69 protein-coding genes, 3 tRNA genes and 1 pseudogene (1 of these 73 cut by a window edge) are annotated in these 53130 nt (G+C 40.9%); 52 read left to right on the forward strand and 21 right to left on the reverse strand.

Going from position 1 to position 53130, the window contains the following annotated elements:
- From rpsS to LEP1GSC195_RS02975, 26 genes are all read left to right on the forward strand, one after another.
- Positions 1-71 carry the end of a 30S ribosomal protein S19 gene (gene rpsS / locus LEP1GSC195_RS02860; RefSeq protein ID WP_002974021.1) on the forward strand. Its footprint begins 208 nt before the window's first position, so the window shows 71 of its 279 coding nt (coding positions 209-279); the start codon falls outside the window, past its left edge; the stop codon is at positions 69-71.
- 8 nt (positions 72-79) lie between these two features.
- Positions 80-430, forward strand: a complete 351-nt coding sequence (rplV, locus tag LEP1GSC195_RS02865; RefSeq protein WP_015680094.1) for a 50S ribosomal protein L22 — start codon at positions 80-82, stop codon at positions 428-430.
- A gap of 3 nt (positions 431-433) precedes the next feature.
- Entirely contained in the window at positions 434-1114 is a 681-nt protein-coding gene (gene rpsC, locus LEP1GSC195_RS02870) for a 30S ribosomal protein S3 (RefSeq protein ID WP_015680059.1), read from the forward strand.
- Between the two features lie 22 nt (positions 1115-1136).
- The gene (rplP, locus tag LEP1GSC195_RS02875) at positions 1137-1550 is read left to right on the forward strand and encodes a 50S ribosomal protein L16 (RefSeq protein ID WP_002974545.1); all 414 of its coding nucleotides are present in this window, start codon (positions 1137-1139) and stop codon (positions 1548-1550) included.
- Positions 1547-1819, forward strand: a complete 273-nt coding sequence (rpmC, locus tag LEP1GSC195_RS02880) for a 50S ribosomal protein L29 (RefSeq protein ID WP_002982886.1) — start codon at positions 1547-1549, stop codon at positions 1817-1819. The genes rplP and rpmC overlap by 4 nt, the downstream gene beginning before the upstream one ends.
- 3 nt (positions 1820-1822) lie before the next feature.
- The gene (gene rpsQ, locus LEP1GSC195_RS02885) at positions 1823-2092 is read left to right on the forward strand and encodes a 30S ribosomal protein S17 (protein ID WP_015679978.1); all 270 of its coding nucleotides are present in this window, start codon (positions 1823-1825) and stop codon (positions 2090-2092) included.
- Positions 2089-2481 carry a 50S ribosomal protein L14 gene (gene rplN, locus LEP1GSC195_RS02890; protein WP_002974152.1) on the forward strand — a complete coding sequence of 131 codons (393 nt, stop codon included), beginning with the start codon at positions 2089-2091 and terminating at the stop codon, positions 2479-2481. Before rpsQ ends, rplN begins: the two co-directional genes overlap by 4 nt.
- 1 nt (position 2482) lies before the next feature.
- On the forward strand, positions 2483-2866 hold the full coding sequence (rplX, locus tag LEP1GSC195_RS02895) for a 50S ribosomal protein L24 (RefSeq protein WP_015680188.1): 384 nt from the start codon (positions 2483-2485) through the stop codon (positions 2864-2866).
- A 3-nt stretch (positions 2867-2869) separates the two neighbouring features.
- Entirely contained in the window at positions 2870-3421 is a 552-nt protein-coding gene (gene rplE, locus LEP1GSC195_RS02900; RefSeq protein ID WP_002982447.1) for a 50S ribosomal protein L5, read from the forward strand.
- A 10-nt stretch (positions 3422-3431) separates the two neighbouring features.
- The gene (locus LEP1GSC195_RS19435; protein WP_012476296.1) at positions 3432-3617 is read left to right on the forward strand and encodes a type Z 30S ribosomal protein S14; all 186 of its coding nucleotides are present in this window, start codon (positions 3432-3434) and stop codon (positions 3615-3617) included.
- A gap of 17 nt (positions 3618-3634) precedes the next feature.
- The gene (gene rpsH, locus LEP1GSC195_RS02905; RefSeq protein WP_002982987.1) at positions 3635-4033 is read left to right on the forward strand and encodes a 30S ribosomal protein S8; all 399 of its coding nucleotides are present in this window, start codon (positions 3635-3637) and stop codon (positions 4031-4033) included.
- 14 nt (positions 4034-4047) lie between these two features.
- On the forward strand, positions 4048-4587 hold the full coding sequence (rplF, locus tag LEP1GSC195_RS02910) for a 50S ribosomal protein L6 (protein ID WP_002973724.1): 540 nt from the start codon (positions 4048-4050) through the stop codon (positions 4585-4587).
- Positions 4588-4593: 6 nt separating this feature from the next.
- Positions 4594-4962 (forward strand): 50S ribosomal protein L18, encoded by a 369-nt coding sequence (gene rplR, locus LEP1GSC195_RS02915; protein WP_039926661.1) that lies wholly within the window; start codon positions 4594-4596, stop codon positions 4960-4962.
- 3 nt (positions 4963-4965) lie between these two features.
- Positions 4966-5469, forward strand: a complete 504-nt coding sequence (gene rpsE, locus LEP1GSC195_RS02920) for a 30S ribosomal protein S5 (RefSeq protein ID WP_002973816.1) — start codon at positions 4966-4968, stop codon at positions 5467-5469.
- A gap of 14 nt (positions 5470-5483) precedes the next feature.
- Positions 5484-5663 carry a 50S ribosomal protein L30 gene (rpmD, locus tag LEP1GSC195_RS02925; RefSeq protein ID WP_015679814.1) on the forward strand — a complete coding sequence of 60 codons (180 nt, stop codon included), beginning with the start codon at positions 5484-5486 and terminating at the stop codon, positions 5661-5663.
- Positions 5664-5667: 4 nt separating this feature from the next.
- A complete protein-coding gene (gene rplO / locus LEP1GSC195_RS02930) occupies positions 5668-6201 on the forward strand; it encodes a 50S ribosomal protein L15 (RefSeq protein WP_015679955.1) in 534 nt (177 codons plus the stop codon).
- Positions 6202-6208: 7 nt separating this feature from the next.
- Entirely contained in the window at positions 6209-7588 is a 1380-nt protein-coding gene (gene secY / locus LEP1GSC195_RS02935; protein WP_002974039.1) for a preprotein translocase subunit SecY, read from the forward strand.
- 3 nt (positions 7589-7591) lie between these two features.
- Positions 7592-8152 (forward strand): adenylate kinase, encoded by a 561-nt coding sequence (locus LEP1GSC195_RS02940; protein WP_015680141.1) that lies wholly within the window; start codon positions 7592-7594, stop codon positions 8150-8152.
- A gap of 13 nt (positions 8153-8165) precedes the next feature.
- Positions 8166-8384, forward strand: a complete 219-nt coding sequence (gene infA, locus LEP1GSC195_RS02945; RefSeq protein ID WP_012476295.1) for a translation initiation factor IF-1 — start codon at positions 8166-8168, stop codon at positions 8382-8384.
- 9 nt (positions 8385-8393) lie between these two features.
- The gene (gene rpmJ, locus LEP1GSC195_RS19440) at positions 8394-8507 is read left to right on the forward strand and encodes a 50S ribosomal protein L36 (protein ID WP_002983148.1); all 114 of its coding nucleotides are present in this window, start codon (positions 8394-8396) and stop codon (positions 8505-8507) included.
- A 6-nt stretch (positions 8508-8513) separates the two neighbouring features.
- Positions 8514-8894 carry a 30S ribosomal protein S13 gene (gene rpsM / locus LEP1GSC195_RS02950; RefSeq protein WP_002982948.1) on the forward strand — a complete coding sequence of 127 codons (381 nt, stop codon included), beginning with the start codon at positions 8514-8516 and terminating at the stop codon, positions 8892-8894.
- 11 nt (positions 8895-8905) lie between these two features.
- The gene (gene rpsK / locus LEP1GSC195_RS02955; protein ID WP_002974369.1) at positions 8906-9319 is read left to right on the forward strand and encodes a 30S ribosomal protein S11; all 414 of its coding nucleotides are present in this window, start codon (positions 8906-8908) and stop codon (positions 9317-9319) included.
- Between the two features lie 9 nt (positions 9320-9328).
- Complete coding sequence (gene rpsD / locus LEP1GSC195_RS02960; RefSeq protein ID WP_002983303.1) at positions 9329-9961, forward strand: 30S ribosomal protein S4; 633 nt, start codon at positions 9329-9331, stop codon at positions 9959-9961.
- Between the two features lie 25 nt (positions 9962-9986).
- Positions 9987-10964: a DNA-directed RNA polymerase subunit alpha gene (locus LEP1GSC195_RS02965; protein ID WP_002974165.1), complete on the forward strand. Its 978-nt coding sequence runs from the start codon at positions 9987-9989 to the stop codon at positions 10962-10964.
- Position 10965: 1 nt separating this feature from the next.
- The gene (rplQ, locus tag LEP1GSC195_RS02970) at positions 10966-11481 is read left to right on the forward strand and encodes a 50S ribosomal protein L17 (protein ID WP_040506238.1); all 516 of its coding nucleotides are present in this window, start codon (positions 10966-10968) and stop codon (positions 11479-11481) included.
- 103 nt (positions 11482-11584) lie between these two features.
- Positions 11585-13405 (forward strand): PAS domain-containing sensor histidine kinase, encoded by a 1821-nt coding sequence (locus LEP1GSC195_RS02975; RefSeq protein WP_040506239.1) that lies wholly within the window; start codon positions 11585-11587, stop codon positions 13403-13405.
- Here LEP1GSC195_RS02975 and LEP1GSC195_RS02980 read toward each other — a convergent pair.
- The gene (locus tag LEP1GSC195_RS02980; protein WP_015680043.1) at positions 13395-15413 is read right to left on the reverse strand and encodes a 1-acyl-sn-glycerol-3-phosphate acyltransferase; all 2019 of its coding nucleotides are present in this window, start codon (positions 15411-15413) and stop codon (positions 13395-13397) included. The two genes, LEP1GSC195_RS02975 and LEP1GSC195_RS02980, sit on opposite strands and share 11 nt — an antisense overlap.
- A 122-nt stretch (positions 15414-15535) precedes the next feature.
- On the opposite strand from LEP1GSC195_RS02980, the gene LEP1GSC195_RS02985 reads away from it, so the two are divergent.
- From LEP1GSC195_RS02985 to LEP1GSC195_RS03000, 4 genes are all read left to right on the forward strand, one after another.
- Entirely contained in the window at positions 15536-16561 is a 1026-nt protein-coding gene (locus LEP1GSC195_RS02985) for an ATP phosphoribosyltransferase regulatory subunit (RefSeq protein ID WP_015680137.1), read from the forward strand.
- A 7-nt stretch (positions 16562-16568) separates the two neighbouring features.
- Positions 16569-17843, forward strand: a complete 1275-nt coding sequence (locus LEP1GSC195_RS02990) for an adenylosuccinate synthase (protein ID WP_015679937.1) — start codon at positions 16569-16571, stop codon at positions 17841-17843.
- A 79-nt stretch (positions 17844-17922) separates the two neighbouring features.
- Positions 17923-17995, forward strand: a tRNA-Lys gene (locus tag LEP1GSC195_RS02995).
- A 41-nt stretch (positions 17996-18036) separates the two neighbouring features.
- Positions 18037-18111 (forward strand) — tRNA-Glu (locus LEP1GSC195_RS03000).
- Here LEP1GSC195_RS03000 and LEP1GSC195_RS19445 read toward each other — a convergent pair.
- Together LEP1GSC195_RS19445 and LEP1GSC195_RS03010 are read right to left on the reverse strand one after the other, a co-directional pair.
- Positions 18071-18967, reverse strand: coding sequence for a TIGR02757 family protein (locus tag LEP1GSC195_RS19445; RefSeq protein WP_084597390.1), 897 nt, complete (start codon positions 18965-18967; stop codon positions 18071-18073). The genes LEP1GSC195_RS03000 and LEP1GSC195_RS19445 overlap by 41 nt on opposite strands.
- The gene (locus LEP1GSC195_RS03010) at positions 18957-19856 is read right to left on the reverse strand and encodes a hydroxymethylglutaryl-CoA lyase (RefSeq protein ID WP_015680052.1); all 900 of its coding nucleotides are present in this window, start codon (positions 19854-19856) and stop codon (positions 18957-18959) included. The genes LEP1GSC195_RS19445 and LEP1GSC195_RS03010 overlap by 11 nt, the downstream gene beginning before the upstream one ends.
- Positions 19857-19927: 71 nt before the next feature.
- On the opposite strand from LEP1GSC195_RS03010, the gene LEP1GSC195_RS03015 reads away from it, so the two are divergent.
- The gene (locus LEP1GSC195_RS03015) at positions 19928-20716 is read left to right on the forward strand and encodes an ABC transporter ATP-binding protein (protein WP_015679850.1); all 789 of its coding nucleotides are present in this window, start codon (positions 19928-19930) and stop codon (positions 20714-20716) included.
- On the opposite strand, the gene LEP1GSC195_RS03020 is transcribed toward LEP1GSC195_RS03015, so the two are convergent.
- A complete protein-coding gene (locus LEP1GSC195_RS03020; RefSeq protein WP_015679881.1) occupies positions 20671-21687 on the reverse strand; it encodes a tetratricopeptide repeat protein in 1017 nt (338 codons plus the stop codon). The two genes, LEP1GSC195_RS03015 and LEP1GSC195_RS03020, sit on opposite strands and share 46 nt — an antisense overlap.
- Before the next feature lie 23 nt (positions 21688-21710).
- Here LEP1GSC195_RS03020 and LEP1GSC195_RS03025 point away from each other — a divergent pair.
- The 18 genes and pseudogenes from LEP1GSC195_RS03025 to gshAB all read left to right on the forward strand — a co-directional run.
- Positions 21711-22316: pseudogene (locus LEP1GSC195_RS03025) on the forward strand (ABC transporter ATP-binding protein); the annotation flags it as partial.
- The gene (locus tag LEP1GSC195_RS03030; RefSeq protein ID WP_015679977.1) at positions 22297-22953 is read left to right on the forward strand and encodes a heme exporter protein CcmB; all 657 of its coding nucleotides are present in this window, start codon (positions 22297-22299) and stop codon (positions 22951-22953) included. The pseudogene LEP1GSC195_RS03025 and the gene LEP1GSC195_RS03030, both read left to right, overlap by 20 nt.
- A gap of 51 nt (positions 22954-23004) precedes the next feature.
- On the forward strand, positions 23005-23703 hold the full coding sequence (gene ccsA / locus LEP1GSC195_RS03035; protein ID WP_015679884.1) for a cytochrome c biogenesis protein CcsA: 699 nt from the start codon (positions 23005-23007) through the stop codon (positions 23701-23703).
- A gap of 3 nt (positions 23704-23706) precedes the next feature.
- Positions 23707-24834 (forward strand): PP2C family protein-serine/threonine phosphatase, encoded by a 1128-nt coding sequence (locus tag LEP1GSC195_RS03040; protein ID WP_015679995.1) that lies wholly within the window; start codon positions 23707-23709, stop codon positions 24832-24834.
- Positions 24831-25688, forward strand: a complete 858-nt coding sequence (locus LEP1GSC195_RS03045; RefSeq protein ID WP_015680049.1) for a phosphoribosylaminoimidazolesuccinocarboxamide synthase — start codon at positions 24831-24833, stop codon at positions 25686-25688. The genes LEP1GSC195_RS03040 and LEP1GSC195_RS03045 overlap by 4 nt, the downstream gene beginning before the upstream one ends.
- On the forward strand, positions 25670-25918 hold the full coding sequence (gene purS, locus LEP1GSC195_RS03050; RefSeq protein ID WP_015680102.1) for a phosphoribosylformylglycinamidine synthase subunit PurS: 249 nt from the start codon (positions 25670-25672) through the stop codon (positions 25916-25918). The genes LEP1GSC195_RS03045 and purS overlap by 19 nt, the downstream gene beginning before the upstream one ends.
- Positions 25915-26562: a phosphoribosylformylglycinamidine synthase subunit PurQ gene (gene purQ, locus LEP1GSC195_RS03055; protein ID WP_015679999.1), complete on the forward strand. Its 648-nt coding sequence runs from the start codon at positions 25915-25917 to the stop codon at positions 26560-26562. Before purS ends, purQ begins: the two co-directional genes overlap by 4 nt.
- A gap of 53 nt (positions 26563-26615) precedes the next feature.
- Positions 26616-27899, forward strand: coding sequence for a sugar phosphate nucleotidyltransferase (locus LEP1GSC195_RS03060; RefSeq protein ID WP_015679908.1), 1284 nt, complete (start codon positions 26616-26618; stop codon positions 27897-27899).
- 115 nt (positions 27900-28014) lie between these two features.
- Positions 28015-29253 (forward strand): EAL domain-containing protein, encoded by a 1239-nt coding sequence (locus LEP1GSC195_RS03065; protein ID WP_015680002.1) that lies wholly within the window; start codon positions 28015-28017, stop codon positions 29251-29253.
- A gap of 94 nt (positions 29254-29347) precedes the next feature.
- Positions 29348-30100, forward strand: coding sequence for a Fe-S cluster assembly ATPase SufC (gene sufC / locus LEP1GSC195_RS03070; RefSeq protein ID WP_040506241.1), 753 nt, complete (start codon positions 29348-29350; stop codon positions 30098-30100).
- Positions 30097-31254, forward strand: coding sequence for a SufD family Fe-S cluster assembly protein (locus tag LEP1GSC195_RS03075; protein WP_015679890.1), 1158 nt, complete (start codon positions 30097-30099; stop codon positions 31252-31254). Before sufC ends, LEP1GSC195_RS03075 begins: the two co-directional genes overlap by 4 nt.
- Entirely contained in the window at positions 31254-31568 is a 315-nt protein-coding gene (locus LEP1GSC195_RS03080; protein WP_015680174.1) for a Rieske (2Fe-2S) protein, read from the forward strand. The genes LEP1GSC195_RS03075 and LEP1GSC195_RS03080 overlap by 1 nt, the downstream gene beginning before the upstream one ends.
- Positions 31565-32809 carry a cysteine desulfurase gene (locus LEP1GSC195_RS03085; protein ID WP_015680071.1) on the forward strand — a complete coding sequence of 415 codons (1245 nt, stop codon included), beginning with the start codon at positions 31565-31567 and terminating at the stop codon, positions 32807-32809. The genes LEP1GSC195_RS03080 and LEP1GSC195_RS03085 overlap by 4 nt, the downstream gene beginning before the upstream one ends.
- A complete protein-coding gene (locus tag LEP1GSC195_RS03090; RefSeq protein ID WP_040506242.1) occupies positions 32793-33215 on the forward strand; it encodes an iron-sulfur cluster assembly scaffold protein in 423 nt (140 codons plus the stop codon). Before LEP1GSC195_RS03085 ends, LEP1GSC195_RS03090 begins: the two co-directional genes overlap by 17 nt.
- The gene (locus LEP1GSC195_RS03095) at positions 33212-33535 is read left to right on the forward strand and encodes a metal-sulfur cluster assembly factor (RefSeq protein ID WP_015679894.1); all 324 of its coding nucleotides are present in this window, start codon (positions 33212-33214) and stop codon (positions 33533-33535) included. The genes LEP1GSC195_RS03090 and LEP1GSC195_RS03095 overlap by 4 nt, the downstream gene beginning before the upstream one ends.
- Positions 33532-35292: a gamma-glutamyltransferase gene (gene ggt, locus LEP1GSC195_RS03100; RefSeq protein WP_015680138.1), complete on the forward strand. Its 1761-nt coding sequence runs from the start codon at positions 33532-33534 to the stop codon at positions 35290-35292. Before LEP1GSC195_RS03095 ends, ggt begins: the two co-directional genes overlap by 4 nt.
- Before the next feature lie 3 nt (positions 35293-35295).
- Entirely contained in the window at positions 35296-36888 is a 1593-nt protein-coding gene (gene gshA, locus LEP1GSC195_RS03105; RefSeq protein WP_015680117.1) for a glutamate--cysteine ligase, read from the forward strand.
- Positions 36878-37900: a bifunctional glutamate--cysteine ligase GshA/glutathione synthetase GshB gene (gshAB, locus tag LEP1GSC195_RS03110; RefSeq protein WP_408605915.1), complete on the forward strand. Its 1023-nt coding sequence runs from the start codon at positions 36878-36880 to the stop codon at positions 37898-37900. The genes gshA and gshAB overlap by 11 nt, the downstream gene beginning before the upstream one ends.
- 4 nt (positions 37901-37904) lie before the next feature.
- On the opposite strand, the gene LEP1GSC195_RS03115 is transcribed toward gshAB, so the two are convergent.
- The 12 genes from LEP1GSC195_RS03115 to LEP1GSC195_RS03170 form a co-directional block, all read right to left on the reverse strand.
- Positions 37905-38147, reverse strand: a complete 243-nt coding sequence (locus LEP1GSC195_RS03115; RefSeq protein WP_015679953.1) for a glutathione S-transferase N-terminal domain-containing protein — start codon at positions 38145-38147, stop codon at positions 37905-37907.
- Positions 38148-38152: 5 nt separating this feature from the next.
- Positions 38153-38461: a Grx4 family monothiol glutaredoxin gene (gene grxD, locus LEP1GSC195_RS03120; protein WP_015680058.1), complete on the reverse strand. Its 309-nt coding sequence runs from the start codon at positions 38459-38461 to the stop codon at positions 38153-38155.
- Between the two features lie 2 nt (positions 38462-38463).
- Entirely contained in the window at positions 38464-38688 is a 225-nt protein-coding gene (locus tag LEP1GSC195_RS03125; RefSeq protein ID WP_015679816.1) for a BolA/IbaG family iron-sulfur metabolism protein, read from the reverse strand.
- A 1-nt stretch (position 38689) separates the two neighbouring features.
- Positions 38690-39361 carry a glutathione S-transferase family protein gene (locus LEP1GSC195_RS03130; protein WP_015679915.1) on the reverse strand — a complete coding sequence of 224 codons (672 nt, stop codon included), beginning with the start codon at positions 39359-39361 and terminating at the stop codon, positions 38690-38692.
- A gap of 15 nt (positions 39362-39376) precedes the next feature.
- On the reverse strand, positions 39377-39661 hold the full coding sequence (locus LEP1GSC195_RS03135; RefSeq protein WP_051122344.1) for a BolA family protein: 285 nt from the start codon (positions 39659-39661) through the stop codon (positions 39377-39379).
- A complete protein-coding gene (locus LEP1GSC195_RS03140) occupies positions 39645-40415 on the reverse strand; it encodes an ABC transporter permease (RefSeq protein ID WP_015679848.1) in 771 nt (256 codons plus the stop codon). Before LEP1GSC195_RS03140 ends, LEP1GSC195_RS03135 begins: the two co-directional genes overlap by 17 nt.
- 2 nt (positions 40416-40417) lie before the next feature.
- The gene (locus LEP1GSC195_RS03145; protein ID WP_015680172.1) at positions 40418-41335 is read right to left on the reverse strand and encodes an ABC transporter ATP-binding protein; all 918 of its coding nucleotides are present in this window, start codon (positions 41333-41335) and stop codon (positions 40418-40420) included.
- A complete protein-coding gene (trhO, locus tag LEP1GSC195_RS03150; protein ID WP_015680060.1) occupies positions 41336-42367 on the reverse strand; it encodes an oxygen-dependent tRNA uridine(34) hydroxylase TrhO in 1032 nt (343 codons plus the stop codon).
- On the reverse strand, positions 42364-43749 hold the full coding sequence (locus LEP1GSC195_RS03155) for a dihydrolipoyl dehydrogenase (protein WP_015679877.1): 1386 nt from the start codon (positions 43747-43749) through the stop codon (positions 42364-42366). The genes trhO and LEP1GSC195_RS03155 overlap by 4 nt, the downstream gene beginning before the upstream one ends.
- Before the next feature lie 94 nt (positions 43750-43843).
- Positions 43844-44635: an SDR family NAD(P)-dependent oxidoreductase gene (locus LEP1GSC195_RS03160; protein WP_015679868.1), complete on the reverse strand. Its 792-nt coding sequence runs from the start codon at positions 44633-44635 to the stop codon at positions 43844-43846.
- Positions 44632-45642, reverse strand: coding sequence for a zinc-binding alcohol dehydrogenase family protein (locus LEP1GSC195_RS03165; protein ID WP_015679964.1), 1011 nt, complete (start codon positions 45640-45642; stop codon positions 44632-44634). The genes LEP1GSC195_RS03160 and LEP1GSC195_RS03165 overlap by 4 nt, the downstream gene beginning before the upstream one ends.
- Before the next feature lie 7 nt (positions 45643-45649).
- On the reverse strand, positions 45650-46063 hold the full coding sequence (locus tag LEP1GSC195_RS03170; RefSeq protein ID WP_015680067.1) for a MauE/DoxX family redox-associated membrane protein: 414 nt from the start codon (positions 46061-46063) through the stop codon (positions 45650-45652).
- 96 nt (positions 46064-46159) lie between these two features.
- On the opposite strand from LEP1GSC195_RS03170, the gene LEP1GSC195_RS03175 reads away from it, so the two are divergent.
- A complete protein-coding gene (locus LEP1GSC195_RS03175; protein WP_015680136.1) occupies positions 46160-47062 on the forward strand; it encodes a LysR family transcriptional regulator in 903 nt (300 codons plus the stop codon).
- Here LEP1GSC195_RS03175 and LEP1GSC195_RS03180 read toward each other — a convergent pair.
- Genes LEP1GSC195_RS03180 through serA form a run of 3 tightly spaced genes read right to left on the reverse strand, consistent with a single transcriptional unit; the run spans position 47052 to position 49872 of the window.
- Complete coding sequence (locus LEP1GSC195_RS03180; RefSeq protein WP_015679986.1) at positions 47052-47816, reverse strand: endonuclease; 765 nt, start codon at positions 47814-47816, stop codon at positions 47052-47054. The two genes, LEP1GSC195_RS03175 and LEP1GSC195_RS03180, sit on opposite strands and share 11 nt — an antisense overlap.
- A gap of 31 nt (positions 47817-47847) precedes the next feature.
- Complete coding sequence (locus LEP1GSC195_RS03185) at positions 47848-48624, reverse strand: hydroxyacylglutathione hydrolase (protein ID WP_015680161.1); 777 nt, start codon at positions 48622-48624, stop codon at positions 47848-47850.
- A gap of 24 nt (positions 48625-48648) precedes the next feature.
- Positions 48649-49872 carry a phosphoglycerate dehydrogenase gene (serA, locus tag LEP1GSC195_RS03190; RefSeq protein WP_015680048.1) on the reverse strand — a complete coding sequence of 408 codons (1224 nt, stop codon included), beginning with the start codon at positions 49870-49872 and terminating at the stop codon, positions 48649-48651.
- 57 nt (positions 49873-49929) lie between these two features.
- Between serA and LEP1GSC195_RS03195 the strand changes: the two genes are divergently transcribed.
- Positions 49930-50475 (forward strand): hypothetical protein, encoded by a 546-nt coding sequence (locus LEP1GSC195_RS03195; RefSeq protein ID WP_040506247.1) that lies wholly within the window; start codon positions 49930-49932, stop codon positions 50473-50475.
- A 129-nt stretch (positions 50476-50604) separates the two neighbouring features.
- Here the strand turns inward: LEP1GSC195_RS03195 and lysS are convergent, their stop codons facing one another.
- Both lysS and LEP1GSC195_RS03205 read right to left on the reverse strand, forming a co-directional pair.
- Positions 50605-52089, reverse strand: coding sequence for a lysine--tRNA ligase (gene lysS / locus LEP1GSC195_RS03200; RefSeq protein ID WP_198012765.1), 1485 nt, complete (start codon positions 52087-52089; stop codon positions 50605-50607).
- A gap of 9 nt (positions 52090-52098) precedes the next feature.
- Positions 52099-52737, reverse strand: coding sequence for a hypothetical protein (locus LEP1GSC195_RS03205; protein ID WP_015679917.1), 639 nt, complete (start codon positions 52735-52737; stop codon positions 52099-52101).
- 105 nt (positions 52738-52842) lie between these two features.
- Here LEP1GSC195_RS03205 and LEP1GSC195_RS03210 point away from each other — a divergent pair.
- Positions 52843-52924, forward strand: a tRNA-Leu gene (locus LEP1GSC195_RS03210).
- Positions 52925-53130 lie beyond the last annotated feature (206 nt).

Genomic DNA, 53130 nt, shown 5'->3' on the forward strand with positions numbered 1-53130 from the left:
AACTCGGTGAATTTGCTCCCACTAGAACCTTCAAAGGCCATGGTGGAGACAAAAAAGTTGCGAAGAAATAGGTAGAGAGATGGAAGCAAAAGCAGTAGGAAAACACCTCAGAATTTCTGCCAGAAAAGCTCGCCTGGTTGCAGATGAAGTTCGTGGATACGATTACAAGGAAGCCATTGATATCTTGCGTTTTACAAATAAAGCAGCAAGTTCAATGATCATCAACCTTTTGAACTCGGCAGTGGCGAACGCCGTCCAAATGAACGAAAGTTTGGATCCAAGTTCACTATACGTGAAAAAAATCTATGTGGATGACGGCCCTATTATGAAACGTTTCCGTCCAAGAGCGCGCGGTCGTGCTTCTAGGATCCGTAAACGCCTTAGCCACATCACCGTTGTAGTATCTGAAATCGAAAAGAAGGCAGTTTAAACTATGGGTCAGAAAGTAAATCCAATCGGGCTACGAATCGGAATCACACGTAATTGGGATTCAATTTGGTATTCCAAACAAGATTACATTAAAAATCTTCACGAAGATATCAAGATCCGTAGGTTCCTTCAGAAGAAATTCAAAAACGCATCCGTTGTTAAGATCGTAATCGAAAGATTTCCTGAGAAAATCAACGTGAACCTCCATACTTCTAAACCAGGTATGGTGATTGGTCAAAAAGGCCAAAACATCGAAGCGGTTAAACAAGAGCTTAAAAAACTCGCTGATAAGCCGATTGGAATGAACATCATCGAAGTGAAGAAACCGGAAATCATTGCGCAAGCAATTGCAGAAACGGTAGCTCTTCAAATCGAACAAAGGATGCCATTTCGTCGAGTGATGAAAGCGGAACTTCGTCGTGCGATGCGCGGTGGAGTGGAAGGTGTAAAAATCCAAATCTCCGGACGTTTGAACGGAGCGGATATGGCAAGAACTGAAAAGTATATGGAAGGACGAGTTCCTCTTCATACTCTCCGTGCCAAAATCGACTTTGGATTCAAAGAAGCCCTCACGACTTTCGGTCAGATCGGTGTGAAGGTATGGACTTATACAGGTGACTACTTCCCGACCAATAAGGAAGAGACCGACGAAGACAAATACGCTGTAAAACGTAGAACGAGTTAAGAAGTACTAAAGAGATACGATAATGTTAGCACCTAAACGAGTAAAATTTAGAAAACGCCAAAGAGGGCGCTTGAAAGGTAAGGACGAAAGAGGTTCTTACGTTGCGTTCGGAGAATATGGTTTAAAAGCTATTTCTTCCGGTCGTATCACAGCGCGACAAATCGAAGCTGCAAGGATTACTATCAACCGCCAAGTAAAACGAGGTGGGAAATTGTGGATCCGTATCTTCCCTCATCTTCCTATCACTAAAAAACCTGCCGAAACTCGTATGGGTAAAGGTAAAGGTAACCCGGAATTCTGGATTGCAGAGATTCGCCCGGGCCGCGTTCTTTTTGAAATGGCGGGTATTGATGAAGAAACAGCAAGAAAAGCTCTTCATTTGGCAGCCTTCAAACTGCCAGTAGAAACTTCATTTGTTAAGAGGAACGTTCTATGAAAGACGATTTTAAGTCACTTTCTCCAGAAGATTTAAAGAAAGAAATTCTCTCCTCTTCCGAAGAAGTAAGAAAAGCAAGATTCCAGTTTGGTGTTACAAGATCTCTTGAGAACCCTAAACTAATCCGAAATCATAAGAAGAGAATTGCCCAAGCATTGACTGTCCTTCGTGAGAAGGAACTAACAGCAAAAGGCAAACTCAAACAAATCGCACCAAAAGCTGGTTCAGCTCCCAAAGCTGCCAAAACTAGCAAAGGTAAGAAGAAGTAGGTTATGGAAGATAAAAACTCTAAAAAGTCTTTAACCATTCAGGGTGTAGTAGTGAGCGATGCTATGGAAAAAACCGTAGTGATCGAAATCATCACAAGAAAAGTGCACCCACGGTTTAAGAAAATTATGACCCGTACTTCACGCGTGAAAGTTCACGATGAGAAGAACGAGTGTCAAGTTGGTGATCGAGTCATCGCTGTGGAAACAAGACCACTTTCTAAACAGAAACACCATAAACTTGTAAAGGTAATTGAGAAGGCTAAATTAGTATGATTCAACAAGAAACTATTTTACAAGTAGCCGATAACTCGGGTGTGAAAAAAGTCATGTGCGTAAAAGTGCTTGGCGGTTCCAAAAAACGCTACGCAACGCTTGGTGACGAAATAATCGTCGCTGTTAAGGAAGCACAACCTGCATACGGTCTTCGTGACGGGCAGGGTAAAAAAGTGCATAACAAAGCGGTTCAAAGAGCAGTTGTTGTAAGAACGAAAAAAGAAGTTCGTCGTCCAGACGGAACTTACATTCGTTTCGATGACAATGCTGTTGCCATCATTGATGACAAAGGGAATCCAAAAGGAACCAGGATCTTCGGACCTGTTGCCCGTGAACTTCGCGATAAAAAATACATGAAAATTATATCTCTCGCTCCGGAGGTTCTCTAGAATGGCAGCTAAATTAGCATATAGAGGCTCCGAGCCCACTAAATTCAAAAAAGCGAAAATCAAAAAGGACGATGAAGTTCTTGTGATTTCCGGAAAAGAAAAAGGGAAAAAAGGGAAAGTTCTAGCTATCGACAAACGCAAAGACCGCGTTTATATCGAAGGTGTGAACAAAAGAAAGAGATTCGTAAGACCAACCCAAGAGAACCCTCAAGGTGGAGCGATCGAAATCGAATTCCCAATCCATATCTCCAATGTGATGTTTCACGACACCAAAGCAGAGAACAAGGCGAAGCCAAAGAAGAAAATTAAGGCTGTACGCTTGGGCTTTGTCAAGAAGGATGGTAAATCCATCCGAGTGACTCGACCTGAAGGGAAAGAAGTATAAGTTATGGTACCTAGGCTTAAATCAAAATACGAGAAGGAAATCCGTCCTACACTCCAAAAGTCACTCGGCTTTCAAAGTGTAATGCGAGTTCCCAAACTTGAAAAAATCGTAATCAACGTTGGTATGGGCGAAGCTCACACAAACCCAAAAGCGATGGAAGCTTGTTTGTTAGAAATTGGTCAAATTACAGGCCAAAGACCAGTAAAAACTTTCGCTAAGAAGTCCATTGCGGGTTTCAAAGTGAGAGAAGGAATGGTGCTTGGTTGCAAAGTTACCCTTCGCGGTCATCATATGTATGAGTTCCTTGACAGATTCATAAACGTGGCTCTTCCACGGGTTCGTGACTTTCGCGGTGTAAACCCCAAAGGTTTCGATGGTCGAGGAAATTACAATCTGTCCGTAAGAGAACAGATCATCTTCCCTGAGATTCATTTTGATAAAATCAATACGATCTACGGGATCAATATCACTTTCGTAACGAACACGGAAGTGGACAAAGAAGCGTTCGAATTATTCCAAGCCTTCGGTATGCCTTACCGTGCGGCAGGTAAGTAGGAGATTATTCATGGCGAAAAAATCAATGATGGAACGCCACGCCAAAGAGCAAAAATTCAAAGTGAGAGAGTACAATCGTTGCCCTCTTTGTGGTCGATCACGCGCTTATTTGCGCCGCTTTGATATGTGTCGTCTTTGCTTCCGGGACCTTGCTAGCAAGGCTCAGATTCCCGGTGTGAAAAAGTCCTCCTGGTAATTAGGTTAAGGTAAGATATGAGTCTTTCAGATCCAATCGCAGATATGCTAACAAGAATCAGAAACGCACAACAAGCTAAACATGAGCTTTGTGTGATTCCTGGTAGCAAAATCAAAAAATCCATCCTAGACCTTCTCAAAGAAGAAGGTTTTGTAGATGATATTCAAACTGTAAAAAATGGAAGTTTTGATGACTTCCAAGTGAAATTAAAATACGACACGGAAAAGAAACCGGTAATTCGTATGATCGAGAGAGTTTCTACTCCTGGTCGTCGAGTTTACATCCAATCCGGAGAAATCAGACCGTTCCGAAATAACATCGGAACACTCATCCTTTCGACTTCGAAAGGGGTGATGACTGGGAAACGTGCTCGAAAACTCAGAGTAGGAGGGGAAGTTCTCTGTAAGGTATTCTAGAGAACGATAACACCATGTCTCGAGTTGGAAAAAGTATTATCAAATTGCCTGCAAAGGTAGAAGTGAAAGCAGAAGCTGAGGCCCTTACGATTAAGGGGCCTTTAGGGGAATTAAAAACTCCACTTTACGAAGGTGTCAGCGCAAATGTTGAAAACGGCGAATTGGTTTTTACTCGTAAAAGTGAAGACCAAAAGACTGTGGCTCTCCACGGTCTCGTTCGTTCCCTTGCGATGAACTGCGTAAAAGGTGTGACTACTGGTTGGGAAAAGAACTTAGAAATTACTGGGGTTGGTTATCGTGCTCAAAAACGCGGTAAAGATCTAGTGATGGCTCTTGGTTATTCTCACGAAGTGGTTTTCCCTGAACCTACAGGTATCAAAATTGATGTCGCAGATCAGCTAAAAATCAAAGTATCGGGAATTGACCGACAACTGGTTGGACAAGTTGCGGCTGACATTCGTTCTAAAAGACCCCCTGAACCGTACAAAGGAAAAGGGATCAAATATCAGAACGAGTACATCCGTAGAAAGGCCGGAAAGACCGGTAAGAAGTAGAACGTCATGATCAATAAGACAGCTAAAAATACGAAAAGATTGAGAAGAGCGGAACGAGTTAGATACAAACTTCGCTCTACATCGGAAAGACCTCGGTTGGTTTTCAATAAAACAAATCGTTACCTCACCGCACAAATCATTGATGATGCGAAGGGTGTAACACTTGTTTATGCAACAACTCTCGAGAAAGATTTTCCGAAACATGAAAATTCTAAGAAGAGTAAATCGGCTGCGACCGAACTCGGTAAAGTAGTCGCTGATAAGGCGAAAAAAGCAGGAGTTTCCCAAGTGGTTCTCGACCGTTCTGGAATGGTTTACCATGGAAGAATTGCCGCTTTTGCTGATTCTGCCCGCGAAGGTGGATTGGAGTTCTAAATGATGTTAGAAGAAGAAACAAAAGAATTTACTGAGAAGGTCGTAAAAATCGACCGAGTTGCCAAGGTAGTGAAGGGGGGACGTCGTTTCTCCTTCAACGCACTTTCAGTCGTTGGTGACTCTAAAGGAAAAGTAGGAATTGGATTTGGAAAGGCGAATGAAGTTCCAGATGCGATCCGAAAGTCCATTGAATCGGCAAAAAAGAATTTAAAATCCATTCACTATATCGGTCATACCGTTCCTCACGATGTTGTGGGACAGTTCAAATCCGCTCGAGTGATTTTGAAGCCAGCTTCTCCGGGAACGGGGATCATCGCCGGAGCTTCTGTTCGTTCCGTATTGGAAAGAGCAGGGATCCAAGATGTTCTTACAAAGTCATGGGGATCTTCAAACCCAATGAACATTGTAAAAGCGACTATGGACGCATTACAACAGTTGGAAACACCGTCAATGGCGGTAAAACGACGTGGTGTCAGCCTCAAACACTTGTTTGGGCAAGATCTATAAGAAGGAATCTGACTATGGAAGACGTGATTGTAACGCAAGAAAAGAGTTCTATTGGTATCATTCCGGTACACAAAAAAACTCTAATTGCACTAGGCCTTAAAAAGAAAGGCCAATCCAAAAAACACAAAATGACTCCCCAATTGAAAGGGATGTTACGACAAGTAGGTTACTTGTTGAAAGTGGAAAAGGTATAATTGTATGGCTCAAGACAGAATTGAACAAGGCCGTGGATTTGGTGCAAAACGCCCCAAAAAATCCACATCTCTAGGAAACAAAAACTTGGTTCCCGTTCCGGAAGGTGCAACAACTTCTCCGAAACGTGTGGGACAAGGTCCAGGATCCGGGATGGGAAAAACTTCCACTCGTGGTTCCAAAGGACAAAGGGCACGGGCCGCTTCGATGAGACGTGGATTCGAAGGTGGACAGCTACCTCTCCACAGACGTTTGCCAAAACGTGGTTTTACTAATATTTTCTCTGTGGAATTCCAACCAGTCAACTTGATCTCTTTATCTAAAGCAGGTCTTTCTGGAGAAGTAACACCAGCGATTCTCAAAGCAAAAAGTTTGATTAAGTCCGAAGCCGGACCGATTAAACTTTTGGGAACGGGAGAAGTGACTGTTGCCATCACCATTACGGTAGATGCTTTTTCTGCCTCTGCAAAAGAGAAAATTGAAAAAGCGGGTGGGAAAGTCATCATTAGAGAAAAGAAAAAAGAAGAGAAAAAAAACTAGATAACCCATGTTTCAAACCATCGCTAACATCTTTCGAATCCCGGAATTACGATCCAAAATCCTATTTACGATCGGTATGTTGTTACTTTTTAGAATGGGAACTCACGTTACCATTCCCGGTATCAACAGTTTAATCGTAACGGGCATTACTGCCGATCCGAGCGAAGGTTTCCTCGGAATGGTGGATTTGTTTGCAGGTGGTGCTCTTCTCAAATTTTCTATTTTTGCACTTGGGATTATGCCTTATATCTCTTCTTCCATCATCATGCAACTTGTAATGGTTCTCATTCCTAGTTTGCAAAAGATGCAAAAGGAAGGGGAAGAGGGTAGAAAGAAAATCCAACAGTACACTAAGTACGGAACTCTGATCCTTTGTGCGATCCAATCTCTTGCAGTGATCCAACTTGCTAATTCTTGGTCTACGGGATCAGGAACGGCGCAAGCGAAGTATCCAGGTCTTATCAATCCATCCGTGGAAGGTTACTTTTTACCAATTGCGATGTTATCCATCACTACGGGAACAGTCCTTCTTATATGGCTTGGAGAGCAAATCACGGAACGCGGAATTGGTAACGGGATCTCTCTCATTATCTTTGCAGGGATTATTGGTCGTATGCCAGAAGCACTCATTGCTATGTTTACTTCCGATACTTCTGATGCTCTTAGTATCCTCATTCTTATCATTATCTTTATCGTTCTAATTTCCCTTACCGTCATATTGACCCAAGGGGTTCGCCGGGTTCCGTTAAATTACGGAAAACAAATGGTGGGTAGAAAAATGGTTCAGGCACGTAGCCAATCCATTCCTTTCAAAGTCAACAGTGCCAATGTAATGCCAATTATCTTTGCATCCTCTTTGATTCTATTTCCACAAACAATTGTTCAGTGGTTATCCTCTAAGGGTGGTCAATGGGCAGGTTGGGCAGTGATTATGGACTATTTTAATCCATTTTCTCAAATCTGGTACCATGCCCTTTTCTATTATGTGATTTATACATCTCTGATCATTTTCTTTGCGTATTTTTATACGGCAATTCAGTTCAACCCACAGGAACTTGCTGATAACCTAAAAAAATACGGTGGGTTTATCCCTGGTGTTCGTCCAGGAAGCCAAACAAAAGATATGATTGAGAAAATCTTGAATCGAATCACCCTACCGGGTGCTCTTTTCCTTGCTGGTCTTGCTCTTGCTCCGTATCTCATCATTAAGTTTTTAAACCTCGGTTCTAACACCGGTGGCGGAACTTTGGTGTATACATTCGGAGGAACTTCGCTTCTCATTATGGTGGGTGTGGCTCTAGAAACTTTGAAACAAATCGAAGCCCAGCTACTCATGAGAAATTACGAAGGTTTCATGAAGAAGACTAAAATCAAGGGAAGAGTGTAACCGATGAAGAGATTGATTTTTATGGGTCCTCCAGGTGCTGGAAAAGGGACCCAAGCTGACATCATCAAAGAGAAATACCAAATTCCGCAGATCTCTACTGGAGACATTCTCCGTGCTGCCGTAAAAAACGGAACCCCGATGGGGATTGAAGCAAAAAAATATATGGACGCTGGAGACCTTGTTCCAGATGCTGTCGTTATAGGCATAATTCGCGACCGTTTGGTCGAATCTGATTGTGCGAATGGATTCATTCTGGATGGATTTCCTAGGACGGTGGAGCAAGCAAAGGCTCTCTCGGAAATCCTCAAAGAGCTCCGCATGGAGCTCGACTCCGTTGTCAACCTAGACGTTCCTGACGAAGAACTCGTCAAACGGTTGCTAGGTAGAGCGATCAAAGAAGGACGCTCGGATGACAACGAAGAGACCATCAAAAACCGTCTGCATACTTACAACACCAAGACGTTGCCCCTGATAGACTTTTATAAAGGCTCTGGGATCCTTCGGCAAATCAATGGTTTGGGAAGTATGGAAGAAATCACTAACACTATTTTAAAATCGATCTAGTAGGAGATAGACCCTGGCTAAGGAAGAAGCAATCACCATCGACGGAACCGTTTTAGAACCGTTACCGAATGCCATGTTCCGTGTGGAACTGGAGAACGGTCATAAAGTTCTAGCACACATTTCGGGAAAAATGCGTATGCATTATATCCGTATATTACCCGGCGATAAGGTTACTGTAGAGCTTTCTCCTTATGACTTAACTAAGGGCCGTATCACTTACAGAAAGAAATAGGGAACTATAATGAAAGTTAGATCATCAGTTAAAAAAATCTGTCCAGAATGCAAAGTCATTCGCAGAAAAGGTGTAATCCGAGTGATTTGCACGAACCCAAAACACAAACAAAGGCAAAGATAGAAAGATATGGCACGTATCGCGGGTGTTGATTTACCATCAAACAAAAGAATTGTGATCGGTCTTACATACGTATTTGGTATTGGTAAGACATCCTCTCAAAGTATCCTGAAAAAAGCAGGAATTGACGAATCTATCAGGGTGAAGGACCTTTCGGACGAACAAGAAGCCGCGATCCGTAGAGTCATTGAAGAATCATACCAGGTAGAAGGGGATCTTCGTTCTGAAGTCAACCTAAACATCAAACGATTGATGGATGTGGGTTGTTACAGAGGTTTTCGCCACAGACGAGGACTTCCAGTCAACGGACAAAGAACAAGAACCAACGCTAGAACCCGTAAGGGTGTCAAGAAGACCGTTGCCAACAAGAAAAAGGCACCGGGTAAATAGAGGACTCATCCATGGCTGAAAAAGACGCTAAGAATAAAAAAGATACCAAAAAGGTTAAGAAAAAAGAAAAGAAGAATGTTCCGCGAGGTAAGGTATATATCCAAGCTTCGTTTAACAATACAATTGTATCCATTACGGATATGGTTGGAAACGTTCTTTCTTGGTCTTCTTCTGGAATGATGGGTTTTCGTGGATCCAAAAAATCCACTCCCTATGCTGCGCAAGTTGCCGCTACCAATGCTGCTGAGAAGGCAATTGAAGCTTCTGGTCTTTCTGAAGTAGATGTAATGGTATCAGGTCCAGGAATTGGACGTGAGTCTGCCATTCGTTCTTTAACTACGAAAGGCCTTGCAATCAAACTCATTAAAGACGTAACTCCGCTCCCACACAATGGGTGCCGACCACGAAAAAGAAGAAGGGTGTAGGAATTATATATGGCACGTTACAGAGGTCCAGTTGTTAAATTGATGAGAAGAGAGGGGTTAAACCTCTTTCTCAAAAATAGTCATACATTACATAAAGAAAAATCTTCCCTTGAAAAGAGAAAGTATCCACCGGGTCTTCCTCCAAAGAAAAAAGGAAAGATCACTGAATACGGGGCTCAGCTTCGTGAAAAACAAAAAGTAAAACGCGCATACGGAGTTTTAGAAAAACAATTCCGTAGATACTTCGAAGAAGCAACGCACACTCCAGGGATTCCTGGTGAGAACTTACTTCAATTCCTCGAAAGAAGATTGGATAACGTTCTCTATCGTATGGGTTTTGCTGTAACAAGAAGACAAGCACGTAACTTTGTTGCACACAGACATATTTTAGTGAATGGCCACCGAGTAGATATTTGTTCTTACCGAGTGAACATAGGTGATAAAATCGAAATTCGTGAGAAATTCCAAAAATCTCCGTTTATTGAAGAAAATATCAAACTCGCTCAAGCAATCAATCGAACTGCTTCTTGGGTAAGTGTAGACTATACCAAGTTCTCCGGAGAAGTGTTATCACTTCCAACAAGAGATCATATTGATATCCCTGTGAAAGAACAGGTAATCGTAGAGTTGTACTCGAAGTAAGAATTTAGAGAAGAAGGATACGACATTGTCTCCAAAGAATTTATTAAAAGGTTTTAAAAGACCCAAAAAAATCGAATTCACTACCGATGTGAATACACCAAACTATGGTAAGTTTGTTGCAGAACCTTTCGAAAGAGGAATTGGCACAACGATCGGTAACTCCCTTCGTCGTACGCTTATGTCCTCCATCGAAGGTGCGGCAATTTCCGCGATTCGAATTGAAGGAGTCTCTCACGAGTTTTCTTATATCGAAGGTGTAGCTGAAGACGTTACTCGTATCATTCTTAACTTAAAACAAGTTCGAATCAAATACGAGCCAGAAGATAAAGAAGCAAGTAAAGTAATCCACCTAGAATTAAAAGGTGCTGGTTACTTTCGTGCAGCGGATCTCGCTGTTGATTCTTCTATTGAAATCATGAATCCAGACCTTCATATAGCAACTCTCAATGAGGATGCGAATTTGATTATGGATTTGGAAATCCAAAGAGGACGTGGATACGTTCCTGCTGAGGACAAAAAGAAAGATATCGAGGTTTTGGGAACAATTCCAATCGATTCTATCTTTTCACCAATCCAAAAAGTATTGTTTGAAGTATCAGAAACTCGTGTTGCACAACGTTCTGATTATGAAAAACTTACTATGGAAGTTTGGACTGACGGCTCTGTTTCTCCAGAAGATGCAGTGGCACAAGCAGCAAAAATTCTAAAAGACCATTTAACTGTATTCATCAACTTTGAAGAAGAAATTGAAGAAGAAGAAGAAGAATTGGATGAAGCTGACGAAAAACTAAAAGCAGCTTTATCTAAACATGTAGAAGAATTGGAACTTTCGGTTCGCTCTACAAACGTTCTTCGCAGCTTGGAAATTGACTTCATTGGTGAACTCGTTAAAAGATCAGAAGACGAAATGACTAAATCAAAACATTTCAGCGAACAAAGTTTACAAGAGTTGAAAGCAAAACTTTCCTCAATGGGACTTTCGTTCGGTATGAGAGATTTTTAAGATGAACAAACGTAATAAAGTTAAACAACTCAACAGATCCGCAGATCATAGAAAAGCTATGATCCAAAATATGGTAATCTCTCTTCTTCGTCATGAAAGGATTGAATCTTCCGTTGCAAAATTGAAAGTGGCTCGTTCTTATGCGGAACGAATCATCACTAGAGCAAAACGCAACCTAGATGCCAACCTTGCCAATCTTGATGAACAAAAGAAAAATGCAGCGATCTTGCACAATACACGATACCTTTATAGCCATTTAGGTGACCAAGAAATCGTAACTAAACTTTTGAAAGACCTTGCTAACCGTTACGCTGAAAGAGTAGGTGGATACACAAGAATCATTCGTTTGGTAAACCGTCCTTCTGACAACACGGCAATGGGAATTTTGGAACTTGTGGATCGCAAAACTCAAGATGAGTTAAAAGCAGAAACAAAAGCAAAACGCGAAGAAAAGAAACCTGCTAAAAAAGAAGAAAAACCAAAAAAAGCAAAAAAAGAAAAAGCAGCTACTAAGTAGAACTTTTTCCGATTTGACTTTCGAAGAGAAGCCTGCTCAACCGAGTGGGCTTTTTTTTATTGCATTCGTTTGAATATCCGTTAGGATTCTACATTCCAAACGAATGACTCCCATCCTTTCTACATCCGATTCTATTTGGCATACTGCCTTTAGTTCAAGTCCCATTGGGATGGCTCTTACCGATATGGAAACTGGTCTTTATGTCGATGCCAATGATGTATATTGTGCTTGGCTTGGTCGGACTCGGGAAGAGGTCATTGGTAAGTCCACCCTCGATTTAGGAATCTATTCTAATGCGAACGACCGGGAAGCTATTTTAGTTGGTTTAAAAAGAGATGGTTTTGTCCTTAATTTGGAAGTCCCTCTGATTACTAAACTTGGCGCTACCGTAACGATTTTATTCAGCGGTAGAATTGTTGAAAATGGAAAATACCTTCTCTCCGCTGGGCAGAACATCACTGCATTAAAAGAAAAGGAATACCTTGCTGCTGTTTTGCAAAATGAACTTGTAATCAGTAAAGAATTATTTGAAAGTGTTTTCCGTTTGAATCCAGCGGCTGTTAGTCTCTCGAATGCGGAAACCGCCGTGTATGATGATGTCAACGAGGCCTATTGCCGTCTCATTGGGTATTCAAGGGAAGAAATCATCGGACGTGCTTCTTATGATCTAAATATATGGATTACCAAATTTGATCGCGAACGTTTGATGGCAGAGCTTCTCAAAAAAGGTTGGAGTACGGGTATGGAAGCAAGCATTCGTACGAAGTCTGGAGAGATTCGTCATGTGGTATCTGGGAATACCATTTTGCAAACCAAAGGCCGGCCAACTCTTCTTGCCATTCTCATTGATGTAACAGAATCCAAACAAAATAAAGAGGCTCTAGAATTTGCTGTAAAAGAAAGAACAAAAGAACTCAATCGGATCCTGGAAGATTTACAAAAGGCTCAAGACCAATTGATCCTTTCCGAGAAAATGGCCACCTTGGGACAGTTAGTCGCTGGTGTTGCTCACGAGATCAATAATCCACTTGCAGCCATTGCTGCATTTAGTGAACAGATATACAATCGAATGGGAAATTTTGGCACTCGTTTGTTCCAAATTAAGGAATGTTTTTCTAAATATTCGGATAAAGAGATTAATGAGATTATTTCCTGGGTCATCGAATTATTTACAATCAAACCGAAGTCTTATAACTTTGCAGAATCACGAAAGGCAAAAAAAACTTTAGAAAGCATTTTCATTAATTTGCAGATTGAATCAGCGTACGATTTAGCTGATAGAATTGTGGATCTCGGTGTTTCCGATTTCATTCTCGAAAATGAAGATTTTTTACCGCATTTCAAATCATCACCTCTTCTGGAATTAGTTTTATCAGAGTTGAATACTTTGCGTAGTATCGAATCTATTCGATTGGCAGTTGAGAGGACTTCTAAAATTGTTTATAGTCTAAAAAACTATGGGAGGATCGACCGCAACGAAGCAAAATCAGAAATCAATTTGGTAGATACGATTGAAACGGTGCTTACTCTATATCATAGTAAAATGAAATCTGGAGTGGAGTGCATTCGCGTGTACAATGCGAATCCTATTATTATGGGTTATCCAGATGAACTGATACAAATTTGGACAAACCTCATTTACAATGCCTTACAAGCTATGGCTTTCAAAGGATCCTTAACGATCCAAGTGGATGAGTTGGAAAGAGAAGTTGTGGTTCGAGTGAAGGACAACGGATCGGGAATCCCAATTGGTATTCAAAAAAGAATTTTTGAGCCTTTTTATTCAACGAAGGAAAAAGGGGAGGGAACGGGGCTTGGTCTTGGGATCGTGAAACAGTCTGTGGAAGAAAGGCACCGTGGCCGGATCCAATTCCAATCGGAACCTGGCAACACGGAGTTTCAAGTGACCCTTCCTAAAATCTAGCCAATTGCATTTGCAATTTTTCCGCAATCAAATCAAAGTCCTCGTTTTGGATCACAGTTCGGTAAGCTGCTGTTACAATGGGATGCCTTTTTTCATCTAGTTGGATTAGGTTGGGTAGTACTTTTAGCCCATAAAAGCCATTGGTGATCTTTTCTGGTCTTGTGCCGTAAGCCAAATCATACCCGTACTTTCTATCTCTAGTATCTGATCCGAAACATGCCAACATAAAGTCTGTCATTCCTGAAAGGCCATTGAATGTAGTTGGATCCCCACCAAGTAAAACTCCGATAGATACCATTTCATTGAAAAAGCGATTACTCAAATGGAAAAGTGTATTATCCACATTTCCACCTAACTCTCGTTTGAAATAGCCTTCTACAAGTCCCATAGCAAGGGCATAGACTGTTTTTAAGGCTCCACCGAGTTGAACTCCTTTTGTGTCCCTCGAATTGATAGCGGTTCTTGTGAAAATATAGTTATTGGTGAGAAGTTCTTTCAGTTTAGGTATGAGAGAGTCTTCGAAAGCTGAGATTTCAAATCCAGAAATTTTACGTTCCATAATTTGGTCGGGGTAACAGGCACCAGAAACGACTGCGAGACGATCTCGTTCAATCAGTAACAATTCATGAAGGTCTTCCAAAATAAGACCCTTTTTAGAACCAGTAAATCCTTTGATTACGTTGACCATGGGGGATTTATTTTTCTGAAGGTATGTTCTAATTTTTGAGTAGATGTTATCGAATTCCCAGGGATTAGTTCCTTGGATGAATAGGGTTGCTGATTCTAAAACTTCCGGTTTGTCCGAAAATTCGATGTTTGGTGGTAATTTGTAAATAGGATAATGGACCACATCGCGCTTTTCTTCATTACTTTGTTTTACCATTTCTGAATCGGGGCTGTAGATAGTGACTTTTACATTTTTATTTGCCATCACACAAGCGAAAGCCACGGACATATTGGATGAGCCAATGATGACCACATGTTCGTCTGGTTTTTTCGGAAACGAAATGAGTTGGTTTGTTTCTCTCACGTCTCCTTTGTAGAGGTTACGATAGGTTCCATGTTTGTGTTTGTTTAAATTACTTCCAACAAGGAGAGCCAGGTTATCGATTATGAACTGTTTTTTGTCTCCAGTGCCCGGAAAGGAAATTTGTTCAATGTGAGTTGGAAATGTTAACATTTCCTTTTTTGTGAGTTCCCCAACAAGGACTGGTTTTCCTATCACGAGTTTCCCGACGGCTTGGTTAAAAAGTAAACCTTCTATCGGGAGAATTTTTTCCGTTCCTTCTAACGAGATGGGTAAAATGACTTTATTGGCAACATAATGGTACACTGTGTCCACAAAAGGCATAAGCCTACCGTCACGAGAGCGAGTTCCTTCTGGAAAGATGGAAATGACCTTTCCATCTGACTGTAATTTCTGCGAATTGCGGAAAGCTCGCATATTGATTTTGGTCATCACGTCGGATAAAGACGGATTGTCGGCCATATCCTTTTTGGAACAAACAAGAAGGGTTCCAAACATGTAGAGGCCGAGCCGTGTGAAGTCCGGTTCGAATGCTAGCCGTCCTGCTATAAAGACAAGGGATTCTGCAATTTTTTTTCCTTCCGGGCCTGCATTGTACAATAGTGTAAAGATAGCTGGTGCATCCAAATGGCTCAAATGATTGGAAATGAGAGTGACTGGATACTTGCCGATGACTCCATCTAACAGTTTTAGGTTCTCTGTTCCTTCCACTTTGAATTTCTTCATAATGGGATCCAGGAACTTCAGCATAAAGTCGCGAGGTTGGGTGCGGATGTCCGTATACACGCCGATTTCTTCCAGACGTTCTGGTTCTTGAAAGATATCCATGACCTTAGGTTTCGGTGTGCTTTGCGAGAGAACTAAAAACTCTTCTAAAATGGACTTTGCTTCTGATTCGGTGAGACCCGATTTTACAAATAGGTGAATGTTCTCAAAAAATTCTTTATGCCAGCGACCCAAAGTGGCTTCTTTTTCTGTCATGTATGCCTCTAAACCGACATTAAATTACTGAAAACTTTCGATTTGTCTATTCGATTTTTACAATTGATTGCGTAAATCCAGGATTTCTCTAAACTGACTTCTTGGGTGATCGAGATCCCGGTATGAATCAAAAAAACAAATCAATTTCCTCGGAACAAAAATGGATTCCGGATGGATTTCATTTTTTAGGCCCCGAAGAAAGCAAAAACCGGCGGATTTTACTACAAACATTTTCGGAGCTCTTTGAGAAAGAAGGGTATTCTGAAATCAATCTACCTTCTTTTGATTATTCTAATTCCTTTCGTTCTCATTTGGATCATGGGGTGGAGAGTTTACTTGTCACAAAGGATTGGGATGGGAATGAACTTTCTCCTGGTGTCGACTTAACACTACAAGTAGTGAAAGGAATGGCTGCTCGTTCGCATTGGGAAGAGAACCAAAACATATTTTATTTTGCTCGTAAGATTCGTGACCACAAAAAACGAAATGCGTCACGAAGAGAGATTCTTCAAATCGGAGTAGAATCCTTAGGAAAGAGCGATACAACACAAATCATTTCTCAAATCAAAATCTTAAAAAAACTTTGGACGAGTTCAGTGCCAAAGATCCCGTTTACCATTGTATTTGGACACTCTTCTTTTTTTAGATCTGTTTTGGAAATTTTGGGTTGGAACGAGGAACAAACAAAAGTTTTGCGCCAACTTCTCTATACAAAAAATGTTCCAGAACTTGTATCTCTTGCAGCAAGAGAAAATACAAAAGAATCACATACACAGATGATTCAACTCCTTCTGCGACCGATCCCTGTTGCGGACCTTCCAAAATTTAAGGATTCACTTCATAAGATTTTAGATCCAAAAGAGTGGGACCTGCTTAAAGGTGATTTGGAATCCATCATTGCCTTTTTTGGAGAGTGGACAAAGTTTATGGATGGGACACCTAGTATTTGGGATCCTTCCCTTCTTCGTGATCTTTCTTATTATACTGGTTTTATGTTTCAAGGATACGTAGACCGTGATCCTGAACCGGTTTTTGCCGGTGGTGTTTATAATGAATTGTATGAAAGCTTTACCGGAATTAAAAAGGATGCCTGCGGTTTTGCCCTACATCTGGATTCCATAGAAGAAATAGTAAATAAGGTTAAATGAGGGAATTATGCCTGCAAATTTAGTTGTCGGAGCACAATGGGGTGATGAAGGAAAAGCTAAGGTAATCGATTACCTTTCCAAAGATACAGATATTATTGTTCGGTACCAAGGTGGTGCGAACGCCGGTCATACAGTGGTAGTGGGTGGAAAGAAGTACATTTTTCATCTTGTACCTTCTGGAATTATTTATGACAATACTACTTGTGTCATTGGGAACGGGGTGGTACTTGATCCTGAATATTTTTTAAAAGAATGTGCCGATTTGGAATCTCATGGGTTCCGAGTGAAAGAAAAATTGCTTATCAGTGATTCTTGCCATATCCTTTTGCCTTATCATCGTTTGATTGATGAAGCCAGGGAAGCTGGATCCTCTCCAGAAAGAAAGATCGGAACCACAAAGAAGGGGATCGGAATGTGTTACGCAGACAAAATGCTTCGTAACGGAGTCCGTGCTGGTGATCTTTTAGATAAAGAGAATTTAAAACGAAAACTCACTCATATTTTGGAAGTGAAAAACCAAGAATTAGTGAAGTATTATGATTTAGAACCAGTAAATATCAATGAAATGTATGATTTCCTTTTGGATTTTGCGGATAAAATCGGCAAGAACATTGTGAACACGGTGTATTACTTAAATTCCGAGTTAGAAAAAGGCAAACGAGTTCTTTTGGAAGGGGCCCAAGGGACAGGTCTTGATATTGATTTTGGAACCTATCCTTATGTAACTAGCTCCAACCCAACAACAGGTGGAGCTCTTGCCGGTTCGGGTGTGAGTTTCCGATATTTAAAAGATGTAATCGGTATCACTAAAGCTTATGCCACTCGAGTAGGAGAAGGACCTTTTCCATCCGAGATTTTAGGAGAAGCAGGTGACGTTTTGCGTAAGTTAGGTGGTGAATACGGGTCCACTACGGGAAGACCAAGAAGATGCGGTTGGTTTGATGTTCAAATGATTAAACATGCTGTGACTGTCAATGGAATCAACTCGCTGGTACTTACTAAAATTGATGTTCTGAGTCATTATGATTCCATTCCTGTTGTTGTAGGTTATGAATACAAAGGTAAGAAGTTGGATTTTTTCCCATCCCAGGGACTCGAAGACGTCAAACCGTTGTTTGCTGATTTCAAAGGTTGGAAGGATGATATTGCTGGAATTAACTCTTTCTCCAAATTACCTCCACTTTGCCAATCTTACATCAAGTCCTTACAAGAGTTGGTACACACGAAGATTGGTATTGTTTCGACTGGGCCGGATCGTGAGCACACGATCATCATGGATTAAAAAAAACGAGGAGCTTTGAATCTTTTTTTTAAGTAGTTGTTGACCGAGAAAGGTCGTTCGATATTCTTGGCTACAGAACGAGTCGTTAGCTCAGCTGGTAGAGCAATTCCCTTTTAAGGAATGGGTCCGGGGTTCGAATCCCCGACGACTCACATAAGAGTTTCTACAACTCTCAAAAACGTTCTTCTAAAACGGTGCCATCGTCTAATGGTTAGGACACAAGGTTTTCATCCTTGCAATCGGGGTTCAATTCCCCGTGGCACTACCAAACAAACTTCCTTCAAATAACATTTCTCACAAATTCCTTTCTGATACTCCGCTTTGCATTTTTCTATGATCCCCACTCTTGTTAGGTAAAAGTCGTATAACAAAGGATCGTCGGGTTTGATTTTCATAAAAAAATCTTTAATGAGATAAGCCTCTTTAGATCCAAAGCTTTTGCGGTTGGTGATACCTAATATCTGAATTAACTTTTGGATATGAACGTCCAAAGGGAAGGGAATTTGATTAGGCCTAATCTTTTGATAGATTCCAAAATCAGGATAAGAGGATCGCACCATCCAACGTAAAAATAAGGAAAGGCGTTTTTTGGGAGACTTCGAACTCGACTTACCAATTAAGAATTGGAGGCCATAAGTGAGCGGTTTCTTTCCCAATGTGATTTGAAGTTCTCCTTCCCAATACCTTTGGAACTCTTGGATAGAACTTTCTTCCCAAAACTGATTCTCCTTATCTAAGAACTTAGGTTCCCAAAGAGGAGATTGTTTCTTTGATTCGGAAATGACCCTGGCCAATGTTTGAAAGAACACTTGGTTGTCTTTTTTTGTTTGGAACCGATACACTCTGAGGCCTTGGAGAAGGGTTTGGAACTCGGGACCAGATTTGTGGAGAGTCTGAAAGGGAGAAGGGCCGAGAAGGGCAAACAAAGGTTTTAAAAACCCTTGGATACTTTTGACATTCCCATAAGCATAAAAACAAGAAATCAACGAGACCACTTCGATATCCAAAGGATCTTTGTATTGTTTCGGAAAACAGATCGGATCTGTATCCAGATAGGTAAGGTTTTGGTATTTATTTTTAAGATCTTCTAACTTAGAATGTAGTAGCTCAAAATCAATCGACATTCTTCATCGCAACGTAAGTTCTTGAGGTAAGTTTTCTTCCAATCCTTTCTTCCATAAATTGGCTTGCCTTGATGAGAGAATCCAATCGGATTCCGGTATCATATCCTTCTTTATGAAGAAAATAGACCAAATCTTCGGTGGCCACATTTCCTGCGGCTCCTTTGGCATAAGGGCAACCACCGAGGCCTCCCGCTGAACTATCAAAACTACGGATCCCCATACTCAGCGCTTGTTTTATATTGGCGACTGCCATTCCATAGGTATCGTGAAAGTGACCCGCAAGGTAAGATGTTGGAATTTTTTTTAATAGAACTTCTAATAGCGATTCAACTTCCATAGGAACTGCCACCCCAATCGTTTCTCCAAGAGAGATTTCATAAGCTCCGGCATCTAATAAACGTTCGGCGATCTCTAGGGTTTGTTCTGGTTTGATTTTTCCTTCGTAGGGACAGGCTATTACTGTAGAGATATACCCTCTCACCTTGATTCCATCCGACTTCGCCTCAGTAAAGATCGGTTTAAAAAAATCTAAACTCTCCTGAATCGTCATATTGATATTTTTTTTGGTAAAGGTCTCTGAAGTGGCAGTGAAAACAGCAACTTCAGAAAAACCTGCCTCTTTGGCCCCTTCGTAACCTTTGGCATTGGGAGTCAGGCAAGAAAATTGGACTTGGTTTTGGAACTTGGGGAGAACAAGGGCTGCAAGTTCTGTGGCATCACCCATTTGAGGAATTCTATCTTTGCGCACAAAGGAAGTGAGTTCAATATTTTTGCTTCCGCTTTCTACTAGACGAGATACGAATTCGAATTTATCCTGAGTGGAGAGAATGGTTTTTTCGTTTTGTAATCCATCCCTTGGTCCCACTTCTGTGATTTTAATTTGTTCCAATGCCCAAATCTCCTTCTCATTAGACTCACCTTGGGAAATGAGAAACGCAATGATTTTATGGAGTAAGACCTATGTTTACTCTTAAAAATATTTCAGTGCATATTGCAGGTCGTTCCTTATTACGAAATATCAACTTGATCGCAAAACCAAAAGAAATTACGGGCCTCATTGGAAAATCGGGCTCTGGAAAATCAACTTTGTTTCGTTTGGCTCTTGGGCTTCTTAAGAAAGCGGATGGGTATGAATGGGATGGCTCAATCTCCTGGAATGGAGAAAATCTTTCTTCAAGACAAAACCCAAAACTCCAACCGGTATTCCAAGATCCTTTTGCTAGTTTTTCTCCCTTTGGTACGATGCGAGAATTATTACTCGAACCGGCCCGCATCAAAAATCAATTTTTCTTAAAGAATGAAACTAAATCCAAAGAATGGGAGCGAATTGAATCTTTTTGTATAAGGTTTGATCTCCCCAGAGAATTGTTAAATAAAACAAAACAAGAGTTAAGTGGTGGGCAATTGCAAAGATTTGCTATCCTTCGTGCCTTACTTACTGGGCCAGAATATTTGCTTTTGGATGAGCCTGTCACGGCTCTCGATGTACTTGTGCAAAAAAAAATTGCCGAAGAATTGAAAGAGATCAATGCGAAGGAAAATTTAGGTATGTTTATTGTGTCTCATGATTTAGGATTTTTGTCTTATATGTGTGATACTATTTTTGTATTGGATGACGGAGAAATTGTTGAGTCTGGGTTAGCAAAAGAAATTCTTACAAATCCGAAATCACCATTGTTACAGAGTTTACTTGCAGCAAAAAATCATTCGTTTGCCGGAACTGCTTCCTCTTCCGAATCATCCAATTGAGTTCGTTTGGCCTCTGCAAATTTTTTGGCAATGTCTCGTCTTCTTGCAATGACTTTGGAAGATACGGTCGCAAAAAAAGGATCATTGGTAAAACTTAACATCTTTGTATATTCTTCTTCTGCGGTTTCGTAATCGGTGACTTTCGATGCGGTTTCTGCAAAATAATAGTGGAATTTTTTATCGTAAGGTTTTGGTTTTCCTTCTGCGGTGGTAAGAGTAGTTCTATTGAATATTTTGTATGCAATATGAAAATTTCCCTTTTCCATTTCCAAACGAGCAAATCCTAATTTTACATTCGGACTTTCTTCTTCTATTGTGAGGGCTTTGTTTAAATAGAGAAGGGCTCGGTTTTTAAGTCCAGTTGTTAAGTAATGATCTGCCAAACGAATGAGGGCTTCTGTGTCATTTGGATTTTTTTCTACTGCCAGTTTGTAATTGAGAATGGCATAATAAACTTGCCTTGTAATTTCAGAAAGGATGGCTATGTGCAGGTAAGTTTTGAAGTATTCTGGCATTTCTGCTTTGGCATATTCAAATTCTACGAGTGCCTTTTCATAATTCATCTCCAAAGAATACAATCGGCCTAGATTGTATCGGAATGGAAAAAATTGAGGATCAAATCGAACACCTGCCTCCAATCGTTTGATGATTTCTGTCCGTCCACTTGGTTTTCCATTGAACAAAAGTTCCATTGTATCATTGTTCCATTTGCCGGAATTGGTAATGGTTTCTGTTCCATAGGTAAAACTTCCATTGGATTTCGGTGGTTCCCCTTGGAAGAGTTTCCCCCGTGCGAGGATAAAATCGTCTTTGTGGTAGATGAAGGATCCATTGGGAAAATCGGAGGTATCAAACTCCTGGTCCTTGCCCCAAAGGATCTCTGGGTATTCCTGGTTCCCTATGAGTTTTTGTCCCCAAACCAGTGTTGGGAATAAAAACAGAAGTGCGAGACTGAAGCTACGGAAGAACATGGTGTAGAATGAACCAAACCCTTTTGGAAACAAAAGCGCTTACTATTACTGTCGGCGAAAAGGTCTTACTGAGAGAGATCAATCTTTCTTTTTTTCAGACCGGAATTGTGGCCGTTCTTGGCGAGAACGGGGCAGGAAAGTCCACTCTCTTAAAAGAAATCTACCACCACTCACTTTCATCCGCGAAATGGCAATGGAACCAAGGCAAAAAAAAAATCACTTACCTTGGTCATGAACTAGGTTTTTATTCCTCACTCAGTTTAGAAGAAAATTTAGATTATTTTTCCAAGTTAGATGGGACTCCGTTCGACCTTACCAAACGGAACGAACTTTTAGAGGCTTTTCGTTTACAAAAACGAATTTGGGATCCCATCCATACATTTTCTCGTGGAATGAAACAGAAAGTAGCGATCTTAAGAACCTTACTTTCTTCGGCAGAAGTGGTTTTATTCGATGAACCCTATACGGGGTTGGATGCGGATTCCTCGAGAATATTAAGCGGGCTCTTAAATGAAGAATCAAAATCAAGACTCATTTTAATTGTTCTCCATTCCATACCCAAGGAATTGCAATGTAGCTCCCAATTACAAATTGAGAAGGGAGGAGTGTTTGTTACTCACCTTACTTAAAAAAGAATTTTATTTGATTGGTCGTTCGCTTGGGGGAGTGGTTTCACTTTTCACTTTAAGTGTATCCGTTGTTTTTATTTTTTACACCTCGATTGAAGTGAATGAAATGTTGTCCGAACGGAGTGTTCGGGGCATCAAATGGGCCACTATTTTTTTACTGAACTTTGTAATTGTGAGCCAAAGCCTTTGGGAAGAAAGGGAATCCATGGGTTGGGAAGCAAGTTTATCCTTTGTTAGCCCTATCTCTTTGTATTTAGCTAAGTCCCTTGCTATATGGTTTTGTACCATTTTAGTCAATGGTGCCCTTGTCCTTGTCCTTTCTGTTTTCTTTCAAAACATGAGTATCGAACGGTATTGGGGAGAGTGGCTTTTTGCAAACTTGGGGAGTGGGTGTTTGGTATTTTTGGGAGTCTCACTCGGCCTCATTGCTTTTGAAAGCCGCTTAAAAGAAATCATCATTCCTCTTTTGCAACTTCCCTTTTCCATTCCCCTTTTTCTTTTCGGATTGGAAGCCGAACATAGGTATTGGTTGGAACCAGGGTTTTACCTACCTTCTGTGGGACTTCTTTTGTTTTTTATGTTATTTTATGCAACTCTTGGTTCGGTGATGATTGAGATTCTACGGAATGAGCATTAAGACCTTGTTTTCTCCTAGAATTTCTTTCCATCCCTGAAAATCTGGAAAAAAATGGAACGTAAGATTCGGATATTCCACCCTGTTTTCGACATCGGTTTTTATCTCGTCGTTTGTACGTCACTTGTCTTTGCAGTGATTACTTCGCTTGTCTATCCTAACGTCATTTTGGAGCAAGGACTCAGCCATCGGATCTTTTACTTACACGTTCCTGTCGCCTGGGTTGCGTTATATGGGCCTATTCTCTCCTTCCTTTTTTCCCTAATTTTTCTTTTTACTAGAAATATGCTTTGGGACAGGCTTGCTTTCACAGCAAACCAACTTTCTTTTTTGTTTGCGGTAGGGGTTTTGTTCTCTGGACCGATTTGGGCCTATAGTGCCTGGGGAGTTCCTTGGGACAAAACAGATGCTAGGTTGCAATCGTTTTTTATTCTTTGTATTTCTCTTGTTAGTTATTTTATTTTTCGTTATTTAGTTCCTGCAAAAACAAAAAAGGCCATCCTTTCTGCTTACCTTTCCGTTCTTTGTGCAGTCAGTGCCATCCTAACCTGGGGAGCCATCCGTTGGATTGAAAATCCAGGAAACCATCCGAGTAGCGTTCTCGGAAAAGGGGGAATGGATTCGGACATGAAACAAAGCATGTGGCTCGGGGTAATTGCCTTCCACTTCCTATTTCTTTTCCTTTTTCTTGTTTCCAACCGCAGTGAAAAAATCCATGATATCAGATCCAAACTGAAATCGGAACTGGAATAAACCATGGGAACAGAAGAACCGGCTCATACCATCCTCATTGTAGATGATGTTCCTGAAAATGTGGAACTTTTGAAATACCTTTTGCAACAAGAGGGGTTCAAAACTTATACCGCTTTTTCTGCAGAAGAAGCACGCCTTGTTCTCCTAAATACCGCGATTGATACTCTTTTGTTAGATGTGAATATGCCTGTTCAGGATGGGTTTTCTTTTTGTCGGGAACTCCGAACCATGGACCAGTTCAAACTCCTTCCCATCCTTTTTATCACATCCATTGAAAGAGAAGTAGGATTTCAAGAAGCAATGAAAAATGGTGGGGATGATTTTATCAACAAACCATTTAACAAAAGAGAGTTGGTTGCCAAAATCCATTCTGTCATTCGTTTGAAAGACTTACAAGACGAGTTGTACAGGCAAAAAAGTAAGTACGAAAAAGAATTACAAACCGCAAGACGGGTTCAGGACCAACTCATCCCTGAAAAAAGTTTTATCTGGAATGGAATCAAGGCCCAAACTTTGTTTCATCCTTATTTGCAAATTGGCGGCGACTTTGTAGATTCTTGGATCGAAGAAAAAAAACTTCATATTGTCATCGCCGATTGTTCGGGACATGGACCCAGTGCAGCTCTGATTGGCGCCATGTTTAAGATGCAACTTTTTAATTTAGTTTCGAGTATGGGACTTCGGGAACGAGTGGCTCATTTGCGTAAAAATATGGAGTTAGTCCTTCCTGAAGACTATGCCATTACATTTTGTTATGCGATCCTTGACCAAGACCTAAAACTTTCGTATATCAATGGGGGTCATCCTGCTCCCATAGTTTATATCGATGGCGAAACAAAGTTTCTGAAAGGAATGAGTCCCATGATTATGGGAATCAACTTTAGCGCCACCGATGAAGTTCAATCGGTCCAGTTAAAAACAGGTTCAATGTTTTTTATGTATACGGATGGGGCCAGTGAAGCGATGAACCCAAAGTCTGAATACATTACAGAGGACGGAATGAAAGAAATCTTTCATGAGTCTGTAAAGTCAGGAACAGATATTTTACCAACTGTTCAAAATAAAATTTTAGAATTCTGCGGATCTTCCACTCCGAGTGATGATATGGCGATGGTGTGTATACAATTATGATTCCAACTCCCAGTTATAAGGGCAAAGTAAGAGATGTTTATGATTTAGGAGAATCTCTCCTTCTTGTGGCTACTGACCGTATCTCTGCCTTTGATGTTGTTTTTGAAGAACCTGTTTTGGATAAAGGAAAAATCCTGACACGGATTTCTACAGCTTGGTTTCGTCAATTTCCAAATATTGCGAACCATTTGGTTACTGATGATGTCTCTCAATTTCCATCACCCTTCCAAAATGATCAATCCCTCGCAGGTAGATCGGTCCTTGTCAAAAAAGCAAAACGGATTGATTTCGAATGTGTGGTTCGCGGGTATCTGACTGGTTCGGCTTGGAAGGAATACAAAACGGAAGGAACCATTGCTCATGTTCCTTATCCCAAGGGACTTTTGGAATCCCATCAATTTGAAACTCCTATTTTTACACCAGCTCGTAAAAATGATTCTGGTCATGATGAGAACGTAAGTGAATCCACCATGGAAAAAGAAGTAGGGGAAAAACTCTTTGGCGAACTAAAAGAACTTTCTCTTTATTTATACAACACGGCTCACAAGCTGATGGCAAAACAAGGAATCCTTCTTTGTGATACCAAATTTGAATTTGGACTCATTGATGGAAAACCGATCCTCATCGATGAAATCTTGACACCGGATTCTTCCAGGTATTGGGACGCATCCACTTACGAGCTTGGGAAAACTCCGGCCAGTTTTGATAAACAAATCCTTAGAAATTGGCTAGAATCAACCGATTGGGACAAAAATCCCCCGGCCCCCCATTTACCCGAATCCTTGATCCTGGAACTACGTAAAAAATACTTGGAATTGGAAGATAAAATCACGCTATGTTTGTCGCAAAAATAAATGTCACCCTCAAAGAATCCGTTCTCGACCCGCAAGGGCAAACGGTTCTCCGCACCCTTCACGACCAAGGGAAAAATTCTGTTACAGACCTAAGAGTAGGAAAATACATCGAAATGAAAATCGATGCCAATTCTCAATCTGATGCAGAATCCTTGGCAAAAGAAATTTGTGAATCGGTCCTTGTAAACCAAGTGATTGAGACCTACCGTTTGGTTGTGGAAAAGGTATGAAGGTTCGAGTTGTCACCTTTCCTGGTTCCAATTGTGATAAGGATGTAGGGACAGTTCTCGCATCGGAGTTTGGAGCTTCAGTAGATTACACTTGGTATAAGGATTCCTTTACTGACCTTCCTGACCTCGTGGTCCTTCCCGGTGGCTTTTCTTTTGGAGACTATTTACGCTGCGGGGCTATGGCCAAATTTTCGAATGCCATGGAATCAGTTGTGAGTTATGCCAAGAAAGGCGGAAAGGTTTTGGGAGTTTGTAATGGATTCCAAATTCTGACAGAATCGGGACTCCTTCCTGGAGCTCTCCTTCATAACCGAACTCTCAAATACATTTGTAAAGATGTGGATCTCATTCCTGTTGCGGAAAATAAAATCGCAAAGGGACTTCAGGGGAATTTAAGTATTCCCATTGCTCATGGAGAAGGGGCCTACTTTGCAGATTCGGATACTTTAGAACGATTAGAAAAAAATGGCCAAGTGGTTTTTCGTTACAAAGAAAATCCAAATGGATCTTTACATGATATCGCAGGTATTTGTAACGAAGCGGGAAATGTTTTAGGAATGATGCCACATCCAGAACGAGCTGTGAATCCCTATACTGGTAAGATGGATGGAAAACAAATCTTAGAAGCTCTATTAAAAAAATAGAAATCTTGTAACCTTTTCTTGCTTTTTTGTCCTATTGGTTTACAAGGGAAGGTATGCGATTTCAAGAAGACTCTATTGATTGCGTGGACTTCATTCTAAAGAAGGATGAAGTTTTGACCATCATCTTAGGTGGAGGGAAAGGAACTCGTTTATTACCTCTTACAGAAAAAAGATCCAAACCTGCAGTGAGTTTCGGAGGAAAATACCGACTCATTGACATTCCTATTTCTAACTCACTTAACAGTGGTTTTGAAAAGATATTTATCCTGACTCAGTTCAATTCCTATTCCTTAAATCGCCATATCAACCGTACCTACGCTACCAATAATATCCACCAAAAGAGTTTTGTGGAGATCATCGCTGCAGAACAAACTGTATCCAGTGCCAATTGGTTTGAAGGAACGGCCGATGCGGTAAGAAAAGTCCTCCCTTATATCAGAGAACAAAAACCCAAATACGTTCTTATTTTGTCTGGGGACCAATTGTACAATATGGACTTATCTGATTTTATGCAGAGCCATCTTATGGATCCAGAAACAGAAATTTCCGTAGCAACCAATGCCATTCCCGAAGACCAAATTTATGGGCTTGGGATTGTGAAAGCGGGAGTGGGTGGGTTCATCCAGGAATTCATAGAAAAACCCCAAGACGTAAGCCAAGTGGAATCTTGCCGTACAAAGAATGGGTCCTTTCTCGCTAATATGGGAATTTATATTTTTAATACATCCACTCTGATCGATGTATTAGAAGATCGGAATATGGCAGACTTTGGAAAGGAAATCCTTCCGAGAGCTATCCGAGAAAGAAAGGTAAAGGCTTATACTTACGATGGTTATTGGGAAGATATTGGAACCATCCGCGCTTTTTACGAAGCCAACTTAATGTTAACCGACCACATCCCTAAGTTTAATCTTTATCTAGAAAAAACTCCTATTTATACGAGGGCCCGAGCACTTCCCCCTTCCAAGATCATCCAAGCGGTTGTTAACCAAGCCCTGATTTCTGAAGGGACGATCCTAAACCAGTGTGAGGTGCACCGTTCCATTATTGGAGTGCGTCAACTCATCGCATCGGGTACCAAAATCTATGACTCCATCATTATGGGTCTTGACCACTATGGATACTTTGATCGTAAGTCAGGGAAAATCCCTATTGGGATTGGACCTAACTGCGAAATACGACGGACAATTGTCGAGAAAGATTGTGCGATAGGCGCCAACGTTCGGCTGTTAAACGAACAGAATCTCCAGGAGTATGAGGACGAATATGTGCGGATCCGGGAGGGAATCATCGTAGTTCCTCGCCATACCGCCGTCCCCGATGGGTACACAATCTGAGTCAAATTGACATATTTTGGGCATTTTTGAGTCAAATTTCCTTGAGATTGTCTCAAATTTAGGGATTTTGACTTGTCAGTTTTGAACTTGGTTCTAGCCTGGACGAAAGGGAACCATGTTCACAACGGAATCAACGGAAGGAAACCAGTTTTGGAACGAGACATACTTTGTCCCTCATTTCCAACCCATCGTCAATGCGATCAATCGCTCCATTTCTGCTTATGAAGTACTCGGACGGCAGTACAATCCTGAGAAAAATACCTACCACTCTTTAGGCGAACTTTTCCACAATCGGGACCAGGATCCGGTTCCTGTCTACAATATCGACCGCATCCTTAGGGAAAAGGCAGTCCAGACCTTAAAAGAGAGTTCGCTGCGTACGAAACTCTTTTTCAATATGATGCCGAACTTCTTATCCCGGGTCCATCATACGGATTTATTTGCAGAAAACTTTCATATCATCCAACTCATCGAAAAGTATGGAATTGATCGCAACCAGGTGGTTATCGAAATCACCGAAGATGAATTTGACGGTTCGATTGACCGCCTCATCCAAATTGTGCAGATTTTTAGGGATTATGGACTTAAAATTGCTATCGATGATTTGGGAACTGGTTTTTCCAATTTAGAAAGGATTGGGTATCTCCACCCCGATATCATGAAGGTCGACATTCGCATTATGAGAGAAAGTTTGAATAAAAATTCTTTCAAACAAGTCCTAGGTGCCATTTCGGAAATGTCTCAAAAACTAGGAAGCCAACTCCTCTTTGAAGGAATTGAAACCGAAGAAGAGATGAACCTTGCGCTTTCTATGGGAGCGAACCTTTTGCAAGGGTACTATTTCTCAACCCCGAATCCTCATTTTCTCAACCGCAATACTTTCTCTGATAAAATGAAAACGGTTTTAGAAAACTTTTCCAATGTTCGTTCCCGGGAACTTCGGGAAAAAGGAATGCGGGAACAAAGGATCATTGACCAACTCCAAGACCTTTTTTATGAACTTTCAGATACCAAAGCGGATGATTTTTCTTACCGGTTTGGACAAATCCTGGGGTCTTTGCCAAGAGAAATCCTAAAAGTCTTTGTTTGTGATGAGGAAGGTTATCAAATCACTCCCACGTACGATTTGGATCGTATGAATGGCGGGTATTTGGAACGATCTCGCCAAATTGGAAACAATTATGCTTGGAAACCTTATTTTTTGAAACACAAAGAGGAATCGGAACGGTTTCGAAAGAAATGGGGAGTGACCTATCCTTTATACGACATTTCGAACCAAAACCAATATGTGATTTTTACCTTCTCCCTGATGGATGGAAAGATCCTAATTGCTCAGGTAGGTTGGTCGGAATAGAATCTTGTTTTTTTTGAGTGGTGCTTTTTCCTGGTAGAAGGGATTCGTCTAAAATATAGAATCATTCTAAATATATACAAAACAGGATACCACCTTGTCCGCTATTCTCGAAATTAAATCTCTACACGCCAATGTAGGGGACAAAACGATCCTCCGAGGGGTTAATCTCTCCATCGGGCCCGGCGAGGTCCACGCCATAATGGGACCCAACGGATCCGGAAAGAGTACTCTTTCCAATGTCATTCTCGGTCATCCGAAATACACGATTACTTCTGGAGACATCCTCTTTCGGGGGGAGTCCATTTTAAATAAATCCACGGATGAAAGGGCAAGGCTCGGATTATTTTTATCCTTCCAATACCCGACGGCGCTTCCTGGGGTTACGATTGGAAATTTTTTAAGATCTATTCTCAAAGCCCATAGAGGAAAAGATGTTCCCGTCAAAGAATTCAAACAAGAATTAAAACAATCGATGGATCTTCTCGAAGTTCCACAATCATTTATCGGTCGTTATGTGAACGATGGATTTTCTGGCGGAGAAAAAAAACGTGCAGAAATTTTGCAAATGAGTTTGCTTAAACCCATTCTTTCTATTTTGGATGAAACCGATTCAGGACTCGACATTGATGCTTTAAGAATTGTATCGGAAGGAATTAATTCCAACAGAAATCCTGAACGTTCTATTTTACTAATCACTCACTACCAACGTATGTTGAACTATATTGTGCCTGATTTTGTACACGTGTTTGCTGATGGTCGAATTCTAGAAACTGGTGGCAAAGATCTTTCCTTAAAATTAGAAGAAGTGGGTTACGACTGGATTTTGGAGAGAGAAGGAGTCAAATGAATTCCTCACTCACGAGAAATCGATTGGTTCTCTCCAAAGAACGAACAAAAGAATTTCGAAAAACCATTTTAGAAATTTGGAGTAAGTTAGAAATTCCGACAGATTCCAACGAGTCCTGGAGAAAATTTCCTTTGGCTTCCGTAGACTGGAAGGAATTAAAATTTGATCCCAAAGAAATTTCTACTAAGATTACTGACGAGTCAGCAAGCGAACCTTCGTTAGTTGATGAGACGGTTGATGGAATTCTTTCTGATATTTTAAAATATATCCCAAAAGACTATTTTGCTTATTTAAGTTTGGTTGTGGCACCAAGTTATGAACTCATTTTTTTGGAAGAAGGGGAAAGTGAGTTTGTTTTTCAGGAGTTGGGTGATGAGCCTAAGTTTTCTGTTCGGATTTTCTATTTGAAGTCGGGAAAAACCGCGAAAATTCAGAATCAATTGGAACACATTCACGAAACAGATGCCCTCCATCTCTCTTCCTCTTTGGACTTTTATATTACAGAAGAAGCTTCTTTTTTAGAAGTTTTAGATAGAGAATCTAGTGATTTTGATTTGTATAGGTTTCGTAGTGTAGCCATTCTTTCTCATGCCGATTCCCAAGTTAAATTCCACCACTTTCCTATTGGTGGATTTCGATCTAAATTGTTTTTACATGCGCACTTACTTGGGAAAGGTGCAGAAGTGATTGTAGATGGAGTTTCTGCCCTGGGGGGAAGGAACTTAAAAGATTTAGAGATGGAGATGTACCATCATGCTGATCATACTACAAGTAAAATCAGTTACAAAGCCATCGTTACTGACAAATCCCACCATATTTTCACTGGAAATTTGATTATTCCACCAAACTTGAAAAAGGTGACAGCCCACCAAGAGTCTTTTAACCTTTCTTTAAATAAAAAAGCAAGGGCAGAAGCAAATCCAAAATTGGAAGTTCTTGCCGAAGATGTATCTTGTACTCACGGAGCTACTGTGGGGGACATTGATGAAGAACAGTATTTTTATCTTCTCTCTCGCGGTCTAACACCTGCAGAGTCCAAGTCCTTACTTGTGACTGCTTTTTATGGAGAGACCATCCATTCGATTGGTTTTTCGGAAGAAGTGAAATTGTCTTTAGAATCTCAAATCAAAGAGATTCTCGTAGGAGGCAAATAATGGCCTTTAAAAAGTTGATCTCCGTTTCTGAAGTAGGCGAAGGCAGTTTGGTTGTTGTCAAAACCCGGCATTTCAATGTGGTTGTGACCCAAGTAGAAGGAAAATACTACGCCTTTGAAGATTCTTGTACCCATGATGGAGAAGAAATCTCTTGTGGGAAGTTAGAAGGTTGTGTCATCACTTGCCCAAGACATTTTGCAAAATTTGATGTTCGCAGTGGGGAAGTTTTGGCCCTTCCGGCAACAGAACCTCTTGTGATTTTTCCTGTTCGTGTGGTGGGTGATGACTTGGAAATCGATTTGGAGGCGGTATGAATTTAGATCCTTACCAAATACGAAAAGACTTTCCGATACTATCTCGCATTTTACCCAATGGGAAACCGCTTGTATACTTAGACAATGGAGCATCCTCACAGAAACCAAAATCTGTGATCGATGCCACTAGCAACTATTATGCGAACGACAATGCAAATATTCATAGAGGAGTGTATTATCTCTCCCAACATGCAACCGAACTTTTTGAACGCACAAGAATCAAAACTTCTCATTTTTTCCAGGCACAATGTGCTAAAGCGATTATCTTCACTCGCGGGACAACGGATTCCATAAACCTTGTGGCACAGGCCTGGGGTAGAACGCATATTGGAGAAGGGGATGAGATTGTTTTATCGGTTCAGGAACATCATTCCAACTTAGTCCCTTGGCAGATGTTGGCTCAGGAGAAAAAAGCATTTTTAAAATTCATTCCTATCAAAGAGGACACCACTTACGATTTATCTAACTTAAACGAGATCATTACCAAACGAACGAAACTGGTAGCGATCAGCCAAATGTCCAATGTGACGGGAACAATACATGACCTAACAAAGATTATCGACCGTGTCCGCCAGGTGGGGGCTAAAATTTTGGTCGATGGGGCACAGGCAGCTTGTCACATGCCAATCCATTTGGTGGATATGGATGTAGATTTTTATGCATTTTCAGGCCATAAGATGCTTGGGCCCACAGGTGTGGGAGTTCTTTTTGGGAAGGAAGAAATTTTAGAAGCTATGCCTCCTTGGCTTGGAGGTGGGGATATGATTGAATCTGTAGAATTGGAAAGTTCTACTTATGCGGCCCTACCTGCTAAACTAGAAGCAGGTACTCCGAACATCGCAGGAGTGATTGGATTTAGCCATGCTTTGGATTACTTACAAAAAGTAGGAATGAAGAATATCAAAGAACATGAACGGATGTTAACCGAATATGCATTGGAAAGGTTGAATCGGATCGGTGGACTTCAAATTTATGGTACTGAGGATTTAGACAAAAGGGGTGGTGTGGTTTCATTTACTATGGATGGAATCCATCCTCATGATGTTGGTTCGATATTAGATGAGGAAGGTGTTGCCATTCGAGTGGGTCACCACTGTTGTCAACCACTGATGAAACAATTGGCCATTCCAGGAACTTGTCGCGCTTCCTTTTATCTTTATAATACAAAAGAAGATATCGATGCACTAGTTCATTCTATTGATAAAGTAAAATCAATATTCGGTCGTGTCGCAAGAAAGTAACATCGAAGATTTCCTGCGTTGGAAGTCCTTCGCAGTCTGGGAAAAACCTGTGATTGACCATCGGGTGGTAAAGGGACTCAATCCACTCTGCGGCGATGAAATTATTATCTACTACCAATTGGAAAAAGACAATTCGATCCAAATTTTAGGGCTCGGTGGTGAGTCTTGTTCTATTTGTTCTGCAGCAGCAGGACTTCTTTTTAAGAATAAATCAGCTCTGCGACGGAAGGACTTTCCGTCTTATTTGCAAGAGCGAAAATTTTTTTTGGATGGGGTGGATTCTAGCTTGTTTCAAGATCCAGAAGAGATATCCTTTTTTAGAAACCTTCGAACACATCCTGGTCGTTATCGTTGTGGGCTTTTGCCCTGGCAAACCTTAGTAAAATTGAGTGAGGAAATGATATGATTCGTGATCCTGAAACAGAGAAAGAATGGGAAGTATTCCATAGTGTTCGTATGGTCGAAGATCCAGAGATTGGAATTTCGCTGATTGAATTGGGTTTGATTTATGACATCAAAGTGGAAGGAGAGAAGGCGGACATCACCATGACCTATACTTCTCTCGCTTGTCCTGCTGGCCCACAAATGAAACAAGACATTGAAAACCATGCCCTTCGTGTGGATGGAATCAGTGAAGCCGTAGTCCATGTAGTTTGGAATCCGAAATGGGAACCGCGTGCGATGGCTAGTGAAGAAGCCAAAATGCAAATGGGGATCTTCGATTGAATTTTATTTTCAGAACTAGCTATTGGTTGGTTCTTCTTTTATTCTTTAACAGTTGTGAGTCGATTCCCTTTTTTAAAGACTCCTTTAACTCCAAACCGACAGTTTTTGCCACTCTCCCTCAAATTGAAGGTGCTTCTGATAAACGGACCAGGTATGAATTTTCTGGCAAAGAAATCATCATTGCCTCGGACCATCCACTGGCTTCCCAAGCAGGAATGGAGGTTTGGAAACAAGGGGGAAATGTGGTAGATGTTTTTGCCGCGGCAAGTTTTGCCATCTCTGTCCTTCGTCCCCATTCCACGGGTCTTTTTGGCGGCGGGTTTGCTGTAGTGCATTTGCCAGCGAAGGGTAAGTGGGCTTACGACTTTCGAGAACGTTCTCCCAAAAAAGGAGTCGCATCATTTTACCTTAAAGAAGATGGCACTGTCATCCCGGAGAAAACTCTTAAAGGGCCTTACAGTGCTGGAGTTCCCGGAACTGTACAAGGAATTTTACAAATTCAGAAACAACATGGAAAACTACCACTGAGTTCCATCCTAGCACCAGCCCTTCGTTATGCGAGAGTTGGATTTTCTGTTTATGGAGATTTAGCTTTTGCCATAACAAAAACTTGGCAACAGATGAATCCAGCCATGCAAAAAGTATTTGGGATTGATAACCGCGCCATCAGAGAAGGCGAACTTCTCGTCCAAGAAGATTTTGCCAAAACTTTAGAACGAATCATGGAGAATGCGGAAAAAGAATTTTCAGATGGGGAAACGGTCCAGCTGGTTTCCCGTTATTATTCCGAATATCAGGAATTTATCACACTAGAGGATTTTAAGAATTACCAAGTGAAGGTAAGTGATCCTTTGGTAAGTTCTGTTTGGGGGCATACCATTCTTTCCATGCCTCCGCCCAGTTCCGGAGTCCATCTTGTGACAATGATGCATTTGTATTCAGAAATGCAAAATCGCGATACTTTTCCGAAAGGGGATGTGGGGGAAGTCATTCGTATTACGGAAGCTATGCGGGTTGCCTTCCGAGACCGTGCGGAACTGGGTGGTGATCCATTATACACAAACATTCCTGTTTCCAAACTTCTATCACAAGCTTATGCTAAAGAGGAAACAAATGAGATTGAAAGGAAAGTTGTTTCTGGAAGTTGGCCTCCGTCACAAGAAGAACCAAAGAAACCTGAATCTTATAATACCACTCATATCTCCATTTTAGATAAAGATGGGAATGCCGTTTCGACAACACAATCAGTCAATGGGATTTTTGGAGCCGTCCAGATGGTTCCAGGAACAGGCCTTATACTGAACAATACCATGGACGACTTTGCCGTTGCCCCTGGTGTACCAAACCTTTACGGTCTTGTGGGTTCGAAGGCCAATTCGATTGAACCTGGTAAAACTCCTCTTTCGAGTATGAGTCCTAGCATCCTTCTTGATTCCACGGGAAAAACAAAGATAGTGATAGGAGCCCCCGGTGGTTCACAGATTCCCACTTCTATCTTTAATACCCTCTACCGGTATTTGATCCAAAAGCGAGACCTCTATGAAAGTGTATCTTATCCTCGGATCCACCACCAATTCAGGCCCGATCAGATTTTTTTGGATCCTGAAATAAAAGACAGTTATCCTCAGTCGGAATTGCCCTTTTATCAAGTCCAATATATTAGGCATCGTGCTAAAGTGTTTGCCGTTACGAGAGAGGGAGACCGCTTAATTGGCGTGTCTGATCCCAAAGGGGAAGGAGTCCCTTTAGGTTTTTAAACCATGAAAAAAAAGTTATTAACGTCGACGAAAAAGAATTCAACAAATAGTTTATTATCAGAAGAATATAGAGCCTGTTTACTGAGCGCCAAACATGGGTTAGAAAGGGAAAGTGTGAGGGTAGATGGGAAGTCGCAAATTTCTGCAAAACCCCATCCAAAGGCTTTGGGTTCAAGTCTTACTCATCCCTTGATTAAAACAGACTTTGCCGAAGCTCAAATTGAGTATGCTACCAATATTCACAAATCCATTCCGGATGCCTTAAAAGAACTCACCGAGTTACATGCATTCACTGCACAGAACTTAGATTCGGAATATCTCTGGCCTTTTAGTATGCCACCGGTTTTGCCTGCTGAAAATAAAATCGAAGTGGGAAACTACGGAACCTCTACGGAAGGACGAAAAAAAACAATCTATCGCAATGGTCTTGGGCATCGTTATGGAAAGAAGATGCAAACCATCTCAGGTGTTCATTACAATATATCCTTTGATACATGTCTTTTGTCTATCGTCTCGGAAAAAAGATTTAAAAAACCATTAACTCCCGCTACAAAATCTCAGATCTATTTTGATACCATTCGCAATTTTTATAGAATTTCTCCGGCACTTTTGTATTTATTTGGATCCTCAAGTTTAACAGACATTACATTCACTGAAGAAAGTAAACAAATACGAAAGGTCGATTCTAAAACACTAAAAGCACCCTATGCAACTACCCTTCGTTTGTCTAATATAGGTTATACGAGTAAAGTACAAGGTAAATACCCAATTTCTGTCAATTCATTGGAAGAATATGCTTACGGAATGTGCCATGTGGTTTCGAAATCGTATTCAGGTTACAAACAGTACAATGGTAAATCCAAGAACCAGTTGAATGATCATATCCTGCAATTGGAAAACGAATATTATTCTCTTGTCCGCCCCAAACAAGTTCCGAAAGGAGACGAAAGAGTAGTGGATGCTCTTATGGAGCGAGGTGTAGAGTATTTAGAAATCCGACTTTTGGATTTAGATCCATTCTCTCCTATTGGTGTTGAAGAAAACCGTCTTTATTTTTTACATACGGTTTTACTCTATTGTATGTTGAATGAGTCCGCTAAGGCTGATTTGGTGGAGATGGCTGATTGGAGAAAGAACCAAGAAGTAACTACTTGGTTTGGAAGAAAGGAAGATACAAAAATCAAATTTTTGGGAGAGGATCTAACTCTACGCGAATTGGTTTACCAACTGTTTGTAGAAATCCAACCCATTGCCGACCTTTTGGATGAAAATGATGCTAGTGGTCCTTTTAGTAAGGCTTGGGAGGCCCAGTGGGAAAAGTGGGATGACCCAAGCCATTTAGGTTCGGAGATGTCTGAGTTGGATTTAGAAATTCATAAATCTAGTTTTCGCGAGTTTGGTCTAACTCTTGCCAAATCGCATAAAGAAGAAATGTTGCAGTATCCACTTCCCCCTAATAAAATCAAATACTTCGAGGACTTAAGTGTCCAATCAATTTACGAACAACAAAAGATCGAAACTTTAGAGGGAAGCCATTTAAAGAAAAATCAAAAACCGATTCAAATCAAACCCTTAAAACTTTGCAGTGGAGTTTGAACGAGTGGCAGATACCAAACTTTTACCTAGTGGTTATGAAGATTTAGAAATCTCTACACAGATCATCATTCGGGACGCATTGGCTCGGGGAATTGCAGTGGAAATGGTCGATAGAAAGGAAAACTTTCTTCGACTAAAACAAGGCAGTCATATTGAATTTGTCAAAGAAGCAAGTAAAACCAGATTGGATAGTCTTATGACTTATCTTGTGATGGAGAATAAAATCGCATCCAAATTGGTGTTAGATGAAAATGGGATCCGTGTTCCTGTGGGTAGGAACTATTCTTCGTTAGAAGGTGCATTAAAAGATTATGAATTTTTTTTGGACAGAAAGAAAGTAATCAAACCGGTCACTACAAACTTTGGTCTAGGGATTGGAATTTCTAATCCGGGTGACTCTCAAGAAAAGTTTATAAACTTTGTTCAAATAGCCTTAGGGCTTTCTAGTTCCATCATCATTGAAGAATTTATCGAGGGTCCAGAATACCGTTTTTTGGTATTAGGTGATGAAGTGATTGCTGTTTGCAATCGGGTGCCTGCCAATGTGGTGGGTGATGGAAAAAGTTCCATCCGGGAATTGATTCTAAAGAAAAATGAAGACCCAAGGCGTGGCGAAGGTCATAAAACCGCTTTGGAAAAGATTCAAGAGTCTGAAGTGGAACTAGCCATTCTCAAAGACCAGGGTTTGGATTTTGATTCAATTCCAGGTTCAGGCAAACAGATTTTCCTTCGCAAGAATTCCAATATATCCACTGGGGGGGATTCCCTGGATGTTACGGATTTAGTGCATCCAGAATTTAAATCCATAGCTGTTTCTGCGGCAAAAGCTGCGGGTGCCGTAATTTGTGGAATCGATATCATCTCATCCCAAATAGATTCCAAACCAGATCCAAAAACCTATGCCATTTTAGAAATTAATTTCAATCCAGTATTGTACATCCATGAGTTTCCGTATTCCGGCAAACCAAGGTTTGTGGGAGATCGGATTTTGGATTTACTTGGTTTTGATTGATGGCTTAAGTATATTTGGATCTTAGGTAAGAAATGATGTCGGCAGATTCATACATCTGCACTGTCCCATCTACAAGGAAGGGGACTTGGGATTGACCTCCAAGTTTCACCACTTCGGCTCGACCAGGAGTCCCGTAAGAAGCCTCTACGTATTCGACGTCCTTACCCAAAACTAGGCCCAGGGATTCAATCGTTCGAATCACTCGTTGGCAGTAAGGGCAAGTGTCATACTGGTAGAGGCGAATCATGGAAATTAACCAGCTTTTTTTGTTAGTTCACCCGACTGGGCCATTTGGATGGTGATGTCGTGTCCACCTACAAATTCACCCTTAACATAGAGTTGGGGAATGGTTGGCCAGTTGGTATATTCTTTGATTCCTTCTCTGATTTTCATATCTGAAAGAACATTAAACGAACCGAAAGGAATTCCTAGTTGTTTGAGTGTGGTAACAACACCTGCAGAGAATCCGCATTGCGGCATATCCGGGGTTCCTTTCATAAATAGAAATACGTTTTCCGATTTGATTAAGGATTCAATTTTATCCTTTAACTCTTGTTCCATGGTTATTCGCTCCTAGTTTCCAATGCCAAGGCATGGATTTCTTCTTTTAATTCATCTTTTAAAGTGGCATAGACCATACGGTGTTGTTCAATCAGACCTTTGCCAGCAAAACCAGAAAAGGTTACCACTGCTTTGATATGGACTCCATCCCTGTAAGGATCTAAAATTTCCACTTTGCTACCGGGAAGGCCATCTTCAATTTTCTTTTGGATTTCCGGGATTGTCATCCTATAGTATTCCTCCCATCCAGGAATGGTGGGCTTTGATAAATTCAAGATATTCTTTAGGCACTTCTGGTAAAACAGAATTCTTTACCGAAGGCAGTGAAAGTAGAGTTTCGCTCCATTTTTGGATCTTCGGAAAGTCTCCAAGCAAATAGAACTCTGGATTATGCTCTGCCAAAAATTGTAAACGCATAAAGAAAGGGGCAAATGCGGTATCCACTAAATGCATTTGGGATCCGGCAAAGAAGAGATTACTTCCAGAAGGGGAGGGAAGGCCTGCTTCTAAAATTTTAAACTTGGAAAGGATCTCCTCTCTCTTTTTATCAGCGTCTGATTTTTCTTTGGCCATCGTCCATCCGTATTGGTCGACGAGGAGGGCGCTGGCAAATTCGGTCCAGGAACGATGTTTGGCTCTTTGGATAGGGTCTTTAGGGTGAAGAGCTGGTGCATTGGTTTCATCCAGGTATTCATTGATGACAGCCGATTCAAAAATCACATCGTCTCCTATCTGTAAGACGGGAACCTTTCCAAAAGGAGAAATCTTTAAAAACCAATCCGGTTTTTTCGCGAGGTCAATGTATTTGATATCGTAATCTACTTTTTTTTCCAATAGATTGATTACGGACCGTTGGACAAAAGGACAAAGTTTAAAACTGACAAGTACGGGTTTGGTCATATAGATTAGACGGGGTTATGGGGCAGAAAGGTCCATTTCCAATGCATGGAGGCCTTTTTTGAATTCCGGGGCGAGTTCAGAATAGACTGCTCGGTGGTTTTCTACAGTGGACTTACCTGCAAATTGGGAAGACACCATTTGCAAGCGGAAGTGGGTTTCCTTAGAACCTTTTGTCATTCCTGGATGCCCCGCATGTTCCAGCGAGACATCGGTAAGGGTTAGGGCCTCTGGTGCAAACTGATTCCTCAGGATGGTTTCCATCCGTGTTAGTCTTGTTGATTCTTTAGTTTCTGATTCCATATCCAATTTTCATTAACCTCACATTGATAAAAAAAAGAAGAGCCGAAAGTAAAATAATAAATCCAAAGGAGAAATACAAATTCACATCGGTGACTCCAATAAAACCATAACGAAACAAGTTTACCATATAAAGGATGGGATTACAATAGGAAACTGTCTGCCAAAACACAGGAAGGTTTTTTACGGAATAAAACACACCGCCAAGATAAGTTAGGGGTGTAAGGATAAAGGTGGGGATGATGGTGACATCATCAAATTTTTTTGCGAAGAGAGCATTAAAAAAACCACCGAGGGAAAACAGAATCGATGTCATGATGACTGTAAAGACAATCACCAAAGGATTATGAAATCTTAGATTGGTAAAAAATAGAGAAGTGAGAGTGACAAGTGCTCCTACAAAAAGTCCTCGAACCACTCCACCAAACGTATAACCAATCACAATGGTATAGGGAGAAGTGGGAGATACGAGTAACTCTTCAATATTTCTTTGGAACTTACTTGAGAAAAAAGAAGATACCACATTGTTGTAGGAATTAGTGATGACACTCATCATAATGAGACCCGGAACAATGAATTCAATATAAGTGAATTCTCCTACTTTACCGATTTGGCGTCCCACAAGTTCACCGAAGATTAAAAAATACAAAGCCATCGTGATGACTGGGGGGATTAAAGTTTGGACCCAAATGCGGATGATACGGATCCATTCTCTTCTAACAATGGTTTGTAAGGCAGTAAAATTACGTTTCCACATATTTAGTTTTTTCCTGTAAGAGACAAAAAAAGTTCTTCTAATCGATTGGATTTGTTTCGTAGACTGAGTACTTCCAAATTCAGTTTAGTAAGTTCAGTAAAGAGTTGGTTCACTGATCCTTTTTTATCTAACTGAACCTCTAATGTATGATCATCCAACCATTCCCAATGAAATTTTTTGGATATTGGCTTTGTTTTGAAGGACTTTTTTAAATCGATGATTAAGGTTTCTTTATCCAGACGATGTAATAGTTTTTTCATCGAGGTGTTTTCTACAATTTCCCCTTTGTCGATGATGGCTATATTCTTACAGAGTGATTCTGCTTCTTCTAAGTAATGGGTAGTAAGGATGATGGTCTTTCCTGCATGGTTGAGTTCTTTTAAAAATTCCCACATGGATCTTCTGATTTCAATGTCTACACCGGCTGTCGGCTCATCCAAAATGAGAAGTTTCGGATCGTGAACGAGAGCTCTTGCAATCATAAGCCTACGTTTCATTCCCCCACTGAGTTGACCGGCAGCTGACTTCCGTTTGTCGATAAGGGATAGTTTTTCTAAGTAGTATTCCACTTTGTCTTTGGCTTCCTTGTAAGGCATCCCATAGAATCCAGCTTGGTTGATGAGAATTTGTTCTACAGCTTCAAAGATTCCAAAATTGAATTCTTGGGGAACAATTCCCAAATAGGTTTTTGCAAGATCGGGATTGGTATCAATATCCACTCCAAAGATTTTTGCTTTTCCGCCTGTTTTATTGATGAGGGAACTTAAGATTCCGATGGTGGTCGATTTTCCGGCACCGTTTGGACCGAGGAGAGCAAAAAAATCTCCGGATTCTACTTTTAAATCAATGGAACGAAGAGCCTTCACTCCATTCGGATAGGTTTTTTCCAAACCCTCCAATTCGATTGCATATTCTTGCATTTATTTTCCTACTAGTTTTCTTGTTAGGTGGTGTGTTGGGTATTTTTTGTTTACCCTGTTTTCTTTTCTTAAGAGTTTTTGTTCCTCTTCTGGTAATAAGACTATGTTTTTACATTCTTCGGAGCAACAATTTAGGAGATCTTTTGCACAATCCTCACATTGAACAAGGAGAACGTGGCAGCCGAGATTAGCGCAATTGGTATGACGGTCGCTAGGTTTTCCGCAGATATAACAAACGGTTAGAACATCTTCCGTAATCCTTTCCCCGAGCCGATCATCAAAAACAAAGTTTTTCCCTTTGAATTTAGATGGGATACCGGCGTCTTGGACTGCTTTTGCATAATTGATGATTCCTCCCTGGAGTTGGTGCACTTTGGAATAACCTTTGTATTTTAAGTAGGCACTTGCTTTTTCACAGCGAATTCCACCAGTGCAGTAGAGTAGGATTTTTTTATCTTTATCATCACTTAAAAGACCTTCAACAAGTGGTAACTCTTCTCGGAACGTTCCCACGTCAGGAAGGATGGCATTTTCAAAGTGTCCTACTTCTGATTCATAGTTATTCCGAAGGTCCACAACCACCACTCCAGGTTCTGCAAGAGCTGCGTGGAATTCCAAAGGTGTTAGGTGGGTTCCGACATCGGAAGGATCAAACTTTGAATCGTCTAAACCATCAGCCACAATTTTTTTGCGAACCTTGATGGCGAGTTTGATAAAACTTTCCTTTTTGTCTTCTACTGCATCATTAAAGTAAATTTTTGTAAGTTCTTCGATGGAGTCAACGGTCGCTCTGAGTTTTTCGTAGTTTTCGACAGGAATGGAAAATTGAGCATTGATCCCTTCTTTTGCCAGATAGATTCGCCCAAGGATTCCCAGGTCCTCAAAAACATCATAGAGTTTATCTCGAAAGGCAACAGGATCTTCTATTTTTACATACCGGTAAAACGAGATCACTCTTCTTTCCCTTGGATCGGTGGATACTTTTTTTAGTAAGGTATCTTTATCATACCGATTGAATAAAAACTTTTTCATTTTTTTATCCTTTTTTGTTTTTCGTCTCGGACTTTACGAAATGCATTTCTTGTAATTTCCGAAATGGCGGGATGGATGTAGATCATTCCTAAATACTGATCTAGTTTTGCCTTTAAATACATTCCGAGCACTATCTGGTGGAGGAGGTTGGCGGCTTCCTCACCAATGATATGAGCACCTAACACCTCTTCAGTTTCTTCAGAAACAAGAACTTTCACAAATCCAGAGTCTGACATTCTTGCCATACCCGTAGCACTAGAGGAATAGGGATTGACCCCTTTGTAATAAGGAATTTGTTTTTGGATGAGCTCTTCTTCGTTAAACCCCACACTGGCAATTTGGGGATGGGTAAAGACTGCTTCCGGCATGGGTGGATACTGGATGGGAGCACTAGACTTAGGACCATACAAATGTTCGAATAGATATTCCCCTTCGAAGTTGGCGCTGTGTCTAAAAAAATACCTTCCAATCACATCTCCAAATGCATAAATCCCAGGCTCCGTGGTTTCTAGGTGATCGTTTACAAGGATGTATCCGGCATCATTTGTTTTGATCTTAGTATTTTCCAAACCTAAGTCATCTGTATTGGGACGAATTCCCGTTGCCACAAGCAAACGTTCGGCGGTATGGATTGTGCTCTTTCCTTCTTTTGTTTTTCCTGTAACGCGAAACTCTCCGTTTTCGAATTCTACCTTTTCAATTTGGTAGTGAGATTCGATGGGGAAAGGGAGGTGGTTACTTAGCTCTTTTTTGATATCTCCATCGGCAGTTCGCAAAATTTCTGTTCGGGTAAGTCCTGTAACTTGACATCCATAAGCCTGGTATGCGGCTCCGAGTTCCAAAGAGATAAAACCGCCTCCGATGATGATCATTGATTTTGGAAATTTATCTGGTGAGAGGGCTTCTCTTGAAGTCCAAAAGGGAGTGGTTTTTAGTCCAGGAATTTCTGGAATATGGGGTCTTGTTCCAGTCACAACAAATATATGTTTGGCGGTGTAAGTTTCTGTTCCGTCGGATAGAACACGTTCACTTACAAACCGAACTTGTTTTGGGTAGAAGTCGATATTCGGATTTTTATCATAAGCGATGGGAATGGAATCGGAATCTTGTTTTACCGTTTCATTCACACGCAAGAAAATTTTCTCCACATCCGCTTCTGGTCTTTCTTTGAAAAACACAGGAAACTTTTCGGTGTCTTTTGCCATTCGGATAAGCTCCGATGGATAGATCACCATTTTGGATGGAATGCAACCTCGGTTGAGGCAAGTTCCCCCCGGACTTTCTTTTTCGAAGACAGCTACGCGTTTGCCAATAAGTGAGGGAGGAGTGACGAGTTTGGTTCCGGCTCCGGCCCCAATGACAAGGATGTCATATTCTTTCATACCAACTCCAGCTTGAAAATTTGGCAGTTTTCTGTAAATGAAGCAAAATCTCTTTTGGCAAATTTAGAAAAAACTGCGCATCTGTTTTCCCAGTTCAAATGGATTTGAAGACACCACCATCGGCAAGGACCGAAGCTCCGTTGATCATGGAGGATTGGTCACTGGCAAGAAAGAGGATGATGTTTGCGATCTCTTCCGGTTTTGCAAACCTTTGGACCAAGGAAGTGGGACGGTTTTCTACAATGAAATCTTTTGCCATCGCTTCGTTGGTTTTTCCTTGGGCTTTGGCTAGACTTTGGATGAAATCTTCTACACCTTCCGAAAGGGTAGGTCCTGGTAAAACCGAATTGACCCTAACTTCGGAGCCTTTTGTGATCTCAGCACTGCCACGCGAGATGGAAAGTTGGGCTGTTTTACTCATTCCGTAATGCACCATTTCGACGGGAATGTTTAGAGCCGATTCACTGGAAACAAAGACAATCCGACCGTAGTTTCTTTTTAACATTCCTTTCAGGTAATGCTGAGTGAGAAGGGCACCACTTAAGACATTGGTTTCATACATTTTTTTCCAGTCCTCTCTCGTGATTTCAAAAAACGGTTTCGGTTCAAAATAACCGGCGTTATTGATAAGAACATCAAGCTCCGGTATTTCTTTGGTGAGTTTCAAAATTCCTGCTTCCGATGCCAAATCAGCAGAGACTCCACCTAACTTAGAATCCGGATGGATGGATTTGATTTCTGTTATCGCTTTGGCGACTGCCGTATCCGTTCGGCCGTGGACGAAAACCTCAGCCCCTTCTTTTGCAAACTGTACTGCCGTTTGAAATCCAATCCCTTTGGTGGATCCTGTCACTAAAACTTTTTTATCTTTAAGACCTGTAATCATTTTCTAAATCCTCCGAGTACAATTTTACCAATCGTTTTTCCCGACTGCAATAATTCGTGCGCTTTTGTGAGTGTTTCTTCTGAGATTTCTCCTAGATCGACATGGTTGGTCGGAAAAATTTTTCCTTTTTCCACTAAACTTCCTACTTCTTCTAACAGTTGTTTTTGTTTCATGCGATCCTCTGTTTGGAACATCGATTTAGTAAACATAAACTCATTTAAATACCCATTACTTTTTGTTTTTAATAGATTCATATTGAGGGGAGAATCTGATTCTACAATGGAACAAATATTTCCGAATGGCAAAATGACTTTGCTTAAATTTTCGAAGTGGTCTTTCGGGTCACTGAAGAGGAGCACTTCGTTTACACCATTAAATCCGAAACCCTGTACTTGTTCCAAAAAATCTTTTTGTGGATGGATGACATAGTCAGCACCTAAATTTTTTACCCAAGAGATCGACTCTTCTCTGGAGGCTGTGGCGATGACTGTGGCGTTTGTCATTTGTTTTAAAATCTGAATGGCGATACTTCCGACTCCACCAGCACCGGCAACAACCAGGATTTTCGCCTTTGCCTTCGGATCTAGTTTTAGTTTTTCGAAAATGGCTTCATAGGCAGTAATCGTTGTTAACGGAAGAGAAGCTGCCTCTTGGAAGCTTAGGTTTTTTGGTTTTTTTCCTACAAGAAACTCATCCACTACCTGCAACTCTGAATTGCTCCCAGGTCGTTTGAGATCCCCCGCATAAAAGACTTCCTCTCCTAATTGTAAAGTTGATACTTTGGCTCCAAGCTCCGTGACCACTCCACTTGCATCCCAACCCAGGACTCTTGGTCCTGGGTTTTCGGAATGGATGGAATTTTTGATTTTGTAATCTACCGGATTTACCGAGATTGCTTTGACACTCACTCGAACATCATGGTCACCTAAAGGAAGTGGTTCTGCATCTAATGCGCGCAATACGGTTTTGTTTTGTTTGTGATCAAACATAGCAGCTAAGGTTTTCATATTCTTCTCACTTAAATAAGGAGTCAACGGATAGAATTTGTTTGTCTACCGAAGTAAGAGCAAGATAGTAACAAACCATGTATACCATTTGAATTCCTACAATTTCCCATTTTTCGAGTAGGCACATCCCAAATATTAAAGAACACATGAGAAGGCTTGCCAGTACCAAACTCCATTTAGTATTCCATCCAATCAGAATGAGAACACCTAACAGTAGCTCCAAGGGAGGAATTACATAACCCATTGTGTTTACGAGAAAACTGGGAAGGGGGGTTATCGAAAATAGATCTCGAATCCATTCTCTAAAGATCCCGTAGCGACTGCCCATTCTTATCAGACCATGACCGAGTAGGTTGGCTCCAATTGCGATTCGTAACACTAGACTTGCTAGTGCGATTCCGTTTGTTTCTATTGCATTCATAGGGCCGGTCTCTAATTACCTTAAAAATTGTAAACAAAATATATTCAATATACATTCTGGTTGACATATTGTATATTTTTGGTATACAATGAAGAGATGAATTCGCCAATTCGGGACTTAGAAGACCTAAAAACCTTCATATTTGTGGTGCAAGAGCGTAGTTTTACACAAGCGGCTCTGAAAATGGGTGTGACCAAAGCGGCCGTTGCCAAACGAATTTTAGGATTGGAAAAGGTTTGGAAGACCCAGCTTTTCTACCGCAATACAAGAAAAGTCGTTCCTACAAGAGAGGCGGAGCTCGTCTTTCAGAAAGTAACTTCTGTTTTAGAAAGTGTTAAGGAGTTAGAGAATTCCTTATCCAACAAAGATGAGTTAGAGGGAACCCTGCGGGTGACTTGTGTAAGTTCAATGGCCAGTAATTTTGTTTCTGATATCATCGAACTCTTCCAGGAGCAAAATCCCAAAATTCAAATCCAGCTGATCGTAACAGATAGTCTTTTAGATCTTATGGAAGAATCGATTGATATCGGAATTCGCGTGGGTATGGATGCACCTGTAAATCTTGTGGGATCCTATCTCTTTAAAAATCGAATCTTGGCTGTAGTCAGTCCCAATTACTTAAAAAACACCAAGAAGATACACTCCGTCAAAGATTTAGAAACGCATAATCTTTTGTATTTGGATTTACATAAAGATTTACGATTTTCTGGTACGGAACTAACTCTGACCAAAATAACCAAAAAAAGAAATTTTTTTTCCAATGATGCTGCAAGTTTAGTGCAAATGGGACTCCGAGGAAAGGGGGTTCTTGTCCGATCGTTTTGGGACATCGAAGATTATATACAATCCGGTAAACTCATTCCTATTCTAAAAGATTTCCCTTTGGAAAATTTCGGCAATGTCTGGGTAGTGCATCCTAACAACCGGACACCATCCCGCAGGGTAATGGAGTTTCGCGATTTTCTGGAGTCGGAATGTAACCGTCGGTTCAATCAATAAAGGGATTTTTGACGGACTGAATCCTTTCTATGATTTCATTTTTTCGGATTTCAAAAGTATCAGGGGGATCGAGTTTGTTCCAGGTTTCGTAGAGTTTACGCCTTCCTTCTGGAATCGTTATTCGATACTTCCATTCCATATAGAAATAAATGCGGGCAATGTCCCCGCGAATGTTTTGTTTTGGTTCTGCTGTTTGTTCTTTAAAATTCACTTCAAAATCGCAAAGCCCATAGTTTCTTTCTTCCCCTTCAATTTCTCCATAGGAAAAAATTCCCCGGTCTGCATTGATTTCTCCAGGAACGGGAACGATATTGTGTAAATCTGCTTCGATTTGGTTGAATTCAGGATCTATTGCCTGGCAACACTTTCTTCCTCGCACCAGTTTTCCATTCAGTTCACAGTCTTTTTTAGTCCAACATTCGCGGTCTTTTCCAAAACTATGAGCAGGGACAATATGTTCCCATTCAATCCACGTTTGGCGGTGGTTGTCTTTTCTGCTGCTAAGTCCGCAGGATTCAAAATCAATTTTCAGTCGTCCGGGAACTTCCGTATCATCTGCAAACGAACAGCCACAATAGAAATCGGTTCCAACTTTTTTATAAAACCGTTTTAGGATCCGTTTGGCTTTTTGAAAGTCGGTGACCCGATTTTGTTTTTCATTTATGCGAGTTTTTTCCTCTGTTTGGGAATATAAAAACAAACTCAGAAAACAAATTAAGAAAAGGAGAATGCTAAAAAGTCGTAAATGTTTCAAGGTGTTAGTTTGGGTTTTTAAAATACAAAAATTACCAATTGTCTCGCATTCTTCGTAAAGTCAAAAATACCGAACGGTCATCGGAAATGGGTTCTTTTAATTCCCGCAGTCGGTTGCCCACAGAACTTGTTTTCCTTCTGAAAAATGGATTTAGTTTTTTTTCTGCTCCCATTTCGGAAACTTGAAAGGGTCCTAGAGTGGATTTGTATTCTTCTCGGAAACCATTTTTTGGGTCTACATGTTCGGCAAACTTGAGATTATTTTCCCAGTAGTCGTGCCCTGGATACAGCAAACAACTGTCAGGTAGAGTTTCAAAACGAGACTGGATGGTTTCATACAAGGCATTTGGATCTCCGCCGCGAAAACAATTTCCTACTCCTACGTTGAAAAGCGTATCGCCAGAAAATATTCCAAGGATGGTCTTTGGATTTCTATGAACAAAACTTAAGTGAGAAAATGTATGTCCAGGTGTATCCCAAACCACAAGCGATTCTTGTTCCACAGAAAAGGCAATATCTCCTTCCTTTAGCATTTGATCGATTCCAGGAATTTTGTCTTTGGCATTGGAATGTCCGTAGACAATGGCTTTCGTTTCTTCCTTTAGTTCTAAATTTCCTTGGGTATGGTCTCCATGTTCATGGGTATTGAGAATTCCCCGGATCTTCACACCCAATTGTTTGGAATGTGTTAGTATCGATTTTGCATCGAAGGGATCTATGGCATAAGCTTCGCCCGATCGGTTGGAATACACAAGATAGGTAAAATTTCTAAGGGGAGAGTTTGTAAAGATGGGAAGGATTTCTATCATTGGATTTTTTCCTTCCCATCATTTTTAGTAGAGAATTCGAGTGCGAATCGAATGTTTATGGGCTTTGATTTTATCTTTCAATTCATCACCCAAGTTTTTGTCAATTTCCATGCTCAAATAACCAATATTAGATGAGGTACTTAAATTTTGAGTCAAGATATTTCCTCCCATATCGGAGATGATGGAGTTGATATCTCTTAAGAACCCTGGTTGGTTTTGGTGAATATTGAGAATTCTGTGGTATCCCGATTTTAAACTTCCAAGTTCAATATTGGGAAAATTTACAGAAAATGTTGTGGACCCATTGTTAACATACTTCAAAAGTTTTTCTGCTACTTCGGAACCAATATTTTTTTGTGCCTCTTCCGTAGAACCACCGACATGAGGAGTAAGGATGACATTCGGTAAACCTTGGAGGGGACTTACAAAAGGATCATCATTAGACTTTGGTTCTTCTGGAAATACATCGACACCAGCACCAGCCAGTTTTCCTGATTTTAGTCCCTCCACAAGAGCCTCAATTTCTAAAACTTTTCCGCGAGATAGGTTTAAAAGATAAGCACCTTGTTTGACAACTTTCAAATGTTCTTTGCGAAATAGATTTTTCGTTTCTTCCGTTTCAGGAACATGAAAGGTAATAAAATCAGATTGGCTGAGTAGCTCTTCATAAGTGTGTACCGATGAGGCATTCCCAAGGGGAAGTTTGGAAATGATATCAAAAAAGATTACCTTCATTCCCATAGATTCCGCAAGTACAGAGACTTGTGATCCAATATGTCCGTACCCGATGATTCCTAAGGTTTTTCCTCGTACTTCAAAACAACCCTTAGCAATTTTATTCCATTTACCGAGGTGGACATCGCGCGATTGGTCGGTTGCTTTTCTTGCTAGCATAATGATCTCAGCAATCACAAGTTCTGCCACAGACCTTGTATTGCTGTAAGGAGCGTTGAAGACAGGAATGGCACGTTTTTCTGCTTCGTCTAATTCCACTTGGTTGGTTCCAATACAGAAACATCCAACGGTCATTAATTTCTTAGCATTCTGGAGAGCTTTCATTGTAACATTTGTTTTGCTACGAATGCCCAAAACATGTACATCAGCAATTCTTTCTATGAGTTCCGCTTCTTCCATCGCATCTTTGACGAGAGTGACGTCAAAACCGTCTCGGTGGAAAAGTTCGTAAGCATCCTTGTGGATGTTTTCCAGAAGTAGGACTTTTATTTTTCCTTTGGGATAAGATACCATAGGAACAGGATTTTTTCCTTTGCTAAACCTTGCACCTCGAAAAAGGTTGAGCTTACCATGGAAAGAATCTTGTCCTTTACCCGAATTTCCTCCATTTTCCTCCTTTTTTCGGTTTTTGTTTCCTGCTCTGGGACCAAGGCCTATGTGGTCACACCGGAACCGACCTTAGAGCAACAAACTGCCATTTCCAAAGAGATTTGTTTACGAAAATTTTTACTGGTTTTCGGAAAACGCCCTTGTGTGTATTTTAAAGCGGAACGAGACAATAGCACGGGCCTTGTGCAATACTTTCTACTGTATGAAATTGGAACCTTTGACGTAGACCTACCGATTGGTGTTTCTTTAAAGTTAGGTGATACTTGGCACAACCTAAAACGCACAAATACCGATTATTCAGATACAATCGTAATTAGTTCGGCCATTTCTTCAGAGATCATTCCCAAAGTGGGTGAGAGCCAAAACATTGGCATTAGTTATACGAACCGAAAGGAAACGATCAACTACTACTTGAGTTCGGGCCAAACGGCTTCTTTCCAATCGAATCTCTCTAAATTGATCCGTACTATCGAATCAGAGCCAAAACTCAATATTAATAAAAAGTAATATTTTTGTTAACCTGCTAAAACGAAAAAGCCTCCAAGGATTGAATCCCGGAGGCTTTTTTATGTTTGGAGCAGATCGCAAGAATCCTTTAGATCAACTCTTTTTCATTTTTAGAATCCGCTCGTGATTCTATTCTGGTCTCATTAAAGGAAAGAGGATGGTGTCCCGAATGGAGTGGGAATCCGTGAGTAACATCACAAGCCGATCGATTCCAATGCCAAGTCCCCCTGTGGGTGGGAGTCCATATTCCAATGCGCGGATATAGTCATCATCCATCATAAAGGCTTCATCATCACCAGCTTCTCTTTGTTTCACCTGTTCTTCAAATCGTTCTCTTTGGTCAAAAGGGTCGTTTAACTCAGTGAATGCGTTTCCGATCTCGCGACCGGCCACATAAGGCTCAAATCGTTCCACATACTTTGGATCATCTTCCCTGGATTTAGCAAGAGGAGAGAGTTCTTTCGGAAAATCTGTGATAAAGATTGGTTGGATGAGGTGTGGTTCCACAAGGGAGCTGAAAACATCATCACATACCTTCCAAATGGATACCGAATCAGAAGAGTCCACACCTTTCGCTTTCGCCTGAGCTATGGCATCTTTTAGATCTGTAATTTGGCTAAAATCAATTCCAGAATAGTCTTTTATGATATCAATGTACTTCGCACGTTTCCATGGAGGAGAAATATCGATTTGGTCTTTACCATAAGCAAATTTTAATCCTTTGCCAATGGACTGGGCGACGGAAACAATCATTCTCTCGGTAAGAGACAACATGGCTTCCATATCACCAAAAGCCATGTAGGCTTCCATCATCGTAAATTCGGGATTGTGTTTTGTAGAGATTCCTTCGTTTCGAAAGTTTCTGTTTAATTCAAAAACTCGGTCAAGGCCACCAACGATCAGTCGTTTCAAATAAAGCTCAGGAGCAATGCGAAGGAAGAGTTCCATATCCAATGTATTGTGGTGAGTGACAAAGGGACGAGCTGCCGCCCCACCCGCAATGGGTTGCATCATAGGAGTTTCTACTTCTAAAAATCCTTCATTTGTCAAAAATTTCCGAATTTCTGAAATGATCCGAGAACGCATTTTGAATGTTTCTCTCACGTTTTCATTGACAACCAGATCCACATAGCGCATGCGATAACGTTGTTCTACATCAGAGAAGGCATCATAAACAACGCCGTCTTTTTCTTTCACAACAGGAAGAGGGCGTATGCATTTTGCTAGCAATTGAACGCTTGTTAAGTGGAGTGTGGTTTCTCCTTTTTGCGTTTGAAAGAGCCATCCTTCCACACCAATCCAGTCACCTAAATCTAAAGATTTAAAAATAGAATAATTTTCTTCGCCTAAATCATCTCTTGTGGCGTACAGTTGGATGAGCCCTTCTGCATCTCGGAGGTGAGCAAAACTTGCTTTTCCCATTACACGTTTTGCATGCAATCGGCCTCCCAACTTAAAGGATATTTTTTCTGTTTGGCTCGGATCAAATCCTGTAAGCAGAGATTTTGAATTTGCATTGGGAAAAAAACGAAGTGGGTAGGGATTGATTCCTTTTGCTTTTAAATCGTTAATCTTTTGAATGCGTTGTTGGGTAAGTTCGTTGGAATCTTTAATTTCATCCATTTAAAGGACACCTCTAATATAAGAATACAGATAACGTACAAATTCGCCGGTAATTTCCCGAACCCCATCTTCCGACAAAAACCAATTGGAACCAGAGACATCAGATGGAAATCCATAAGCTGTCACCTTGACAGGCAAACTGGCTAAGGTTTTGCGATAGGTTCCTAAAACTCGTTTGGTTTCATATTCTCGACTAAGGAGTAAGACACTCCCTAAGTTATCGGAAACAGCTATTTTTAATAGGTTTTTGGATGCCTCGTCTGTGTCACCCATTTTGGTTCCTGCGATTACCAAAGAGGATACAAGCCCGGGGCCAATTCCTAAGGAACTCAAATGTTCCTTGATTTTTGTTTCTCTTTCTTGCGGTGAATCGAGTAAATTTTGTGATTTATCTTCTCGTATAACAAGGATCAGCTTTTTGAAATCAGATCGCTGTGCTAATGTCGCCACAGCTTTAAGAATTTTTTTGGATGGCAAGGGGTTTGAGACTTCTAACACAGCCACATCTGACTTTTGGTAAGTTTCAGAGGATTTTAACCAATAGGGGGCGGAAAGGATGAGACCAACCAAAACAAATAAAGGAGAAAGGAAGCCTATTAATAGGAGTTTGAGTCGAAACGTAAGATCGGATACTTGCATACTTGACCCCTACAACCTACTGAAATGTGAGTGCAAGTGACAAGAGAAAATTCATCTCCTTGACGAAAGAACCCGTTTTCCTAACCTGTCCATACATACACACCTGCTCGGATGGTGGAATTGGTAGACACGCTACTTTGAGGTGGTAGTGCCGCAAGGTGTGGGGGTTCGAGTCCCCCTTCGAGCATAAATTATATCCTTCAGACACACTAGACCCAGTTAGAAGCTCCCTCAAGGGTTCGGCGTATTTAACATTGGCTAGAAAACTAAACTCTTCCAGATAGCATTTTGACCACTTCGGGGAAATATATCCATAGCTTCGGAAAGATTGCTTGAGGATATTGTTACGAGCTTCTGCTCCATTGGATGTCACCGATTGTTTTGTTACCCACC

Origin of the sequence: Leptospira wolbachii serovar Codice str. CDC (genome assembly GCF_000332515.2) — a bacterium.
GTDB classification, from domain to species: domain Bacteria; phylum Spirochaetota; class Leptospiria; order Leptospirales; family Leptospiraceae; genus Leptospira_A; species Leptospira_A wolbachii.

Excerpts from the sequence above, each read along its gene's own strand:
- rplV (WP_015680094.1), top strand. The coding sequence starts at position 80 with ATGGAAGCAAAAGCAGTAGGAAAACACCTCAGAATTTCTGCCAGAAAA.
- rpsC (WP_015680059.1), top strand. The coding sequence starts at position 434 with ATGGGTCAGAAAGTAAATCCAATCGGGCTACGAATCGGAATCACACGT.
- rplP (WP_002974545.1), top strand. The coding sequence starts at position 1,137 with ATGTTAGCACCTAAACGAGTAAAATTTAGAAAACGCCAAAGAGGGCGC.
- rpmC (WP_002982886.1), top strand. The coding sequence starts at position 1,547 with ATGAAAGACGATTTTAAGTCACTTTCTCCAGAAGATTTAAAGAAAGAA.
- rpsQ (WP_015679978.1), top strand. The coding sequence starts at position 1,823 with ATGGAAGATAAAAACTCTAAAAAGTCTTTAACCATTCAGGGTGTAGTA.
- rplN (WP_002974152.1), top strand. The coding sequence starts at position 2,089 with ATGATTCAACAAGAAACTATTTTACAAGTAGCCGATAACTCGGGTGTG.
- rplX (WP_015680188.1), top strand. The coding sequence starts at position 2,483 with ATGGCAGCTAAATTAGCATATAGAGGCTCCGAGCCCACTAAATTCAAA.
- rplE (WP_002982447.1), top strand. The coding sequence starts at position 2,870 with ATGGTACCTAGGCTTAAATCAAAATACGAGAAGGAAATCCGTCCTACA.
- LEP1GSC195_RS19435 (WP_012476296.1), top strand. The coding sequence starts at position 3,432 with ATGGCGAAAAAATCAATGATGGAACGCCACGCCAAAGAGCAAAAATTC.
- rpsH (WP_002982987.1), top strand. The coding sequence starts at position 3,635 with ATGAGTCTTTCAGATCCAATCGCAGATATGCTAACAAGAATCAGAAAC.
- rplF (WP_002973724.1), top strand. The coding sequence starts at position 4,048 with ATGTCTCGAGTTGGAAAAAGTATTATCAAATTGCCTGCAAAGGTAGAA.
- rplR (WP_039926661.1), top strand. The coding sequence starts at position 4,594 with ATGATCAATAAGACAGCTAAAAATACGAAAAGATTGAGAAGAGCGGAA.
- rpsE (WP_002973816.1), top strand. The coding sequence starts at position 4,966 with ATGTTAGAAGAAGAAACAAAAGAATTTACTGAGAAGGTCGTAAAAATC.
- rpmD (WP_015679814.1), top strand. The coding sequence starts at position 5,484 with ATGGAAGACGTGATTGTAACGCAAGAAAAGAGTTCTATTGGTATCATT.
- rplO (WP_015679955.1), top strand. The coding sequence starts at position 5,668 with ATGGCTCAAGACAGAATTGAACAAGGCCGTGGATTTGGTGCAAAACGC.
- secY (WP_002974039.1), top strand. The coding sequence starts at position 6,209 with ATGTTTCAAACCATCGCTAACATCTTTCGAATCCCGGAATTACGATCC.
- LEP1GSC195_RS02940 (WP_015680141.1), top strand. The coding sequence starts at position 7,592 with ATGAAGAGATTGATTTTTATGGGTCCTCCAGGTGCTGGAAAAGGGACC.
- rpmJ (WP_002983148.1), top strand. The coding sequence starts at position 8,394 with ATGAAAGTTAGATCATCAGTTAAAAAAATCTGTCCAGAATGCAAAGTC.
- rpsM (WP_002982948.1), top strand. The coding sequence starts at position 8,514 with ATGGCACGTATCGCGGGTGTTGATTTACCATCAAACAAAAGAATTGTG.
- rpsK (WP_002974369.1), top strand. The coding sequence starts at position 8,906 with ATGGCTGAAAAAGACGCTAAGAATAAAAAAGATACCAAAAAGGTTAAG.
- rpsD (WP_002983303.1), top strand. The coding sequence starts at position 9,329 with ATGGCACGTTACAGAGGTCCAGTTGTTAAATTGATGAGAAGAGAGGGG.
- rplQ (WP_040506238.1), top strand. The coding sequence starts at position 10,966 with ATGAACAAACGTAATAAAGTTAAACAACTCAACAGATCCGCAGATCAT.
- LEP1GSC195_RS02975 (WP_040506239.1), top strand. The coding sequence starts at position 11,585 with ATGACTCCCATCCTTTCTACATCCGATTCTATTTGGCATACTGCCTTT.
- LEP1GSC195_RS02980 (WP_015680043.1), bottom strand. The coding sequence starts at position 15,413 with ATGACAGAAAAAGAAGCCACTTTGGGTCGCTGGCATAAAGAATTTTTT.
- LEP1GSC195_RS02985 (WP_015680137.1), top strand. The coding sequence starts at position 15,536 with ATGAATCAAAAAAACAAATCAATTTCCTCGGAACAAAAATGGATTCCG.
- LEP1GSC195_RS02990 (WP_015679937.1), top strand. The coding sequence starts at position 16,569 with ATGCCTGCAAATTTAGTTGTCGGAGCACAATGGGGTGATGAAGGAAAA.
- LEP1GSC195_RS19445 (WP_084597390.1), bottom strand. The coding sequence starts at position 18,967 with ATGTCGATTGATTTTGAGCTACTACATTCTAAGTTAGAAGATCTTAAA.
- LEP1GSC195_RS03015 (WP_015679850.1), top strand. The coding sequence starts at position 19,928 with ATGTTTACTCTTAAAAATATTTCAGTGCATATTGCAGGTCGTTCCTTA.
- LEP1GSC195_RS03020 (WP_015679881.1), bottom strand. The coding sequence starts at position 21,687 with ATGTTCTTCCGTAGCTTCAGTCTCGCACTTCTGTTTTTATTCCCAACA.
- ccsA (WP_015679884.1), top strand. The coding sequence starts at position 23,005 with ATGGAACGTAAGATTCGGATATTCCACCCTGTTTTCGACATCGGTTTT.
- LEP1GSC195_RS03040 (WP_015679995.1), top strand. The coding sequence starts at position 23,707 with ATGGGAACAGAAGAACCGGCTCATACCATCCTCATTGTAGATGATGTT.
- LEP1GSC195_RS03045 (WP_015680049.1), top strand. The coding sequence starts at position 24,831 with ATGATTCCAACTCCCAGTTATAAGGGCAAAGTAAGAGATGTTTATGAT.
- purS (WP_015680102.1), top strand. The coding sequence starts at position 25,670 with ATGTTTGTCGCAAAAATAAATGTCACCCTCAAAGAATCCGTTCTCGAC.
- purQ (WP_015679999.1), top strand. The coding sequence starts at position 25,915 with ATGAAGGTTCGAGTTGTCACCTTTCCTGGTTCCAATTGTGATAAGGAT.
- LEP1GSC195_RS03060 (WP_015679908.1), top strand. The coding sequence starts at position 26,616 with ATGCGATTTCAAGAAGACTCTATTGATTGCGTGGACTTCATTCTAAAG.
- LEP1GSC195_RS03065 (WP_015680002.1), top strand. The coding sequence starts at position 28,015 with ATGTTCACAACGGAATCAACGGAAGGAAACCAGTTTTGGAACGAGACA.
- LEP1GSC195_RS03075 (WP_015679890.1), top strand. The coding sequence starts at position 30,097 with ATGAATTCCTCACTCACGAGAAATCGATTGGTTCTCTCCAAAGAACGA.
- LEP1GSC195_RS03080 (WP_015680174.1), top strand. The coding sequence starts at position 31,254 with ATGGCCTTTAAAAAGTTGATCTCCGTTTCTGAAGTAGGCGAAGGCAGT.
- LEP1GSC195_RS03085 (WP_015680071.1), top strand. The coding sequence starts at position 31,565 with ATGAATTTAGATCCTTACCAAATACGAAAAGACTTTCCGATACTATCT.
- LEP1GSC195_RS03095 (WP_015679894.1), top strand. The coding sequence starts at position 33,212 with ATGATTCGTGATCCTGAAACAGAGAAAGAATGGGAAGTATTCCATAGT.
- gshA (WP_015680117.1), top strand. The coding sequence starts at position 35,296 with ATGAAAAAAAAGTTATTAACGTCGACGAAAAAGAATTCAACAAATAGT.
- LEP1GSC195_RS03115 (WP_015679953.1), bottom strand. The coding sequence starts at position 38,147 with ATGATTCGCCTCTACCAGTATGACACTTGCCCTTACTGCCAACGAGTG.
- grxD (WP_015680058.1), bottom strand. The coding sequence starts at position 38,461 with ATGGAACAAGAGTTAAAGGATAAAATTGAATCCTTAATCAAATCGGAA.
- LEP1GSC195_RS03125 (WP_015679816.1), bottom strand. The coding sequence starts at position 38,688 with ATGACAATCCCGGAAATCCAAAAGAAAATTGAAGATGGCCTTCCCGGT.
- LEP1GSC195_RS03130 (WP_015679915.1), bottom strand. The coding sequence starts at position 39,361 with ATGACCAAACCCGTACTTGTCAGTTTTAAACTTTGTCCTTTTGTCCAA.
- LEP1GSC195_RS03135 (WP_051122344.1), bottom strand. The coding sequence starts at position 39,661 with ATGGAATCAGAAACTAAAGAATCAACAAGACTAACACGGATGGAAACC.
- LEP1GSC195_RS03140 (WP_015679848.1), bottom strand. The coding sequence starts at position 40,415 with ATGTGGAAACGTAATTTTACTGCCTTACAAACCATTGTTAGAAGAGAA.
- LEP1GSC195_RS03145 (WP_015680172.1), bottom strand. The coding sequence starts at position 41,335 with ATGCAAGAATATGCAATCGAATTGGAGGGTTTGGAAAAAACCTATCCG.
- trhO (WP_015680060.1), bottom strand. The coding sequence starts at position 42,367 with ATGAAAAAGTTTTTATTCAATCGGTATGATAAAGATACCTTACTAAAA.
- LEP1GSC195_RS03155 (WP_015679877.1), bottom strand. The coding sequence starts at position 43,749 with ATGAAAGAATATGACATCCTTGTCATTGGGGCCGGAGCCGGAACCAAA.
- LEP1GSC195_RS03160 (WP_015679868.1), bottom strand. The coding sequence starts at position 44,635 with ATGATTACAGGTCTTAAAGATAAAAAAGTTTTAGTGACAGGATCCACC.
- LEP1GSC195_RS03165 (WP_015679964.1), bottom strand. The coding sequence starts at position 45,642 with ATGAAAACCTTAGCTGCTATGTTTGATCACAAACAAAACAAAACCGTA.
- LEP1GSC195_RS03170 (WP_015680067.1), bottom strand. The coding sequence starts at position 46,063 with ATGAATGCAATAGAAACAAACGGAATCGCACTAGCAAGTCTAGTGTTA.
- LEP1GSC195_RS03175 (WP_015680136.1), top strand. The coding sequence starts at position 46,160 with ATGAATTCGCCAATTCGGGACTTAGAAGACCTAAAAACCTTCATATTT.
- LEP1GSC195_RS03185 (WP_015680161.1), bottom strand. The coding sequence starts at position 48,624 with ATGATAGAAATCCTTCCCATCTTTACAAACTCTCCCCTTAGAAATTTT.
- serA (WP_015680048.1), bottom strand. The coding sequence starts at position 49,872 with ATGGTATCTTATCCCAAAGGAAAAATAAAAGTCCTACTTCTGGAAAAC.
- LEP1GSC195_RS03195 (WP_040506247.1), top strand. The coding sequence starts at position 49,930 with ATGGAAAGAATCTTGTCCTTTACCCGAATTTCCTCCATTTTCCTCCTT.
- LEP1GSC195_RS03205 (WP_015679917.1), bottom strand. The coding sequence starts at position 52,737 with ATGCAAGTATCCGATCTTACGTTTCGACTCAAACTCCTATTAATAGGC.